Source organism: Streptosporangium minutum, from assembly GCF_002149035.1.
Lineage (GTDB): Bacteria > Actinomycetota > Actinomycetes > Streptosporangiales > Streptosporangiaceae > Streptosporangium > Streptosporangium minutum.
In genome coordinates, this window is record NZ_NGFP01000033.1 from 1 (window position 1) to 50750 (window position 50750).

A 50750-nucleotide genomic window follows, 5' to 3' on the forward strand; every position below is an offset into this window, starting at 1 on the left:
CCGCACCCCCGCCCGTCCTTGCCCTGAAAGGCACATCGGCCGCGGCTCGGAACCGCCCGGCCCCGCCCTCTCCGGCGGCCCGGGCCTCGTACCCATAGTTGCGATCAGAGAGGCCGAGCGAGTATGAATAAGTTTTGAATAGGTTTTCTCGGCAAGGGGAGCCATCATGGCAGACAACCTGAACGTCCGGCTCGCCGGAGGCGACGATGCGGCGCTGGCCGAGTGTTTCCACGCCCATGGGTCTCTCATCCGCTCCTACCTGCGGCGATTCGTCCCGCCTCAGGAGATCGAAGACCTGCAGCAGGTCGTGTTCGCCGAGGTGTGGCGTTCCCGGCACCGCTTCGACCCGGCTCGCAGCCTCCCGGCGTGGCTGATCGGTATCGCGCACAACCGGGCGGTGGACCACCTGAGGGTGCGCACGCTGCAGACGGTGCCGCTGGACGTGGTGGCCGACCCGGCCGGCGCGGACGGCCGGACCCACGGCGACGGCCTGGCCGAGCGCGACCAGGTCCAGCGGGCGCTGGCGGAACTCCCCGCCCCGCAGCGCCAGGCCATCGAGCTGGCCTACTACGGCGAGCTGACCCAGCGGGAGATCGCCGAGAAGCTGAGCGTGCCGCTGGGCACCGTCAAGGCCCGTACGGCCCGCGGCCTGCGCCGCCTGTCGGACATCCTCACCCCGGTCGCGGCATGAGCGGCCAGGCCGGCGGCCACGTCCGGCCCAGGGTCGCCGTGTCGAGCTGCCTGATGGGTGAGCTGGTGCGCTTCAACGGCGGCCACAGCCGCGACAGGTTCCTCAACGGGGAGCTGGATCCCTACGTCGACTGGGTGCGCGTCTGCCCGGAGATGGAGATCGGCCTCGGCACCCCGCGCGAGACCCTCCGCCTCGAACGCTCTCCGGAGGGGCCGCGGCTGGTCACCAGGAAGACCGGGGTGGACCTCACCGACGAGATGACGTCCCTGGCCGCCGAGCGGGCCCGCACACTCGACGTGGACGGCTACGTCTTCAAGTCCAGGAGCCCCAGTTGCGGGATCCACGGCATCCCGGTCCACGCGGGCGACGCGGCCGTGGACCGCAGGGGCAGGGGCGTGTTCGCGGCCCGGATCCTCGACGCCCACCCGCTGCTGCCGGTGGAGGACGAGGGTCGGCTGAACGACGCGCTGCTCCGCGAGACCTTCGTGGAGCGGATCTTCGCGCACGCCCGGCTGCGCGCGCTGATGGAGAGCGACTGGCGCGCACGCGACCTGGTCGCCTTCCACTCCCGGCACAAGATGCAGATGCTGGCCCACGACCCCGCCCTCTACCGCGAGGCCGGCCGGGTGGTGGCCCGGGCGGGCCTGCGCGCCCGGGAGGAGCTGGCCGCCGACTACGTCCACGTGTTCGGCGGGGCCTTCGCCAGGAAGGCCGGCATCGGCCGCCACGTCAACGTGCTCCAGCACTGCATGGGCATGGTGAGCGAGTCGCTGGACCGGACCCGGCGGGCCGATCTGGCCGAGGTCATCGCCTCCTACCAGGCCGGCCAGGTGGCGCTCAGCGTCCCGGTCACCCTGATCCGGCACCACGCGCGGGGCGAGTCCGCAGAGTACCTCCGGGACCAGACGTACTTCTCGCCGTACCCGGAGGAACTCCGCCTCCGCAACCACGTCCCCGTTTAGGCCGCCCGCCCGACGCCGCACCCGCCGCCCCTTCCTCGCCTCGCCCCGTTCAGCTGGACGCCAGGCAGGAGGCCGCGATCCGAGCCGAACCCGGCGCGATCGACGCCGAGCACGGCTCCGGACCGGGCAGCCGGGACTGATCAGGTCCCGGCGAGGCGGAGCACCGCCAGGGAACGGGCCGGGAGGGTGAGGCCGGAGTCCAGGTGGACGCCGGGGTCGGAGGCGAGCACGACCTGGGCCGGGGCCGTGAGGTCGAGGGAGACCGGCGTGGCGCCGAAGTTGACGGCCACCCGGAACGCCCCCCGGTGGACCACCAGCCAGGAGCCGTCGTGCTCGGCCCGGACCCGGTCGAGCCTCGGGTCCGACAGGTCCGGATGCGCGCGGCGCAGCGCGATCAGGGCCCGGTACCAGTCGAGATGGACCCGGTGGGCGTCGTCGTCGAGCTCGCTCCAGTCGAGCTTGGAGCGCAGGAACGTCAGCTCCTCCCCCGGGTCCGGCGCCTTCTCCGCCCAGTCGTCGTAGCCGAAGCCGACGAACTCCCGCCGCCGCCGGTCCGCCTCGCCCTCGCGCAGCTGCGGCTCGACGTGGTCGGTGAAGAACAGGAACGGCGTGCGCGCCCCCCACTCCTCCCCCATGAACAGCATGGGGGTGAACGGCGAGGTGAGCAGCAGCCCGGCGGCCAGCCGCAGCGCCTCCGGCGCCATCCGGTCGCCCTCGGCGCGGTTGCCGATCTGGTCGTGGTTCTGCGCGGCGCAGACGAACCGGTAGCCGGGCACGTGGCGGGCCGGACGGCCGTGGGAGCGTCCCCGGAAGGCCGAGTAGGTCCCGTCGTGGTAGTAGGCCGAGGCGAGGACCTTGGGCAGCGCTCCGGCGAAGTCGTCGTAGTAGCCGTGCCGCTCCCCGGTCACCGCCACGTGCAGGGCGTGGTGGACGTCGTCGTTCCAGACCGCGGCCAGGCCGTACCCGCCGGCCTCGCGCGGGGTCACCAGCCGGGGGTCGTTGAGGTCGGACTCGGCGATGAGCGTCAGCGGCCTGCTCACGGCCGCCGACAGCGCCTCCACCTCCGCGGCCATCTCCTCCAGCAGGTGCACGGCCCGCTTGTCGTGCAGCGCGTGCACGGCGTCCAGCCGCAGGCCGTCGATGTGGTAGTCGCGCAACCACTGCAGCGCGTTGCCGACGAAGTAGCGGCGCACCTCGTCGGAGCCGGGGCCGTCCAGGTTGACCGCCTGCCCCCAGAAGGAGGAGGCGCTGGAGTGGAAGTACGGGCCGAACGGGGCCAGGAAGTTCCCGGACGGGCCGAGATGGTTGTAGACGACGTCGAGGATGACGCCGATGCCCTGCCGGTGGCAGGCGTCCACGAAGCGCTTGAGACCGTCGGGACCGCCGTAGTTCTCGGTGACGGCCCACAGGTCCACCCCGTCGTAGCCCCAGTTGCGCTCCCCCGGCACCGGCGGCACCGGCATGAGCTCGACGAAGTCGACACCGAGCCCGGCGAGGTGCTCAAGCTTCCCGATCGCCGCCTCGAAGGTCCCGGCGGGGGTGAAGGTGCCGACGTGCAGCTCGTAGATCACCGACCCCGGCAGGTCGCGCCCGCGCCACAGCCCGTCGCCCCAGACGTACCGGTCGTGGTCGTAGACCCGGCTCGGCCCGAAGATCCCCTCGGGCTGCCACCGGGTCCGGGGGTCCGGCAGCGGCTCGCCGCCGTCCACCCGGAACCGGTAGTCGGTCCCGTGACCGGCCCCCGGCACCTCCGCCGACCACCAGCCGCCCGTCCCGGCGGCCATCGGGTAGCGGATCTCCCCGATCTCCACATCGACCGCCGTCGCCTGCGGCGCCCAGACCTCGAACATGGGCTACTCCCTTTCCAGAAGCGCGACGGGGTAGGTCGACAGCAGGTGGGCCAGCGGGATCCGCCCGGTGTGCTCGGCGCCGGTCAGCAGGTCGCGCCAGGCGCCGTGCGGCAGAGTGATCGTCTCGCTCCCCCAGCCGCCGCGCCGCGCCAGCCCGGCCGGCAGCCGGGTGGCCACCGTCACGGCCCGCTCCCCGCGGGCGAAGGCGATCACGTGCTCGCCCGCCTCCAGCGGGACGTACGGCGCGGCCGGGTCGAGCCGCCGCCGCAGGTTCAGCGCCTGGACGGTGACCAGCAGCTTGGCCTCGTCCCACGGGGAGCCGCCCTCCCCGGCGAGCATCCGGCGGCGGAGCGGGAAGTCGACCGGGCGGCGGTTGTCCGGGTCCACCAGGGAGAAGTCGGTGATCTCGTTGCCCCAGTAGAGGTCGGGCACACCCGGCAGCATGAGCTGGACGAGCTTCTGCCCCAGCGAGTTGGACCGGGCGTACGGCTCGATCCCGGCGGCGAACTCCGCGACCGAGGCGCCGCACTCCTCGATCGCCCGGCTGACGAAGTCGCGGATGCCGGCCTCGTAGGCGGGGTCGGGGGCGGCCCAGGAGATCGAGGTCTTGGCCTCGCGCGCCGCCTTGAACAGGTAGTCGAAGAACCTGTCCGGGCCGATGGGCCAGGCGGCCATCAGGTTCTGCCAGGCCAGGTAGTCAAGCGCCGGGTCGAAGGAGACCTTCGAGGACCACTCCCCCACCGCCGCCGCCCACTCCCCGGGCAGCTCCGACAGCACGGCCAGCCGGGCGCGGACGTCCTCGGAGCGCTTGGTGTCATGGGTGGACAGCGTCGTCATCGTGGTCGGCGACATCTCCTGGGCGAACGTGTGGAACTCTCCCAGCGCCCCCTCGAAGTGGTCCGGCTCCCCGCCCACCTCGTTCAGGCACGCCAGCGGATACCACCGGTAGAGCGCGGTGTCCTCCACCCCCTTGGCCATCACCGGCCCGCAGGTCTGCTGGAACCGGGTGACGGCCTCGGCCGGACCGCGCAGCACCCTGTCGACGACCTCCGCGACCGGGGCGCCCTCGGGCAGCCGGGCCGCGGCGACCCGTCCGGCCGCCTCGACGGTCGAGGCCGAGATCTCGGGCACCGGCTCTCCCGGCACCACGTAGGCCCGGTAGACCGGCATCGCGGCGAGCAGCTCCACCAGCGTCTCGCGGTCGGAGCCGACGACGGCGTGCAGCCGGTCGATCTCGGCGGCGAAGAACAGGTCGAGGACCTCCCGCTTGGACTGGCGCACCACCGTGGCGTAGTCGGACGGCATGCCGGTCTGGGCGACGAACAGCTCCAGCAGCGGCCTGGCGCCGGCGGGGTCCACGAACAGCCGGGTGATCCGGTTGAGCACGTCGTAGCCGGTGGTGCCGTCGCAGTCCCAGTCGGCGGGCAACCGCTCGGAGCCGACCAGGATCTTCTCCGCCACGGTCCACACGCCCGAGGCCTCGCGGAGCCGGGACAGGTAGCCGCGCGGCTCGGCCAGCCCGTCGGGGTGGTCCACCCGCAGGCCCTGGATGACGCCCTCCTCGACCAGCTTCAGGATCACCTCGTGGGTGGCGTCGAACACCTCCGGGTCCTCCACCCGCAGCCCGATCAGGGAGGACACGTCGAAGAAGCGCCGGTAGCCGGGCCCCTCGCGCCAGTCGACCAGCCGGTAGCAGGTGTCGGGGAAGGGGAACTCGTGGTCGTGGTAGCGCAGCACGTCGCCGTCCACCACCGGCTCGGTGTCGTCGCCGATCACCGGCATGCTCACCTTGCCGCCGGTCCAGTCGATGTCGAACCACGCCGCGTACGGCGACGCCTGCCCCTCCTTGAGCACCGACCACAGCGGCGCGTTGCCGGACTCGGGCACCGGGATCGTCATGTGGTTGGGCACGATGTCCACGACGATCCCCAGCCCGTGCTCGGCCAGCGTCGCCGACAGCGCCCGCAGGCCCTCGGCGCCGCCGAACTCCGCGCGGATCCGCGAGTGGTCGGTCACGTCGTAGCCGTGCCGCGACTCCGGCACCGCCTGCAGGATCGGCGACAGGTAGACGTGGCTGATCCCCAGGTCCTTCAGGTAGGGAGCGAGCCCGGCCACCTCGGCGAATCCGAAGTCGGGAGTCAGCTGGATCCGGTAGGTCGAGATCGGATCCATGAATCGCTCAGACACGCCGCAGCACCCTTACCGATCTGCCGACCACCGGCACGTCCTCGCCGGCCCGGCAGATCCGGGTGTCCACTGTGATCGGCATCGCCGTGTCGATCTCCGTCAGCCACATCTCGCCGTAGTCCTTGGGAATCGTGAATTTGATGACGTCGTGGTGGGCGTTGAACAGCAGCAGGAACGAGTCGTCGGTGATCTGCCGTCCCCGGCGGTCCGGCTCGGTGATGGCGTCGCCGTTCAGGAAGACGGCCAGCGACTTGGCGTAACCCACGTTCCAGTCCGCGTCGGTCATCTTCTCCCCCTGCGGGGTGAACCAGGCGATGTCGCTGAGGTTGTCCTCCGAGCCCCGCACCGGCCGGCCGTAGAAGAACCGGCGCCGCCGGAAGACCGGGTGGTCGGCACGGAGCTTGGCCAGCCGCCGGGTGAACTCCAGCAGCAGCCAGTTCTCCCGGACGTCGGACCAGTCCACCCAGCTCAGCTCGTTGTCCTGGCAGTAGACGTTGTTGTTGCCCTGCTGGGTGCGTCCCAGCTCGTCGCCGTGGGAGATCATCGGCACGCCCTGGGACAGGAACAGGGTGGTCAGGAAGTTGCGTTTCTGCTGCTCGCGCAGCGACTCGATCTCGAGCGAGGCGGGCCCCTCCGCCCCGCAGTTCCAGGAGCGGTTGTCGTCGGTGCCGTCCCGGTTGTGCTCGCCGTTGGCCTCGTTGTGCTTGCCGTTGTAGGAGACGAGGTCCTGGAGGGTGAAGCCGTCGTGGCAGGTGACGAAGTTGATCGAGGCGGCCGGGCGGCGGCTGTCGTCCTGGTAGAGGTCGCTGGAGCCGGTCAGCCGGGAGGCGAACTCCGGGAGCGAGGCCGGCTCGCCCCGCCACAGGTCGCGGATCGTGTCGCGGTACATGCCGTTCCACTCGGTCCACCGGGCGGGGAAGTTGCCCACCTGGTAGCCGCCGGGTCCGACGTCCCACGGCTCGGCGATCAGCTTGACCTGCGACAGCACCGGGTCCTGCTGGACCAGGTCGAAGAAGGCGCTCAGCCGGTCCACCTCGTGCAGCTCCCGCGCCAGCGTCGCCGCCAGGTCGAAGCGGAAGCCGTCCACGTGCATCTCGATGACCCAGTAGCGGAGCGAGTCCATGATCATCTGAAGCACGTGCGGGGAGCGCATGAACAGGCTGTTGCCGGTCCCGGTGGTGTCCATGTAGTAGCGCTTGTCGTTCTCGACCAGCCGGTAGTAGTTGGCGTTGTCGATGCCCCGCATGCTCAGCGTGGGGCCCAGGTGGTTGCCCTCGGCGGTGTGGTTGTAGACCACGTCGAGGATGACCTCGATGTTCGCCTCGTGCAGCGCCTTGACCATGGCCTTGAACTCCAGCACCTGCCCGCCGCGCTGGCCGGTGCTCGAATAGGCGTTGTGCGGGGCGAAGAACCCGATGCTGTTGTAGCCCCAGTAGTTCGTCAGCCCCCGCTCGCTGAGGACGTGGTCGGTGACGAACTGGTGCACCGGCATGAGCTCGATCGCCGTCACGCCGAGCCCGGTCAGGTGATCGATGATCTCCGGGTGGCCGATGGCCGCGTAGGTGCCGCGGATCCGTTCGGGGATCTTCGGATGGTTGATCGTCAGGCCCTTGACGTGGGCCTCGTAGATCACCGTGTCGTGGTACGGCGTCGCGGGAGGGCGGTCGTGCCCCCAGCCGAAGAACGGATTGATCACGATGGAGCGGGGGACGAACGGGGCCGAGTCGGCGTCGTTACGGCTGTCCGGCTGCCCGAAGCGGTATCCGTAGGCCGCCTCGTCCCAGTTCACGTCCCCCTCCACCGCCTTGGCGTAGGGGTCGAGCAGGAGCTTGGCGGGGTTGCACCGGAGCCCGCTCGCCGGGTCGTACGGGCCGTGCACGCGATAGCCGTACCGCTGCCCGGGGCCGATGCCCGGCAGGTAGCCGTGCCAGACGTATCCCTCACACTCGGTGAACGGGACTCTGGTCTCCCGGTTGTCGTCGTCGAACAGGCACAGCTCGACACGCTCCGCGGCCTCGGTAAAGATCGCGAAGTTGGTCCCCGCGCCGTCATAGGTGGCCCCGAGGGGATAGGGGTCACCCGGCCATATCTCTGTCATCGGGAGTCCAGGGCGGAGGCCCTCGCCTTCAGGCGTGGGGAGGAAGCCCCTCCCTCCTCTCTTGAGCGTGTGTACTGTCGAGGGGCCCGAGGGCGAGAACCAAGCCGTCGGGCCTTCACCGCCTGGCCGGCGGAGAAGTCGGATGCCTGCGGAGCTGATGTAGGACCTCGAACGGGATCCGTCCCGGGGGCTGTCGGCGATGAAACGGGAGTATCCAATCTGCGAGGGTTGGCACCCCTCGGCGTCAGCCGCGGGGAAGTCGGTACACCGCCCTTCAGCGGTGGGGAGATATGCCCCGTGTTCTCCTGGCTATGCACGTTTGGCCCGGTGAACTTGGTCCCACGCAACGACAGTGGCCGCTCAACGGGTCCAACGCCAGCGCGACACGGGAGTAGGGCCATGTCCCTCCAGCCGGGTCCGTACTCATGGGCCCCGGTCTGCCCGCCGGGCGCCCTCCTTAACCGGGGTGCCCGGCGAGTTAACCGGGGTGCCCGGCGAGGGACTTCAGCAGTGCGCGGAGCGCGGGTCCGTACACCTCCGCCCCGGAGCGGTGGACGAACGCCTCCGCGGCCCGCAGGTGGGTCTCGGCCCGTTCCCGGTCGCCGTCCAGCAGCGCGAGCCGTCCCAGGCACAGGTCGGTCACCGACCAGCCCAGCAGCCGGCCCGCGCTCGGGGCGAGCCGGCCGTACAGGGTCCGCCCGGCGGCCACGTCGCCGAGCGCCGCGCAGATCTCGCTGAGGGCGTCCGCCACGAACCGGTAGGCCAGGTCCGGGCCGATGGGCGCGGAGACGTCGCGGGCGAGCCCGGCGAAGACCGCGCGCGCCTCGTCGGTCCCGCCCAGGTCGATCAGGGCCAGGCAGCGCAGGACCCGCCAGGGCCACTCGCCGGGGCGCCGGCCGAGCATCTCGTCGGCCAGCGCGAGCGCCTCGCCGGCCGTGCCCCGGGCCCTCAGGGCGAAGAAGCGCAGCATGCCGTTGCGCAGGTGGGTCTCGCTCCGGCCCAGGGTCCCCTCCGGGTGGGCCGCGCCGGACTCCTCGGCCGCGGCGAGGGCGTCGGCGAAACGCCCGCCCAGGTAGGCGTGGATCGCGCGCTGCCAGGCGGCCAGGCTGACCATCGAGGGGAGCCGGAGCCGCTCCGCGGTCTCCCCGAGCCAGGCCAGCAGCTCGGCCGCCCGGTCCGTCCGGCCCTGGGCGACCAGCTCGACGTACTCGCACTCGCGGCCGTTCCACTCGATGACCAGGTCGCCGGTGCGGCGGCCGATCTCCACGATCTCGTCGATGGCCGCCCGCGCGGCGTCACGGTCATGGTCGTGCCTGAGCAGCATCTCCAGGGCGATCAGCGCGGCGGCCAAGGTCCGGTCGTCGCCCGTACGGCGGGCCAGCCGTACCGCCTCGTGCGCCATCGCCACGCTGCGCTCGACGGGCCGGACCGTGAAACCGGTCATCGCGGCGGCGGCGAGCAGCCGGGCCCGCCACGGCGAGTCCTCGGCCAGGTCGGAGCCGAGGACGCGGTCGATGCGCTCGGCGAGCCGGTCGAGGCCGGTCATCTCCTCGTACATGCCCAGGTAGATGGGGTCGGAGAAACCCAGTGCCGCACGGGCCAGCCGGTTGACGTCGCCGAGCCCCTCGGCGATCTCCGCGGCGGCCTCCAGGGAGGCGTGGGCCGCGATGTTCATGCCCGCCGCCGCCTGGGCCTCGGCCAGGTCGATCAGGAGGTCGCAGCGGAGCGCGTCGTCGGTCCTGGGGAGCCGGTCGATCATCTCGATCGCCTGCTCCAGGTTCTCCACCGCGTCCTCGTGGGCGAACTGCGCCATCGCCTGGGCCGCCGCGCGCCGGGTGTAACCGATGGCCTTGCCCGTCATCCGGGGGGTCAGCAGGCCCTCGCGGTAGTGGTGGGCGATCTCGGTGAGGCGGGTCCCGCTCCGCTCCTCCAGCACCTCGGCGATCCGCGCGTGCAGCCGCCGGCGGCGCAGCGGCGGCAGCGCCCCGCGCAGCACGTCGCGGACGATGTCATGGACGAAACGGCAGGTCAGACCGTCGCCCTCGACCAGCAGCCGGGCCCGGACCGCGGCGTCGACGATGTCGAGCACCCGGTCCTCGGGCAGCTCCAGCACCCGGAGCAGGATGTCGATCGCCGCGTCCCGGCCGAGCAGGGCCGCGACGGTCAGCACCTCCTCGGTGTCCGGCGGCAGGTCGGCCATCCGGCCGCGCACGACGTCGGACAGGGCCTGCGGGGTCTCCCCCAGCTGCAGGACCTCCCCCAGGAAGAACGGGTTTCCCGCGGTCAGCCTGCCCATCTCCGCCGCCCGGTCCGGATCGGCGCCGGCCCGGCCGAGGTATTCGCGGACCTCCTCCTCGCCGAGACCCCGCAGCAGGAGCCGCCGCACGTGCGGCAGCCGTACCAGCGCGCCGAGGGCGCGTTCCAGCGTCCCCCCGGCCTGGACGTCGGTGTCGCGGTAGGTCGCCACCACGGTCAGCTCCGGGCAGAGCCGGGTGGAGGCGAGGAACTCCAGCAGCCGGAGCGACGACGCGTCCGCCCACTGGAGGTCGTCGAGGACGACCAGGACCCGGCCGTGCTCGTTCAGCAGCCGGGCGAACGCCTCGTAGAGCTGGAACTGCCCGGTGGCGGCGGGCTGGGCCGGCCCACCGTCCTCTCCGGCCAGTTCCTGCACGGCCTGCGTCCACGGCCAGAAGGGCGGCGCGCCGGCGCCGTCCCAGCAGCGGCCCCACACCACCCGGCGGCCCCCGGCGCGGGCGGCCTCGGCGGCCTGCTCGGCCAGGCTGGTCTTGCCGATCCCCGGCTCCCCGGCCAGCAGCACCACCCGGTGCCCCTCCCCCGCGACCGCCAGGTCCAGCACCTGGGCCTCGGCGTCCCGGCCGACCAGCCGCGTGCTCTGCCGCACCGTCGCGCGGACCCGGGGGGTGAGGGCGGGATCCTGGGAGAGGATGCGCCGCTCCATCTCCCTGGATCGGGGGTCCGGGTCCAGCCCCAGGTCCTCCACCAGCAGCCTGCGCCCCTCGGCGAGCACGGCCAGCGCCTCGGCCTGCCGTCCGGCCTGGTAGAGCGCGTGGGCGCCGAGCACGCGGAGCCGCTCCCTGAACGGGTGGGCGGCGACGAGCTGGGCCAGCCCGCCGGTCAGCGCGGATCCCCGGCCGAGGGCGAGGTCGGCCTCGGCCGCGTCCTCCTCCAGCGTCAGCCGGAACTCGCTCAGATGGGCGATCTCCTCCGCGGCCCAGGAGACGCCCGCGAAGCCCGTGAGCGGCTCCCCGCGCCATTCCCCCAGAGCCAGCCGGAGCCGCTCACCCGCGGCCGCGTACTCGCCCGCGGCGCTCATGCGCCCGCCCTCGGCCGCGTGCTCCCGGGCCCTGGCCAGGTCGAGCGCGCTGCCGGAGATGTCGAGGGCGTAGCCGCCGAGCTTGCTGACCAGGACCGCGGGGGGCACGCCCCGCCGCCTGCCGGGCTCGAAGACGCGGCGGAGCTTGGAGACGTAGGCCTGGACGGTGTTGACCGCGCCGGGCGGCGGCCCGTCCTCCCAGAGCGCGTCGATCACCCGGCTCAGCCCGACCGGGCGCGGGGCGGCGAGCATGCACAGGGCCAGGACCATCCGCTGCTGGTAGGGCCCGATGTCCAGCGACGTCCCGTCGTCGGCGACCACACCGACCGGTCCCAGCACACGAAAATCCATCCGGCCACCTCGCTCGCGAACTCGGCCGATCGTACCTTTCCCTCCGTACCGGCTCTCTCGCCGATCCGCGCCGGCTCACCTGCGCGGCTGGCCGCCCCTGTGGCCGGCGGGGATGACCGCCGCCGCCTCCCGCCGCCTGTCCCCCGCTCTCCCGTCTCCCGCTCTCCCGTCTCCCGCTCTCCCGCTCCCGTCTCCCCGTGAGCATCCGGCACCGCGCCTCCGGCTTACCGTTCCTCCCGCACCTCCGGCCTGAGCCGGTCGATCCGACCGGTGCCGTCACAGAGCGAGCACGGCTTCCGCCCGCCGGCCGTGTCCTCTCCGCGGCACAGACCGCACTCCAGCAGGGTGCCGAACCGGGGATCGCGGTAGGCGTGCCGGAACAGCCGGCCGCGGTCGGTCTCCCATCCCTGCACCCACGCGAACGCGTCCAGCTCGGCGAAGATCCCGGTGTCCAGCGCCCGCAGGCCAATGATCAGTAGGCTGCCCGCGCCGATCCAGTGATCGTTGCGGAGGTCGATTTCATACTTCAAGGACCATCGCCCCCTTGAAGGTTCGCCCCGACAGGGGCCTCAATCACTTTTTACCCGGGTCTGTGCCATCGACGACTGCCATTGGCAATTGCCACATGAATATACCCTTGGCGGTTACCTTCGGAGATTGCCGGACGATAATGCCATTTGACTGTTACCATCGCCACGACCTGGGAAGACTTCCAAGCGTGAGGCGGCAGCCGCCCGCACCACCGGGAGGAAGGGGTGAGCGCCGATGGCCGGTACCAACCCCACGCTGCGCCGCCGGCAACTCGCCAGCCGCCTGCGGGAGCTCCGCGAGCAGGCCGGGAAGAGCATCAAGGAAGCCGCCGAACAGCTCGAATGCTCGCCGGCGAAGATCAGCAGGATCGAGACCGCCCAGCGGGGCGCCCTCCCCCGGGACGTACGCGACCTGTGCCTCTTCTACGGGATGACCGAGCAGACGCAGATCGACGCCCTGATGTCCCTGGCGCGGGAGGCCAAACAACAGGTGTGGTGGCAGGAGACGGAAGACGTCGACTTCCGTCCGTTCCTCGGCCTGGAGATCGACGCCACGTCGATCTCCGAATACGAGACGACGACCGTCCCGGGCCTCCTCCAGACCGAGGAGTACGCCCGCGCGATCATCAAGGGATACCTGCCGAGGATGGACCCGGACGTGCTGGAAGAGCGGGTCGCCTACCGGCTGCGGCGCCAGGAACGCCTGCACGGGCCCAATCCACCGAAATACTGGGTGCTGCTCGACGAATCCGTTCTGCATCGCCATGTGGGCGGGGTCGACGTCATGAGAAAGCAGCTGGAGCATATCGAGAAGACCTCCGAGCTCCCCCATGTGACCATCCAGGTGATCCCTTTCACCGTTGGCGCGCACATGGGGTTCGACAGCGCTTTCGTCTTATTGGAGTTCTCCGACCCCACCATCGGCGACACGGTATACCTGGACACCCTCATGGGTAGCTTCTACCTGGAGAAGGCCAAAGAACTTGAGCGTTTCAGAGAAACGCTCAACCATCTTCGCGCAGTGGCCCTGAGCCCACAAGAATCAGCGGTCCACATCGCGAGGGCATACGACAGATTCGCTGCCTGACCGGCACATTCCGTCATCAGACAACACCCTAATCCCGACGAATTTTCATGGAGAGACGATGACGTCTTCCAAACCCGCCGAACTCCCTTCCCTGGAGTGGCAGGTATCAAGCCGGTGCAACAACGGCTCCTGCGTGGAAATCACCAGGCTTCCCAACGGAGACGTGGGCATGCGTGACAGCAAGGATCAGAGTGGGCCGATCCTGGAATTCACCGTAGCAGAATTCCAGTCTTTCATATACAGCATCAAGGACGGCAGGTTCGACCTGTAGGAGCCGTCTTCCCATAAAGGAACACGAGACCACGGGACGGTGCCGGCGGAGGATCCCGCCGGCACCGTTTTCTCTTGCCGCCGGCGGGCACGGATTCATTTCCGATGACCCATCAGGCACTCGTCTCCCGGCAACCACAGCAAAAGATCACAGGCCGGTGACGTGAAAATGGACTATAATTCTCCCGGCGCGGCGCTCTTCCGCAGAAGAGTTGTCAATCTTTCGGGAGGAAACGCATGGACAGCGACTCGCAGTTCCATGGGGCGGTCTGGCGGTCCAGGTGCAACAACGGCACCTGCGTCGAGATCGCGTCGCAGGGCGGCTGGGTCGGCGTACGGGACGGCAAAGCCGGTGGTACCGGGCCCGTTCTGTCGTTCACCCACGAGGAGTGGACCACCTTCGTCATGGCCGTGAAAAACGGGGACTTCGACGTTTGACCCTGTTCGCAGGGGTAGTCCGAGCGTTCTCACGAGTGGAGGACGCTGAGGAATGGGCGGATTCAAGAAGTTCCTGATGAGGGGAAACCTCGTCGAGCTCGCCGTGGCGGTGGTGGTCGGAGCGACCTTCAGCGGCCTGGTGCAGGCGCTGGTCAAGGACCTGATCACGCCGTTGATCGCGGCGATCACCGGGGGCGGTGGGCCCGACTTCTCGCAGTACGTGTTCACGGTCAACGGCGCGAAGTTCATGTACGGCGACTTCATCAACCACCTGCTGAGCTTCCTGATCATCGCCGCGGTCATCTACTGGCTGGTCGTGATGCCGATGACCCGGGTCATCGCCTTCTTCGACAGGGACAGGAAGGCCACCGAGAAGAAGTGCCCGGAATGTCTCAGCGACATCCCGGTCGACGCCAGCCGCTGCGCGTTCTGCACGGCGGAGCTGTCCCAGGTCCGCGCCGCGGACCGGCCCCCGGCGTAAACGCCGCCGCGTCCGGGGCCCGAGGCGGCGCCGTCCCCCTTGGGCAGCCTCGGGTGACCGCCGGACGACGGTCCCCGGGCAGCGGCGGCCACCCGGCCGCCCGAGGACGTCGACGCCGGAAGGGGCCCGTTCGGCCCGGGGAACCTTCTGTAGGACGATGAGACGGTGAGCGTAGAACTGGTCGTCTGGCACGAGCCCGAGCCGATCACCAAGGAGCGCGCGGAGACCGTCTTCCAGGCGCTCCGCCGCGGAGAGCCCGACGCCGCCGCGCCGCATCCCGGGGTGGCGGCGTTCGCCGCGCGGCTGGCCGAGGCCGAACGGGTCTCCCCGGCCTGCGCCGTGGTCAGCGTGGACCCGGACAGGGCCGACGAGGTGTCGGGCGAGGCCTTCGCCCTGGCCCGCGAGTGCGGGCTGGTCTGCTACGACCCGCAGCGCGGGCTGGTGCACAACCTGGCGCCGCTGGGCGTCTACTCCGGCATGCAGATGCACACGGGCGACGGGATGATCGTGGTCGACCCCGACCTGCGGCTGGTCACCGACGCGCTGGCCACCATGGCGCCGCAGAACCCGTTCACGGCGCTGGTCGTCTTCGGAGAGCACTTCATCCAGACGTCCCCCGAGATCACGGGATACGAGCTGGAGTACAAGGACAGCGTCCAGGACCTGATGTTCCGCACGCACGTCCCCGACCTCGAAACGGTCCAGGACGCCTTCACCGAGTACGCCACCGGCGGGCGCGCCTTCCTGGACGGCCACGACTGGCGTCGCGTCTAAGACCCCGTGGACCGCCCGCTGGGGGACGCGGGTCACTCGCCGGGGAAGCGGACCCCCGCCTGCCTGCGGACCTCGTCCATGACGCCCATCACGTCGAGGGTGGCCTGCCAGGGCACGAGCGGGCTCTCCAGCAGGCCCTCGCGCAGGCAGCGCATGGCCTCGACCGCCTCGTGCAGCATGCCGGTCCCCTCGTAGGGGACGTGGAAGGTCTCCGGCTCGGCGCCGTCGCGGTGCAGGACGAAGGCGCCGGGGCGGAAGAACGGGTGCGGCAGCTCGATCCGGCCGAGCGGGCCGGAGACCGACGCGGTGACCGGGCCGTCGGTGGTGATGCCGCAGGAGAGCAGCGCGACCGCGCCGCTGTCGTAGCCGAACAGCATGCCGGTGTTCTCGTCCACGCCCTCGGGGGTCAGCCGCGCCCAGGACTGCACCTTGGCGGGGCCGCCGAGCATGAGGTGGGCGAAGGAGATCGGGTAGACGCCCAGGTCGAGCAGGGCGCCGCCGCCCAGCTCGGGGTCGCGGAGCCGGTGGCCCGGCTCGACGGAGACGGAGATCCCGAAGTCGGCGTGGACGGCCTGGACCGGGCCGATCGCCCCTCCCTCGACCAGCTCCACGATCTTGCGGATGGCCGGGACGCAGCGCATCCACATGGCCTCCATGAGGAACAGCCCCCGCTCCCGCGCGACGTCCACCAGCTTGGCCGCCTGGGCCCGGTTGAGCGTGAAGGCCTTCTCGCACAGTACGGCCTTGCCCGCGCCCAGGCAGGTCAGCACGGCGTCGTAGTGGGCGTTCTGCGTGTTGGCGACGTAGACGATGTCCACATCGGGATCGGCGGCCAGCTCGGCCCAGCTCCCGTGGGCGTGGGGGATGCCGTGCCGGTCGGCGAACGCCCGGGCGGACTCGACGGACCTGGACCCGACCGCGACCACCTCGGCGTCCGGCAGGAGCTTCAGGTCCTCGGTGAACGTGGCGGCGATCCCGCCGGTTGCCAGAATTCCCCATTTAATCGTGCTCATGGGGCCATATCCCATCATGTACGGCTTTACCGATGTACGGCTCGCACCGGGCCCCCGGTGCGAGCCGTACCGGGGGGTCAGCCGCGGGTGTCGGCGAGCAGGGCCTTGAGCACCAGGCCGGGATGGTCGCGCAGCACGCCGCGCATCCGCCACTCGTCGGTGAACAGCGCCAGCAGCTCTCCGTCGATCGCGCGGGTGAAGACCTCCACGCCGCGCTGGCGGGCCAGGACCGGCGCGGACTCGGCGTCGGTGATCCTGGCCAGGCTGAAGTCGAGCCGGTCCATCGCGATCTCGGTGTTGAACTCCCCGGCCAGCCGGTGCTTGACCACGTCGAACTGCATCGGGCCGACCGCCGCGAGCACCGGCGACTGGTCGCCCCGGATATCGGAGCGGAGGACCTGCACGACGCCCTCGGCCTCCATCTGCTCGATGCCCTTGCGGAACTGCTTGGCCCGGCTGGAGTCGCGGCAGCGGGCCGTCCAGAAGTGCTCGGGCGCGAAGCTCGGGATCCTGGGGAACTCCACCGCGGAGCCGTCGTAGAGGGTGTCGCCGGGGCGCAGGGCCGTGGCGTTCACCAGGCCGACCACGTCGCCGGGGAAGGCCTCGTCGATCGTGGCGCGCTCCTGGCCGAAGACCGACTGGGCGTACTTGGTGGCGAAGGGACGCCCGGTCGCGGCATGGGTCAGCACCATGCCCCGCTCGAACCGGCCCGAGCAGACCCGGACGAAGGCGATCCGGTCGCGGTGCGACGGGTCCATGTTGGCCTGCACCTTGAAGACCAGGCCGGAGAAGGGCCGGTCCAGCGGGCGCGGGTCGTCCTTGACATCGGGACGGGGCGCGGGGGCCGGGGCGATGTCGACCATGGCGTCCAGCAGCCGGCCGACGCCGAAGTTGTTCAGGGCGGCGCCGAACAGCACGGGCGTGGACTCGTGCGCCTCGAACGCCTTCTGGTCGTGGTCGGAGCCGATGGCGGAGAGCAGGTCGACCTCGTCCTTGGCCCGCTCCCAGTCCTCCCCGATCTCGATGAGGGCCTGCTCGGGTGTGAGCTCGGTCTCAATGGCCTTGGTGGCCCCGCCGGGGGTGCGGGTGTAGCGGACCGCCTGGTCGACGACGCGGTCCACCACGCCGTGGAAGAAACCGCCGGTGCCGATCGGCCAGGTGATCGGGGTGGGCCGCAGGCCGGTCTTCTCCTGGATCTCGTCCAGCAGTTCCAGCGCCTCGCGGCCGGGACGGTCCCACTTGTTGACGAAGGTGATGACCGGGATCCGGCGGTGCCGGCAGACCTCGAACAACTTCAGGGTCTGCGGCTCCATGCCCTTGGCCGCGTCGAGTAGCATGACCGCGCAGTCGACGGCGGCCAGCACCCGGTAGGTGTCCTCGGAGAAGTCGGCGTGGCCGGGGGTGTCGACCAGGTTGAACATGTGCCCCCGGTATTCGAACCGGAGAGCGGCGGAGGTGATGGAGATGCCTCGGGCCTTCTCCATGTCCATCCAGTCGGAGGTCACACCGCGGCGGCCGGCCTTGCCGTGCACCGCGCCGGCCTCGGTGATCGCGGAGGCGTGCAGCGCCAGCGCCTCAGTCATGGTCGACTTACCGGCGTCGGGGTGGCTGATCACCGCGAACGTGCGACGCCGGGCCGCCTCCTGGATGATCGCGGTCATTTCCTGGTCTCCTAGCCGTGCGTAAAGTGGGGAGCCCCGCACAGTGCGGGCCGCCGAAACAGCTTACGCGCCGCCGCGGCCGTCAACAGATGTGGCAACACTTCCCCAGGCCGCTTGCGTCACCATGGTGTTCAGTGGATTGTGGAACAACTCGGTTCGCCCCATGCCCGTCCCAACTGCCCGAAAGCGACCTGCTCGTGCAACTCGACGTTCCAGTGGTGTGCAGATGATCACGCTTCGCTATGCGGCAGGCTCCGATATCGGCCGGGTCCGCCAGGGCAACGAGGACGCGGCCTACGCCGGCGCCCGGCTACTTGCCGTCGCCGACGGCATGGGCGGCCACGTGGGTGGGGAGGTGGCCAGCTCGGCGGCTATCGCCGCGGTCTCCACCCTGGACCACGAGGTCCCGGAGGACCTGACCGCCGCGGCCGAGGCCGGGGTCCGCAAGGCCAACCAGCGCCTGCGCGAGCTGGTCGAGCAGGACCCGAGCCTCACCGGCATGGGCACCACTCTGACCCTGATGCTCTGGGACGGGCCGCGGGTCGCCCTCGCCCACATCGGCGACTCCCGCGCCTACCTGCTCCGCAACGGCGATCTCTACCAGATCACCTATGACCACACCCTGGTCCAGACGCTGATGGACGACGGGCGGATCACCGCCGAGGAGGCCGCCCGGCATCCGCACAGGTCGATCCTGCTCCAGGTCCTGGACGGCGGCGACACCGTCGACCCCGACCTCTCCCTGCGCGACGCCGAGGTCGGCGACCGCTACCTGCTCTGCTCCGACGGCCTGTCCGGGGTGGTGGAGGCCGACCGGCTCCGCCACGTGCTCGCCGACATCGACGACCTTGAGGCGGTGACCCGGCGGCTCATCGAGCTCGCCTGTGACGCCGGCGGCCCGGACAACATCACCTGCGTGGTCGCGGACGTGGTCGAGGGACCCGGCTCGGACACCCCCGTGGTGGTCGGCTCGGCCTCCCCCTCCTAGCCTCCCGGCGGCGCTCCGCCATCACGGTCCCGGCCTTCCGGCGGGCCGGGGCGCCGGATCCTGGTCGCGGCAGGGGACAGCGGCTATCGTCGGATTCCCTGAACTCCTCGCCGATCACCGCCCCGGAGGGATGTCATGTACAAGGAATTCGCCATCGAGGCGATCGTGTGGCTCATCCCCGTCGTGATCCTCGTCGGCCTGGCCTACATGATCACCCGTCCCGCCTGACCTCTCCCTCAAGCCGAGGACGCGGAGTTCCGCGTCCTCGGCTTTCTCATGCCCCAGGCGAGTTCCTCGACATTCCTTAGATTTCGGGAACTATCCTCTTTACTCAATCTTTATGTGTATATAGTCAGGCACATGCGCTCGGGGGAGCGCCGCTAAACACGTCACAGGGGGACCTCGCTCGCCGATGGGCCATTTCGTCGATGCCGCATTAGCTTTTCCCACCGTTCTCTTCACATTCCTGCTCGTGGTGATCGTCGGTTACTGGCTGCTCGCCGTGTTCGGCGGGATCGGGTTCGACGGCGACGCCGACGGGACGGAGACGGCGGGGGTCACCGGGTTCCTCGGCGGCCTGGGGCTGGGCGGGGTGCCTGCCGCCGTGACCGTGTCGCTGCTGGTCGTCATCGCCTGGTTCGTCAGCCTGGTCGGCGGCGTGCTGTTCAGCGGCGTCCCCGCACTGACCGGCGTGCTGGCCGCCGCGCTCGCCTGCGCCTGGGCCGGCACCCGCCTGATCGTGCTGCCGCTGCGCCGCGCCGCGCGCGGGGATCGCGCGCCCTCCCGCGCCGACTTCGTGGGCCGTACGTGCGTCGTCCGCACCGGCCGGGTGGGCAGGGACTTCGGCCAGGCCGAGGTCACCGCCGCGGACGGCTCCTCCGCCCTCGTTCAAGTCCGTCAGACCGGCGACGACGCTTTCGACGCCGGCAGCACCGCCCTGATATTCGCCTACGACTCCGCGGGCGAGTTCTTCTGGGTGATGCCCTACGACGCCGAACTCGACCCCGACCGTCCTCTTTAGCCGAAGGACCACATGGACGTCATCTCCACCGGATTCGGCATCCTCCTCGCCGTCATCCTTCTCGTCGTCATCGGTTTGCTGTTCACGGCCAGCCGCCTTTTCAACAAGGTCGAACAGGGCAAGGCACTGATCGTCTCCAAGGTCAACAAGGTGGACGTCACCTTCACCGGGGCGATCGTGCTGCCCGTCTTCCACCGGTCCGAGGTCATGGACATCTCGGTGAAGACCATCGAGATCGAGCGGACCGGCCGCGAGGGCCTGATCTGCCGGGACAACATCAGGGCCGACATCCGGATCACCTTCTTCGTCCGGGTCAACAAGACCGCCGAGGACGTCGTCAAGGTCGCCCAGGCCATCGGCACCGCCCGGGCCAGCGACCAGGAGACGCTGCAGGAGCTGTTCAGCGCCAAGTTCTCCGAGGCGCTCAAGACCGTCGGCAAGCAGCTCGACTTCGTGGACCTCTACACCCAGCGCGACCAGTTCCGCGACCAGATCATCCAGGTCATCGGCACCGACCTGAACGGCTACAGCCTTGAGGACGCCGCCATCGACTACCTGGAGCAGACCTCGCTGCTCTCCCTCGACAAGAACAACATCCTCGACGCGCAGGGCATCAGGAAGATCACCGAGCTGACCGCGATCGAGCACGTGCGGACCAACGAGTTCCAGCGGCGCGAGGAGAAGGAGATCACCCGCCAGAACGTGGACGCGCGGGAGGCCATCCTCGAACTGGAGCGCCGCCAGGCCGACGCGGAGATCAAGCAGAAGCGCGAGGTCGAGACCATGCGTGCCCGTGAGGAGGCGGAGATCCTCAAGGTCCGGGCCGAGGAGCGGCTCAAGGCCCAGGCCGCCGGCCTGCGCACCGACGAGCAGCTCGGCATCCAGCAGGAGAACCAGGCCCGCGAGATCGCCGTGGCGGCGAAGAACCGCGAGCGGGTCATCGCCATCGAGTCCGAGCGGATCGAGAAGGACCGCATGCTGGAGGTCATCTCCCGCGAGCGTGAGACCGAGCTGTCCCGCATCTCCAAGGACAAGGAGGTCGAGGGCGAGAAGCGGTCCATCGCCGAGGTGATCCGGGAGCGGATCGCGGTGGAGAAGACGGTCGCCGAGCAGGAGGAGAACATCAAGCGGCTGCGGGTGGTCGAGGAGGCCGAGCGGACCCGCCAGGCCGTGATCATCCAGGCCGAGGCCGAGGCACAGGAGAGCCTGGTCAAGGACATCAAGGCGGCCGAGGCGGCCGAGGCGGCGTCCAGGCACCGGGCACGCGAGGCGCTGGTGCTGGCCGAGTCGCGGCAGCAGGCCGCCGAGCTCGACGCACGCGCCAAGATCCGGCTGGCCGAGGGCGTCCAGGCGGAGACGGCCGCGGCCGGCCTCGCCGAGGTGCAGGTCCGCGAGCGGGACGCCGCGGCGATCGAGAAGGTGGGCCGCGCCGAGGCCGCGGTCGAGCGGGAGAAGGCGCTGGCGGTCGCCGAGGGCGACCAGGCCAAGGCGCTCGCCTCGGCCATGGGGGTGCGGGAGAGGCTCAAGGCGGAGGCCGAGGGCGAGCAGGCCATGGCGCTCGCGACCGCCTCGGCCGTCGGCGAGAAGCTCAAGGCCGAGGCCGAGGGCCTGACCCAGAAGGCGGCGGCGATGGCCGCGCTGGACGACGCGACCCGCGCCCACGAGGAGTACCGCCTGCGGCTGGAGGCGGACAAGGAGATCCGCCTCGCCGGGGTGAACGTCCAGCTCAAGGTAGCCGAGGCGCAGGCCGCCGTACTGTCGGCGGGCCTGTCGAAGGCCAACATCGACATCGTCGGCGGCGACAGCGTGTTCCTCGACCGGCTGATGGGTTCGATCACCATGGGCAAGAGCGTGGACGGCTTCGTGCGGCACTCCGACGTCGCCCAGGCGCTGGCCGGGCCGTACCTGGACGGCTCGCAGAGCCTGCCCGCCGACCTGACCAGGATGCTCGGCTCGCTCGACAGCGCCGACGTGCGGAACCTGTCCCTGTCGGCGCTGCTGGTGAAGCTGGCCGCCACGGGCGGAGCCGACGCCGACAGGCTGCGTGAACTGCTGGGCGGCGCGCAGAGGCCCGGCGCCGACGCCCGGACCGTCACCGACGTCCCGGTCGCCGGCGTCCCGGTCGTCACCGACATCCCGGTCGCCGAGACGCCGGTCGCCGCCCTCAACTCCGGCGAGCAGTGACGCCGCCCATGACAGAGGTCGTCACCGAGACGCCGGACGGCCACGCCGGGCTGGACGCGGGCACCTACGAGGTGCTCCGCGCCCGGCTCGCCGAGCAGGCGGCCGAACTCGCCCGGCAGGCCGGCGCGCTCAACACCCGGCGCCTTGAGGTCTTCGGCGGAGCCGAGCTCCGCCTGATCGGCACCGAACGGATCCGCACCGAGAACAACTGCGTCCCCCGCGACATCGTGGCGCTCGGCGGGGTGGCGGGCCCGCCCGGAGGAGCGGACGGCGGGCCCGGGAGGCGGCAGGGGCTCATCCTGTTCGGCTACAACGTGTTCATGGGGCTGAAGCCCGAGACGACCGTCGAGGACGTCTTCTCCATGCACACCTTCGTGCGGGGCGCCACGGGCGCCCAGGGCGGCCCGGACGGCGACGCGTTCCGGTTCGACCCAGCGCCGCTGTTCCGCCACCCGCAGTTCGAGCGGGACTTCGCCGAGCTCTACCGCTACTACCGGGAGACCCGGCTGCTCCGGCTCCGCCGGACCGAGGGCAAGATGCTGGCCGTCTTCCAGACGGGGCCGCAGGACACCCGCGTGCTGCGCTGGCAGGTCGGCGCGGACGGCGCGCTCACCTACATCGACGACCGGGGCGAGCGCGACCACACGTTCCCGCCGTCGCACGACTTCGAGTGGACCCCCGCCACCCGCGACGACCACGTGCTCGGCCGCCACCCGCACATCTCGATCCAGGGCGAGGTGTTCGTCGAGACCGTCGGCGGCGACCTCACCATCAAGATCGAGAACAACACCGAGACCGGCGAGGGCGTCTACCGCGAGCCGGTCGCCGAGCCGCTGCAGAGCCTCGCCGACGCCGACGTGCAGCACGCCAGGGTCGGCCCGCTGATCCTGCTGCGCGTGCGGCCCTACAACGAGACCGAGTGGCGGCACCTGGTCTTCAACACCAGGACCAAGGGCGTGGTCCGCCTCGACGGCATCGGCCAGGCCTGCCGCCGCCTGCCCGAGGACCAGGGCATCATCTTCCCCGGCGGCTACCACCTGTCCACCGGGGCCGGCAAGACCTTCGACACCGACGTCTCCGGCCTGGAGTTCGAACGGGTCATCCGCTCGGCCAACGGCGAGGACGTGCTCTACGTCTTCCACGCCCGCACCGGGGGCCGGTCGCTGCTGCTGCCGTACAACGTGATCCGCAAGCAGGTGTCCACGCCCCTGTCCTGCCACGGCTACTCCCTGTTCGACGACGGCACGCTGATCGTCTTCCGGGCGACCTCCGACGAGCCCTCCCGGGTCCACCCGATGCAGGTCTGGCAGACGCCGTACATGTCGGACCTCTACGCCGCCGCCCAGCCGGTGGGCACCGGGCCGCTGGAGCGGATCGGCAACGCCGAGCTGGTGCGCGGGATCTCCGACTGCCTGTCGGTGGCGCGGATGGTCGAGGAGATGGCGCCGTCGGTCCCGGTCCTCGAGGCGCTGATCGCGGCCTGCGCCCGGGCCTTCGACCACTACCACTGGCTGGGCGAGCACGGGCTGCGGGGACCGCTCGCCGACGTGCGGGCGACCGCCGGGCAGGTGCTGGAGGAGTTCGAGAACGTCCAGTCGCTCACCGAGCAGGCCGCGACCGCGCTGGAGGCCGCCGCCGGCGAGATCGCCTCCCTGGTACGGCGGGCGCGCGCGCAGGCGCCCCGCTCCGCCCAGGGATGGATCACCCACCTCGCCGAGCTGCGGCGGGCCCAGGGGCGTCTGGTGACCCTGCGCGAGCTTCGCCACGTGGACATCGGCCGGATCGACGGGCTGGCCGCCGAGCTTGAGGCCGAACTCGGCGCCACCGCACAGCGCGCGGCCGGCTTCCTGCGGGGCGAGGACGCCTTCGCCGGATACCACGCGGAGGTCGAGCGGCTGGTGTCCGACGCCGGGGCCATCACCACCGTGGCCGAGGCCGGGCCGGTCGACGACCGGCTGACCGGCCAGGCCCAGGGCCTGGAGGTCGTGATCGAGGTGGTCGGCACGCTCGACATCGCCGACGCGACCGTGCGGACCGCGATCCTGGAACGGATCGGCGAGGTGCTCGGCGGGGTCAACCGCGCCCGCGCCACGCTGGAGGCCCGGCGCGGCGAGCTGCTGGCGAGCGAGGGACGGGCGGCGTTCGCGGCCGAGTTCGCGCTGCTGGGGCAGGCGATCACCGGGGCGCTGGCGATGTCCGGCACCCCCGAGCGCTGCGACGAGCAGCTCGGCCGGCTGATGCTCCAGCTGGAGGGCCTGGAGTCGCGCTTCGCCGAGTTCGACGACTTCCTGGCCCGGCTGGCCGCCAAGCGGGAGGACGTCTACGAGGCGTTCTCCTCCCGGCGGCAGGCCCTGCTGGACGAGCGCGCCCGCAGGGCCGACCGGCTGGCCGGCTCCGCGGACCGGATCCTGGCCGGCGTGCGCCGCCGGGTGGCCGGGCTCGGCTCGCTCGACGAGATCAACACCTACTTCGGCTCCGACCCGATGGTCGTCAAGCTGCACGGCGTGGCCGGGGAACTGCGCGAGCTGGGCGACCAGGTCCGGGCCGGGGAGCTCGAAGGCCGGATCAAGTCCGCCCGCCAGGAGGCGGGCCGCGCCCTGCTGGACCGGCTCGACCTGTACGCCGACGGCGGCGAGACGATCCGCCTGGGCCGGCACCGGTTCGCGGTCAACACCCAGGCCGCCGAGCTCACGCTGGTGCCGCACGGCGGGCGGATGGCGTTCGCCGTCACCGGGACCGACTACCGCTCGCCGGTCCGTGACGAGACGTTCGCCGAGACCCGGCCGTTCTGGGACCAGCTGCTGGTCTCGGAGACGGCCGAGGTCTACCGGGGCGAGCACCTGGCCGCCTCGATCCTGGCCGGCGCCGAGGCCGGCACGCTGCGCGCGGGCGATTCGGCCGTCTCCCTCGACGCGCTGCACGAGGCGGCGGTGGTCGAGGGCGGGCTGCTGCGGATCGTCCGCCAGGTGGCGGAGGCCCGTTACGACGAGGGCTACGAGCGGGGCGTCCACGACCACGACGCCGCCGCGATCCTCGACGCCCTGCTCCGCCTGCACGCGGGCGCGGGCCTGCTGCGCTATCCCCCGGCGGCGAGAGCCGCGGCCCAGCTCTTCTGGGCCTTCGGCGTGGACGAGGCCGCTCGCCGGACGTGGACCACCCGGGCGGTCTCCCTCGCGCGGGCGCGGGCCCTGTTCGGCCGGGTCGGCGCGGTGGCCGAGACCCGCGCCGCCCTCGGCTCCGCGATCGCGGCCTTCATGCGCGGCCTGGAGGGCGAGGCGCCGGGCACGGCCCCCGGGATCGGCCGGCCGGACCGCGCGCCCGCCACCGCGGAGACCGCGGAGACCGCGGATGCGGCCGGGTGGCACGACGGGACCGGGCAGGACGACGGGACCGGGCAGGACGACGAGGACGTCTCCGGGCTCGCCGGGGAGTACCTCTTCGAGGAACTGGCGGGCAGGCCGTCCGGGTTCGTGACGAGCGCGGGGGCGCGGTCGCTGCTGGAGCGGTTCGACCGGGCGCTGGGGGCCTCGCGCGGGGAGCTCGACGACGACCTGCGGGCGCTCGGGGAGGACCTCCCCAAGCGCCACCGGCTGGCCGAGGCGTGGCTGGGGGCGTTCGAGCCGTCGGCCGAGCTGCCGGAGGCGGTGGCCGTACGGCTGTGCGAGGTGCCCCGGCACGACTCCTCCGCCGCCCTGACCGCCACGGTCGAGGGCCTGCTCGGCACGCACCCGCGGATCGTCGAGCGCAGGCTCGACCTGCGCCTGGACGAGTTCCTCGGCCGGACCCGGCGCTTCCGTGAGCACCGCGTCCCCGCCTACCGGGCCTATCAGCGGCGGCGCAACGACCTGGTCGCCGCGGAGCGCGAACGTCTGCGCCTGGAGGAGTACCGGCCGAAGGTGATGAGCGCCTTCGTCCGCAACCAGCTCCTCGACGAGGTCTACCTCCCGCTCATCGGCGACAACCTGGCCAAGCAGATCGGCGCGGCCGGCGACGCCAGGCGGACCGACCAGATGGGCATGCTGCTGCTCATCTCGCCGCCCGGCTACGGCAAGACCACCCTCATGGAGTACGTGGCCAGCCGGCTCGGCCTGATCTTCGTGAAGGTCGACGGCCCCGCCCTGGGGCACCTGGTCACCTCGCTGGACCCGGCGCAGGCGCCCGACGCGACGTCGCGCCAGGAGGTCGAGAAGATCTCCTTCGCCCTGGAGATGGGCAACAACGTGCTGCTCTATCTCGACGACATCCAGCACACCTCCCCCGAGCTGCTGCAGAGGTTCATCTCGCTGTGCGACGGCCAGCGGCGGATGCAGGGCGTCTGGGAGGGCGAGACCCGGACCTACGACCTGCGCGGCAAGCGCTTCGCGGTCTGCATGGCGGGCAACCCGTACACCGAGTCGGGCGGGCGGTTCCGCATCCCCGACATGCTCGCCAACCGCGCCGACGTGTGGAACCTCGGCGAGGTGCTGTCCGGCAGGGAGGAGCTGTTCGCGCTGAGCTACATCGACAACGCGCTCACCTCCAACCCCGTCCTGGCCCCCCTGTCCACCCGCGACCGGGGCGACATCCGCCTCCTGGTACGGCTGGCGCAGGGCGACCCGGCCGTCCGCGCCGACCAGCTCTCCCACCCCTACTCCCCGGTGGAGCTCGGCCAGGTCCTCACGGTCCTGCGCGGGCTGCTCCGCCTCCAGCGGGTGGTGCTGGCCGGCAACCGGGCCTACATCGCCTCGGCGGCCCAGGCCGACGCGTCCAGGACCGAGCCGCCGTTCCAGCTCCAGGGGTCCTACCGGAACATGAACAAGCTCGCCGCCAGGGTCGTCCCGGTCATGAACGACGCCGAGCTGGAGGCCGTGATCGACGACCACTACCTCGGCGAGGCCCAGACCCTCACCTCCGGCGCCGAGGCCAACCTGCTCAAGCTGGCCGAGCTGCGGGGCACCATGACGGCCGCGCAGGCCGCGCGGTGGGCCGAGGTGAAGGCCGCCTACCTGCGCGAACGGGCCCTCGGCGGCACCGGGGACGACCCGGTGACCAGGGCGGTCGGCGCGGTCGGCCTGCTGGCCGACCGGGTGAGCACGGCCATCGAGCAGGCCGCCGACCGCCTGTCCCCGGCCCCGTGAAGGGGCCCGCCTCGCCGTGACGGTGTACGGGAACGGTGAACGGCCGGCTCGGACGGGTGGTCCGTCACCGGCGCGTGCCCTCTCTTCGACGCCGGAAGCCGGGGCCGGTTCCCGAACCGTGCGGTCCCGTGGGTAGGGTGATGCGCTGTGTAGTCGGCTTGAGGAGCCCAGGGAGCTGCTGTGAGAGGGCGCGCGGTGACGGCTGTGCCGCCGAGGCTCGTGCTGCTCGCCGCGGTGCTGCTCGGTGTCGGCCTCAGTTATGCCACGGCGCACTTCTGCTGGTCATCCGCGTCCATGAGCTCCTTCACAGGCCCGTCCATGAGCTCCTCCGCGAATCCGGCCACGAGCTGGAGCGCCGTCGATTCCGGCATGGCCGCTACGCATGGCGCGCCCGCATCCGTAGCGGCCCATCACGATACGGCGGGCCTCTATCCGTTCACGCTCTGCGTGATCGCGGTCGCCGCGGTTCTCGTCGCCCTGGTGCTGAGCCTGTTCGGCGCGGGCGGCCCGTCACGTGACGCGGGCGGTGGCCGTGAGCGGCCCGCCCGGTTGCCCGCCGTACGCGGATCGCCGTCGCTGTTCGCGCTGTCCCTGCGACACGTCGCGGTTCTACGCATATAGAGGCCCCTGACCGGGCCTGGCGCTCCCGGCTCCCCCTCGGGGTGCCTTCTGCCTCGCCTGGTTCCTCGGATCCTCTGTCCGCCTACGAACCGTGAGCGAAATTCTCATGTCACCGATCGATCGACGGCTCTTCCTGCGTGCCGGCCTTGTCGCCGCCGGAGGAGCGCTTGTCTCCGCGTGCTCACAGGAGCGCGCCACCTTCGTCCAGCCCGAAGGCCGGCAGGTGCGGGCGGCCGAGGCCGCCCGTCGCCCAGGCCGGGTACGCGAGTTCCGCCTGACCGCCCAGCAGGCGCAGGCCGACCTCGGAGGGCCGACCGTGCGCACCTGGATGTACGGCGACCGCCTGCCCGGCGAGCCGATCCGGATCAAGGCCGGTGAGGTCGTCCGAGCACGCCTGGCCAACCGCCTGCCTCAGGAGACCACCGTGCACTGGCACGGTCTCGCCCTGCGCAACGACGCGGACGGCGTGCCCGGTGTCACCCAGCCGGCCGTCGCCCCGGGCGGCGAGTGGGTCTACGAGTTCACCGCGCCCCACCCGGGGACCTACTGGTTCCACCCGCACCACGGCACCCAGCTCGACCGCGGCCTGTACGCCCCTCTCATCGTGGAGGATCCGGCCGAACCGCTGGACTACGACCAGGAGTGGGTCGTCGTCGTCGACGACTGGATGGACGGCGTGACCGGCACGCCTGACGACGTCCTCACCGAGCTCACCTCAATGGCGGGCATGATGGGCGGCCAGGGGGGCGGCGGGCACGAGGGCCACGGCTCCATGCCGATGAGGCCGGCCCCTACGCCAGCCCCTTCCGCCTCCGCGAGATGGCCGTACATGATGATGAACGCCGAGAGCGACCTCCTGGGCGGTGACGCGGGAGATGTCCGCTACCCGCACTTCCTCGTCAACGGCAGGGTGCCCGCGGCACCGGAGACCTACGCCGCCAAGCCGGGGACCCGGCTGCGGATCAGGCTGATCAACGCCGGGGGCGACACGGCGTTCCGGGTCGCGCTGGGCGGTCACGCGATGACCGTGACCCACGCCGACGGCTTCCCCGTCGAGCCGGCGGAGACGGACGCCCTGCTGATCGGCATGGGCGAGCGGTACGACGTGCTCGTCACCCTCAAGGACGGGGTGTTCCCCCTGGTCGCCCTGGCCGAGGGCAAGCGCGCCGTCGCCCGCGCCCTGGTGCGCACCTCCAAGAGCGCCCGCGCACCACGACCGGACGCCTGGCCCGTCGAGCTCGACGGCCGTCTGGCCGCCTACGACCGGCTCACGCCCGCGGAAGCCGTACGGCTCCCCCGGAAGAACCCGGACCGGACGATCACGCTCAACCTCACCGGGACCATGGCGATGTACGACTGGGCCATCAACGGGAGGAAATACGATCCGAAGGTCATCGAACCGATCCGGTCCGGCGAGCGAGTACGGCTCTCCTTCGTCAACCGGAGCCTGATGTGGCATCCCATGCACCTGCACGGCCACACCTTCGCCCTGGCCCCAGGCGGCCTGCGCAAGGACACCGCGATCGTGCTGCCCGGCAAGACCCTGAACGTCGACTTCGACGCCGACAACCCGGGCATCTGGATGATGCACTGCCACAACATCTACCACGCCGAGGCCGGGATGATGAGCCTGCTCGGCTACCAGGCCTGAGAGGAGCAACCGATGATCAAGAAGTTCGGGTTGACCGCCGTAGCACTCCTTCTCATCCTGGGCGTGGCCGCCTGCGGCACGGACGAGCCCACGGCCGGGAACGGCATGCGGCAGACCACCGCCGACCAGGGCGCCGAGCATGACCCGCGGCCGTCCGCCGACCAGGGCGTCGGGCACGTACACTCGCTGGGCGTCGATCCCGCCGGCGGCAAGACGTACGTCGCCGGCCACTACGGGCTGTTCACGATCGATGGGTCGAAGCTCGTCCGGGTCGGCGATCACGACGCCGACCACATGGGCTTCGCGGTCGCCGGGCCGAAGACGTTCTATGCCAGCGGCCATCCCGCCGCGGACGCCGTCGCCTCCGGGCAGGAGCCGCATCTCGGCCTGATCCGCTCGGTCGACGCCGGGATGACCTGGGAACAGGTGGCACTGGCGGGAAAGGCGGACTTCCACGCCCTCCAGGTCGCGGGCGCCAGGGTCTACGGGTACGACGCCCAGACCGGCCAGATCTGGCGCGGCGAGGCCGGGAAGCTCAAGCCCGCGGCCCGGCTCGACCTGCTCGACCTGGCGGCCGGCGCACAGGCGCCGGACACGCTCTATGCCACCACACCCGACGGGGTGAAGGTCAGCGCGGACGCGGGTGAGACCTTCGGCCCGCTGAAGGGAGCGCCGTTGCTGTCATTCCTCGACGTGATCGGCAAGGACCGGCTGATCGGCGTGGCCCCGGACGGGCAGGTGCGGACCAGCGCCGACTCCGGCGCGACCTGGCAGGCCGGAGGACGCCTGCCCATGCAGGCCGTCGCCTTCACCGCCGTCTCCGAACAACGTCTGCTCGCCGCGTCCATGGACGGCACCGTGTACGAGTCCACGAACGGAGGCCGGGACTTCACGACCCTTTACCAGTCGAGCCCGTGAGCGGGTAAGCGTGTCCGGCGCTTTCGGACCGCCGCACTGCCGCCGGACCGGGTGGACGAGTCACCCTGATCGGTCCCTCGCCCCCGGGCCTGCGAGGATGGGGACCGTCGTCGAATACGGCGAGCAGGTGCCGGCCGGCAACCGGTGGGTGTCCCACGACCACGAGACAGAGCGAGAGCAAGGAACGCAGTGAAGCTTCTTCATTCCGGGAAGGTCCGTGACGTGTACGAGGACCGGGGGGACATCGTCCTCGTGGCCTCCGACCGCGTGTCGGTCTACGACGTGATCCTGCCCACGCCCATCCCCGACAAGGGGAAGATCCTCACCCAGCTCTCCCTGTGGTGGTTCGAGCAGCTCGCCGACATCGTGCCCAACCACGTCATCTCCGCCACCGACGTGCCGGCCGAGTTCGAGGGCCGCGCCGTACGGTGCCGGAAGCTGAAGATGGTGCAGGTGGAGTGCGTCGCGCGCGGCTACCTGACCGGCAGCGGGCTGAAGGACTACCAGGCGCGGGGGGCGGTCTCGGGCGTGCCGCTGCCGCCCGGCCTGGTGGACGGCTCCAGGCTCCCCGAGCCGATCTTCACTCCGAGCACCAAGGCTCCGCTCGGGCAGCACGACGAACCCATCACCTTCGACGACGTGGTCGCCCAGGAGGGCGCGGAGGTCGCCGAGGAACTGCGCCGGATCACGCTCGCGGTCTACGGGCGCGGCGCGGAGCTGGCGCGCGAGCGGGGCGTCATCATCGCCGACACGAAGATCGAGCTGGGCTGGGCCGCCGACGGCACGCTCGTGCTCGGTGACGAGGTGCTGACCTCGGACTCCTCGCGGTTCTGGCCCGCCGACCAGTGGGAGCCCGGCCGCGCGCAGTTCTCGTTCGACAAGCAGTTCGTCCGCGACTGGGCGACCGGCACCGGCTGGGACAAGAAGGAACCCGCGCCGGAGGTGCCCGCCGAGGTCGTGGAGATCACCCGGGCCCGCTACATCGAGGCGTACGAGCGTGTGACCGGCAAGTCCTGGTGAGCCGGTGCCCGCGGTCCGCGGGCACCGGCCTCGCGCGGCGGTGACGGGCGCCGGGCGTCAGGGCGTCAGCTTCCTCTCGACCGCGGCGCCCACGACGTAGCGATCGGCGGAGACGGCGTGGGCCCCGAAGTCGGCCACGATGCAGGTGATGTTGTCGGGTCCGCCGCCCCGGTTGGCCAGGTCGATGAGCCACCGGGCGGCCTCGTCGGGGTCGGCGATCTCGGTCAGCGTGTTGAACAGCGTCTCCGGGCCCACCACGCCGGTCAGGCCGTCGGAGCAGAGGAGGTAGCGGTCGTCCGGCTGGGCCTCGCGCAGGGACAGGTCGAGCTCGCCGTCCCCGGTGCCCTCCAGGACCCGCAGCACCATGGACCGGCGCGGGTGCTCGGCGGCCTGCTCCAGGGTGATCCGCCCCTCGTCCACCAGCGACTGGACCAGGGTGTGGTCGTGGGTGATCTGATAGAGGGCGCCGTCGCGCAGCATGTAGGCGCGGGAGTCGCCGACGTGGGCGAGGGCGAAGGTGGCGCCGTCCCAGAGCATCGCGGTCAGGGTGGTGCCCATCCCGCGCAGCGTGGGGTCGTGCTCGCTCATGTCGTGCAGCGTGTGGTTGACGTCCCTCGCCGCGTTCTTCAGGGTGGCAACCAGGTCGACACCGCTCTCCGGAAGACTCTCGTCCAGCCTCACCATGGCTGTCACGGCGAGTGAGCTGGCGACCTCTCCACCCGCGTGACCGCCCATGCCGTCGGCTATGGCGAGCAGACGCGCGCTCGCGTAGCCCGAGTCCTCGTTCGCCTCTCGGCGGACGCCTACGTCGGAGCGGGCCGCGTAGCGCAGTGCCAATCCTTCGTTCAGTGCCATGAAGGCAGTAAAGCATTGGTTGAAGCACTTCACAAGCAAACATGTTGTAGACCGCTAAGGCACAGTCAACTACTGTGGCCCAGTATGGAGGAGAGCCAGGACATCACGGTGAACGCCGGCGACATCGCCCGGCTCGCCTCCGTCGGCCGGGCCGCGGTGAGCAACTGGCGCCGCCGCCATGACGACTTCCCCCAGCCTGTGGGCGGTACGGCCTCCAGCCCCCTGTTCTCCCTGCCCGAGATCGCCGCGTGGTTGCGCCGCAACGGCAAGTCTTTTGAAGTCTCGCTCGGCGACCTGGTCTGGCAGCGGCTGCGGACGTCGGTCGACGACCTGCGACTGGGTGATCTCGTGGGCAGGGTCGGCGCGTTCCTGCTGTTCCTGAGCCGGGAGCCGGAGGCGTGGCGGGAGCACGGCACGCGCTCCCTCGACGGCCTGGCCGCCGCGACGGACGACCTCCCGGGCTCCCCCGACCTGCGGCTGGACGACCTCGCGCTCGTCGGGCTGGTGGCCGAGCTCGCCGCCGAGCGCGGGCCGCTGGACACCTTCGAGTTCCTCTGCGAGCGCTACGTCGAGGCACACTCCCGCCAGCTGTCGGTCACCCGCGACGACGTGGCCGCGCTCATGGCCCGCCTGATCGGCCCGGACCGGGGGCGCGGCAAGGGCACCGTCCTCGACCCGGCCTGCGGCGTCGGGACCCTCCTCCTGCACGCCGACGCCTCGCTCGGCCAGGAGATCAACGAGACGAACGCGCTGCTCACCGCCGTACGGGTGCTGTTACGCGGGGCCACGGCGCGGGTCGTCGCCGGTGACTCGCTGCGCGAGGACGGCCTGGCCGGAGAGCTCGCCGACGCCGTGGTCTGCGATCCGCCGTTCAACGAGCGCGCCTGGGGCTACGAGGAGCTGACCGGCGACCCCCGCTGGGAGTACGGCCTGCCGCCCCGCGGGGAGTCCGAGCTCGCCTGGGTGCAGCACTGCCTGGCCCACGTGCGGCCGGGCGGCCTGGTGGCGATCCTGATGCCGGCCGCGGCGGCCAGCCGCCGCCCCGGCAAGCGGATCCGGGGCAATCTGCTGCGCGCCGGGGCGCTGCGGGCCGTGGTGACGCTCGGGCCGGGCGGCCCCGACCTGTGGATGCTGCGCCGTCCCGACGGCGGGCGACCGCCGTCCCAGCTCCTGATGGTGGACGCGACCGAGGACCTGTCGATCGTGGAGCCGGCCTGGCTCACCTACACGGGAAACCCGGAGGTCGAGCTGTCCGGCGACAGCCGTACCGTGCGGATCATCGACCTGCTCGACGACGAGGTGGACCTCAGCCCCGCCCGGCACCGCCCGCAGCAGGGCGGCGCCGCCTTCCTGCGCGACTTCACCGACGCGCTGGACCGCTTCCGCGACACCTCCGCCACGCTGTCGGAGGCGCCCCCCGCCCTTGAGCTGCTCGCCGAACGGCAGGACCTGCCGACCACCACCGTCGGCGAGCTGGCCAAGGCGGGCCTGATCACCATCCTGCAGGCCCCGCCCAAGATGGCGGCCGAGGAGGGCCCGCTCCCGGTCCTGACCGCCGACGACACCGCCATGGGCACGCCCCCCTCCGGAAGGACCACCCTCGACCCCGCGCTGGTCATGGTCAGGCCCGGTGACGTCGTGACCACCGCCCTGGGCGCGGTCCGGGTGCTCACCCGGGGCGGCGCGGCGCTCGGCCCGCAGCTCACCCTCTACCGCGTGGACCCGCAGCGGCTCGATCCCGGCTTCCTGGCCGGGTTCCTCCGCTCCGCCGACGCGGCGCGCGTCCATCCCAGCTCCAGCCGCCTCGACGTGCGGCGGGCGCGGGTGCCGATGCTGCCCCTGTCCGACCAGCAGCGGTACGGCACGGCCTTCCGCGAGCTGTTCACGTTGGAAGACCGGGTGCGTGAGACGACCGCGCTGGGGGAAACCCTGATCCGGCTAGGCTTTGACGGACTGGTCGACGGCCACCTCCGGCCGTGCGACCAAGGGGTGTGACCCCCGCAACGTCCATGGGAGGGCCGGATGGTCATCGGCGACCGGTACGTACTCGACGACCTCCCTCTCGCCCAGGGCGGCATGGGCGCCGTCTACAGCGGCCATGACAAGCACCTCGACCGCAAGGTGGCCGTCAAGTTCCTGCGCTTCCTCACCGGCCCCGACGAGGAGCTGAACCGGCGTTTCCTCCGCGAGGCGCGCATCCTGGCGAAGCTGGAGCACCCCGGCGCGCCGGTCCTCTACGATTTCGGCACCTTCGACCAGCGCCTCTTCCAGGTGATGCAGTTCATCGAGGGCGTCACCGTGGCCGACCTGGTCAGCGAGCACGGCCCGCTCCCGGTCCCCTGGGCCGCCGCGATCGCCGCCCAGGCCTGTGCCGTGCTGTCGGCCGCCCACGCGCTGTCCATCTACCACCGGGACCTCAAGCCGACCAACCTGATGCTCTGCCCCGACGGCAGCGTCAAGGTCCTGGACTTCGGCCTCGCCATGCTCCGCGAGGCCGACTCCACCCGTTTCACCCGGGTCGGCCAGATCCTCGGCACCCCCGCCTACATGGCTCCCGAGCAGATCCAGCGCGGCCTCACCGACCCCCGCAGCGACCTCTACGCCCTCGGCTGTGTGATCCACGAGATGCTGACGGGCAGGCAGCTCTTCACCGGGCCCACCGAATACGCCGTGTACGAACGCCAGGTGAAGGAACGGCCGCCCGCCGTCCCCGGCGTCCCCGGGGAGCTGAACCGGCTGATCGAGGACCTGCTGGAGAAGGACCCCGACCGGCGCCCCAGCGGGGCCGACGCCCTCTACGAACGCCTGCAGCCCTTCGCCGTGGACCTGCCGATGCTCCCCGGCTTCCTCAACCCGCCGTCGGTCCCCAGCCCCGGCCGGATGTACGCCCGGATGGTCGGCCGCGTCCTCGCCTGAGGGCCGCCCGCGGCTCTCAGGCGAGGGCCCGGCGGGCACCACCACCTCTTTCTCCAGTTGTTCGCAAGGAAGTCCCAAGTCACACCGGGCAAAGTGTGCGCGCCTGCAACAGGAGTAAGAGGAGTGTGCATATATGTTCTCGGGGTCATGGTGGCGACCGGCTCTGACAGCGGTGGCCGCCTTATCGCTGTCGGCGGGCCTTCTCGCCGCACCCGCGCAGGCGGCAGCCCCATCGGTCGTGATCGGAGGCGTGCAGGCCTCCCCGGCCCGTCATGCGGGATCGTGTCCGGCGACGGTGGCCTTCTCGGCCACGGTCGCCGTCAAGGGCGCGTCTCGGGTGAAGTACCGCTGGGTGCGCGGCGACGGCACCAAGGGAGCGGTCAGGACGGCGAAGGCCGGCCCGAAGGTCAAGCTCCAGGAGCGCCGGACCTTCACCCGCGGCACGCGCGGCTGGCAGGCCGTACAGGTGCTCAGCCCGAGAAAGCTGATGTCGAAGCGGGCCTATTTCTCCGTCACCTGCGAGGGATCCTCCGGCGTCAACACTCACCGGCCGCCGGCTGACACGCCCGTGCCGAGGGCCTCGGCCGAGGTGACGGGGGACGCCTACTCGGGCCCGTGCGCGGCTCCCGGCAGAAGCCTCGGCTTCCGGGGGACGATCCGGGTCTCGCGTGTCCCCGCGGCCGTCTCCTACCGGTGGGTGGACAGTGACGGGGGTCCGCTCGGCAAGGAGGATCTATGGTTCTCGGCCAAGGACTCTCCCCGGCGCGCGGTCAGTGCGAGCCGTACTTTCCTGGCGAGCCAATCGGGCACGCGGTGGATCGAGATCCTGAGCCCGAGCGGGAAGGTGCTGGCCACCTCGGACAGGGCCCCGTACTCGGTGACCTGCACGACCCCGCCCGCCCAGCCGACCGCGTCGGTGACGGGCCTCAAGGTGGATCCCGCGGCCTTCCAGGGAGCGTGCGCCGCCCCGCGCACCTTCACGTTCACCGCGGACATCGCCGCCTCCAAGCCGACCACCGTCACCTACGAGTGGCTCCGCGGCGACGGCACGAAGGTTCCCGGTAAGTGGGAGTTCAAGGACGCCAAGGACCTGACCAAGACGGTCAGCCTCGCCTGGCAGGTGGCCGACCCGTCCAAGACGGCCGGCGGATCGGCGTCGATCCGGATCACCTCGCCGGGCCGGTCGGAGGCGGGTCCCGCGAAGTTCACGATCACATGTCTGAGCCTGGCCCTCTCCGAGGAGAAGGTCGTCTCCCCCCTGCCCCAGCCGTACACCGGCCCCTGCCCCGTGACCGTGCGGACCTCGGTGAAGGTCACGGTGACCGGCGGCAGCGGCCCCGCCCCGGTGGAGTACTACTGGCGGTATCCGGGCACCGGCATCCAGTGGACGGACATCTCGGGGACGACGACCCTCACCCGGGACTGGCCCGAGGGTTCGAACGCCTCCCCGACCACCAACCTGCTCGTCCGGTTCCCCGGCGGCCCCTGGATCGAGTCCCAGCGGATCGGCTGGTCGATCACCTGCAAGGCCGCCGAACCCGACACGATGACGGTGTCGAAGCCGGTCATCACCACCTGGAAGCGGGACGGAGGCGAGTGCACCATCAAGAACCCGTACCAGGTGACCGCCGAGTCGTTGATCACCGCACCGAAGGGGATGAGCTTCCCGTTCGACGTCACCTACCAGTGGCGGTGGGCGGACGGCGGCTACTGGCACAAGGAGAACGTGAAGATCACCGGCCCTGGAACCCGCCGAATCGCCCACTCGTGGGGCACCTTCCGGAGCCAGACCGGCAAGGTCTTCGTGAACGTCCTCACCCCCACGGCGCTGAAGTCCGAGACCACGGAGTACGCGGTGACGTGCGACGGCAAGCCTCCCGTCCCCAACACCGGCGGCGCGGTGGTGTCGGTGACGGACGCGAAGATCACACCGTCCTCCCACACAGGCACGTGCCCGGTGGATCTGAAGGCCGTCGCGACGATCACGGTGTCGGCCCCGACGACCGAGCCCGTCGAGTACGCCTGGTGGTTCGACAACAACACCTCCAGCCCCACCGGCCAGGTGGACTTCCCGGCCGGCGGCCCCCTCACCAAGACGGTGGTGTGGGACCAGTGGAGGGCGGTCAAGAGCACCGGGCCGGTGACGGGTTACCTGCAGACCCGCACGCCCAACATGGCGGTGTCGGCCCCGGTCACGTACAACGTCACCTGCACCTGATCCTCACCTCCGGTCATCCGCACCCGAGTGACGCCCCGGTCGCCCGCGGCGTCACTCCCGTCTGCAGCGAAACGGGCGGCCTGAGCGGCCTGAAGCGAAACGGGCGGCCCTACGGCCGGAACCGGCCGGTGTTCCAGGCCCAGGAGGCGATGCCGACGCGGTTGCGCGTGCCGAGCTTGCGATGGACGGCGGCGATGTGGTTCTTGACCGTGCCCGGGGAGATGAAGAGCTCAGTGGCGATCTCGCTGTTGCTCATGCCCCCGGCGACCAGCCTGATCACCTCGCTCTCCCTCCCGGTCAGCGGATCCGACGGCTCCGCGGACGCGGACGGGGAGATCACGTGGCCCAGGAGCCGCATGGTGAGCTGCGGGCTGACGAGGGTGTCGCCCGCCATGGCCGCGCGCACCGCCTCGACGAGCAGCGCGGGTCCCGAACGTTTGAGCAGGAAGCCGCAGGCGCCGTCGCGCAGGGCGGCATGGACGTACTCGTCGAGGTCGAAGGTGGTGACGACGACGACGCGGACGGGATCGGGGACTCCGGGTCCGGCCAGAGCCCGGGTGACCTCAAGGCCGTCCGCGAGCGGCATGCGGATGTCGGTGAGCACGACATCGGGGCGGAGGTGGCGGGCGGTCTCGATGGCCGTGACCCCGTCGGCCGCCTCGGCGACGACGGTCATGTCGGGCTGCGCGTCAAGGATGAGCCGAAAGCCACTGCGGATGCCCTCCTGGTCATCGGCGATCAGGATGCGGGTCGGCATGCCGTCCATGCTGTCATCCTCTCCCCGCCACCGGAAACACCGCCGTCAGGATCCAGCCGTCCGGTACGGCTCCCGCCCGCAGCGTGCCGCCCACCGTCTCGACGCGTTCGGTCAGGCCGGGCAGGCCGAAGCCGCCGTGGCGGCCGACCGGTCCCGGACCCGCGCCGCCGCCGTCGTCGCGCACGTTGACCGTCAGGGCTCCGTGTTCCCGGGTCACGGCGATGTCCACGCGGGTGGCCGCGGGAGCGTGCCGCCGCACGTTGGTCAGTGCCTCCACCACGACCCGGTAGGCGGTCGCGCTCACCTCGCGCACAGGCCACCCATCCGGCCCGTCGCCCGGCCCTCCGTCCAGCCCGCGGATTTCCAGGCGGGCCTCGGCGGGGCCCGCGGCGGAGAACCGGGCGACGAGACGGGGCAGATCCGCCAAGGTGGGCACGGGCGCCACCGTCCGGACACCGTCACGGCACGCCCCGATCGCGCGCGACGGCTGCGGGATGCCCGGCCGGACCGCGGGGACGGGCGCCACCGTCCGGACGTCGTCACGGCCCCCGCCGTCATGAGACGCGCCGTACGCGCCCGCGCCCCCGCGCACATCTCCCTTCCCCGCCTCGTCCTCGTCGTCGTCGTTGAGCATGTGCACGGTCCGGTCCATGGCGGCCATGGCCTGCAGCCCGGCCTGCTCGATGCGCCTGAGCGCGGACATCGCCTGCCCGGGATCACTCGGGCCGACCACCTGGCCGGCCTGCGCCTGGACGATCATCTCGCTGATGTCGTGGGCGATGAAGTCGTGCAGGTCACGGGCGAGCTGGAGTCGCTGGGCGCGGCGCCCCTCCGCCACCGCACGGACCCGGCGGGTGTCCAGCGAACGCAGGTAGAGCCCGACACCGGCGGCGGCCATCGAGCCGGCCGACCAGAACGCCAGGACGCCCACCCCCTCCAGCAACGACGACGGGGAGAAGAAGCGGAACAGCCAGACCGCCACGGCCAGGCCCGCCAGGAGACCGGAGACGGTGGCCCGCCTGGCCGGTGACCACCGGGCGACGACACCGATCAGGACGACGAACGCCATGCTCTCGGCGAGCGCCCACATGCCGGCCGCCTGATTCTCCGTACCCGGCGGCCGGAGCAGGGCGGCGAGGGTCACCCCCAGGGACAGCACCGCCGCCGCGCAGGTCACGGCGGGCGCGCGAGTCCGCGTGCGCGGCCGGCCGCCCGCCACCCAGACCAGGGCGGCCACCGCCGCCGTGGCGGGCAGCGTGACGAGAGGGCCGAAGAACGGGGAAGCACCGATCCCGCCGGACAGCACCGCTCCGGCGGCGACCGCCCCGATACGTTCGCGAAGGTTCACGGGGTCGAACATACGCACTCCGGCATCACCGGGGCCCCTGCCGAACGGCACGGACGGCACCCGCGGGAGGGCCGCAGACCTGCCGGACGGCACATGGCCTGCCGTTCCGGCGGCGCAGATGCTTGATCCATGACAACGGTTACGGCTCCACCCCACCCGGAATCCTCGACGAGGTCACGTCCGCCGGCCTGGGCCGGCTACGCCGCGGCGCTCTGGTCGCTGCTCTACGGCCTGCTCGGCCTGCGCTGGGCGCTCGGCGGCTCGGGCTTCCCCTGGGGGGCGAGCGACCCCGATCCCGACAGGGCACTGTCCATCCTTTCGAGCGCCCGGCCGCAGCCGGGCGGATGGTGGATCGCCGCCCTGGGACTGGCCTTCACGCTGCTCGCACTGGTGCTCGCCAGGGCACCGGGCCGGGGCCCGCTGCGCATGGTGCCGCCCATCCTCGCCTGGCCCGCCGCCGTGGCGCTGATACTGGTTATCCCCGACTCCCGCCTCATGATGGGCGTCGCCTACACCCCGCTCCTGCTGATCTCGCCCCTGTTCGGCTGGGGTCTCGGCGGTGTGGGCTTCCTCGACGCCTGGCCCTGGGAGGTGGTGAACCAGCTTCTGTGCGTGCTCGGCGGGGCGCTCCTGGCGGTGGCCACCCTGGCCTACCTGCGTCGCGGCAGGCAGGCCTGCGCCGGCTGCGGCCGTACGGGCGGCGACGGAGGCTGGACGGCGCCAGCCGCCGCGGCCCGCTGGGGACGCCGGGCCGTGTATGTCGCCATCGCGGTACCCCTGGTGTACTGCGCGACCCGGTGGGCATGGGCCCTGGGCATCCCGCTGGGAGTCAGCGAGGAGTTCCTCGCCGAGGGCTCCCGCGACGCCCCGGGGATCTGGCTGGCGGGAGCTTACCTGGCCACCTTCGGAGCTCTCGGCGGGATCCTCACCCTGGGACTGACCCAGCGCTGGGGTGAGATCTTCCCCCGCTGGATCCCCGGCCTGCGCGGCAGGCGGGTCCCGCCCCTGCTCGCGATCATTCCCGCCACGTTCGTCTCGATCATCGTCACCGTGGCGGGCCTGACCTACATCCGCTGGACGGTCTCGGGCCGCTTCGACCTCTCCGAGGCGGGTGCCTGGCTTCCGGAGACGTTCTGGCCGGTCTGGGGAGCGGCCCTGGCCGCCGCCGCCCTCGCCTACCACCTGCGCAGGCGCGGCCGCTGCCGGCGCTGCGGCCGTTCATGATCTCAGGATCTTCCCCGGCTCGCCGCGCCGCGGCGGGCCGGGGAGAATGCGATGCATGGAAGGTCGATGGATCGAAGTGGCCGATCGGGTGCTGGTCCGGCGGTATGCCGAGCTGGACCTGTCGGTGGGGCTGGTCATGGGTGACGGCGGATGCCTGGTGGTCGACACGCGGGGGGACGAGCGGCAGGGAGCCGAGCTCGCCGCGGAGGTGCGGCGGATCACCCGGGACCCCTGGACGGTGGTGATCACCCACTCGCACTTCGACCACAGCTTCGGCACGCGGCCGTTCCTGGAGTGCCCCGTCTGGGCGCAGGAGGGCTGCCGGGCCGATCTGGCCGAGGACGGGGCGAGGACGAGGGACGCCTGGGCGCGGCGCTACCGGGAGGAGGGCCGCGCGGACATCGCCGACGACATCGCCGGGACGGAGATCGTCCTGCCGGACCATCTGGTGACCGACAGGGCGGAGCTGACCGTCGGCGGGCGCGGCGTCGTCATGTCCTATTTCGGCCGCGGCCACTCCGGCAACGACCTCGTCGTCCACGTTCCGGACGCCGGCGTGGTGTTCGCCGGTGACCTGGTGGAGAACGGCGCGCCGCCGGCCTACGGCGACGCCTACCCGCTCGAATGGCCCGCCGCCGTCGACGGTCTGCTCGGGCTGGCCGGCGACGGCGCCGTGGTGCCCGGGCACGGGGATCCGGTGGACCGCGGGTTCGTCGTCGCCCAGCGCGCCGAGATCGCCGCCGTCGCCGGGCTCTGCCGGGAGGTGGCCGCGGGCCGGATGAGCGTCCAGGAGGCCGTACGGCTGTCGCCCTATCCCGAGGACACCACCAGGACCGCTCTCCGGCGCCCGGCGGGAGACTGACCGCCTCCCCGTCCCGCCGCGTCCGGGGCGGAGCGGGGCGCGGCCTTCACAGCACCGCGAGGCTGGGGGCGCCCCCGGGGGCGAACTCGGTGTGGATGCGGTCGAAGGGCACTCCCAGGCCGAGCAGCCGGTTGGCCGTCACGCGCACCATCTCGGACGACCCGCACACGAAGACGTCCCCGTCGGGGACGATCCGGTGGTATTCCAGGGCGTCCATGGCACTGTGCCTGCGCCAGTCCTCCGGGTCGTCGGAGACCGCGCGGACGATCCGCAGGCGCCTGTGCTGTGACCGCAGGCGTTGCAGGTCCTCGTTGTCGTAGGCATCGCCGCTGCGCCGGACGCCGTGGAAGAGGTCGATGGCGGGGCGGTCGGGCACCCACACCGACTCCTCGATGAGCGCCTTGAGCGGGGCCAGGCCCGTGCCGCCCGCGATGAAGATCAGGTGCGAGGTGCTCGCCCGGTCGAGCACGAGGGATCCGCGGGGCGGTCCCAGCAGGAGGGTGTCACCCGGACGCGTGTGGTGCATCAGCGCCGTGCTGACCCATCCGCCGGGCACCACCCGCACGTGGAAGGTGAGCAGGTTGTCCTGGCGGGGCGCGTTCGCGATCGAGTACGGGCGCCACACCTGGGGCCAGTGCGCGCTCTGCAGGGTGGCGTACTGGCCGGCCCGGTACGGGTAGGGGTGGTCGGGCTCGACGGTGATCACGGCGATCTCGGGGGTGCGCACCTCGTGCGCGACCACGGTGCCGATCCAGGCCGGGGGGGTCTTGACGGCGTCCTGCTCGGCGGCCTGGATCATCACCTCAGCGATGTAGTCGTAGGCGGTCATCCACGCCTCGTCGTAGGCGGGCAACCAGGCGTCGCCGGCGGTGAACCGCATCGCGGCGACCAGGCAGCTCCCGACCGCCGGATAGTGCTCAGGCCGGACCCCGTACTTGCGGTGGTCCCGGGCGAGCTGGCCGAGGTAGTCGCTCAGGCCCGCGCCGTCCTCCAGGTTGAGCACCACCTGGGTGAGCGCGTGGAGCAGGCGGTCGCGCTGGAGGTCCATCCCGGGAGGGAACATCTCGCGGATGTGCGGGTAGTTGGCGAAAAGCCTGCCGTAGAAGTGCTGGGTGACCTGGTCGGCCACCGGTTCGACGAGCGACCAGCTGCGGCGGATGAGCTCGATGTCAATGGTCATGTCGTCACCCGGCCGACTTTCCCGCCTCTTCCGGCTCCCGGGCGACGGACCTCACCCGCCCGACACCGAAGTAGTCGTCTCCCGCCGGCCTGCGGGCCTGCGGCCCTCGCTCCCTGCGGTCCTGTCTGGTCAGCAGGGGGATGTGCTTGGAGCAGTGGATGTAGGCCTCCTCGACCTCGACCATGACCCAGCGCTCGGCCCGGCGGCCGGGCGCGGTGCGGTCCTCGTCGGCCAGCCCGTAACGGCGGGCCGCGTCGTAGGCGGTCGTGATGGTCGCCGGACCGTTGACGTGCAGTCCGACGAGGTCTTCGAAGAAGTCGACGAACAGCAGGCTGATGTGCGCGTTCTCCATGATGTTGCCCAAGCTCGCGAGGACGCCGTTGCCCCGGAACTCCGGGTACATCAGCCTTCCGTCGTCCACCACGTGGACGAAGCCGGGCGGCCCCGCCCGGAACGAGGTGTCACAGTTGCCGGCGGCGTCGGCGGTCCCCACGAAGACCATTTCCTGCCGGGCGACGAAATCCCGCATGTGAGGCGTCAGACGGTCGACCACCTGACGCTCGTAGAACCGCTCCGCCCGGTCCCTGGTGGCGAAAAGCCTCTGGAGGATGTGCTCTCCTCTTGACCCCGGCAATCCCTCGCCGTCGTCCAGAGCCGCATACGGCGTGTGCTGCCCCATCACATCGCTCCCATTGATCCCCGATCACGTGCCTGGCGACATGGGCGGACACCGGTATCACGCCCGATGGCCCCGGCGGCGGAACGCCGAACCGGGCGGTTCCGCCCACATAAGCGATGGAGCCTAGACCATAGCCACCCTTGTCCGAAATGGTTCTGAAACTTTTCTTCGCTAGTCATGAGGGGTGCTCAATTATGTGCGCTCCCCTGGGAACGGTCCCATGATCTGCCGCGACTCCACCCGCCACAACCGGTCATAAATCACTGTTATCGCAGGTCAAAGCAGTGATCATTCTTGATCGGCGCCATTGGTGGTGTAAAACGCGAAAGTGAGGGTAAGGGGGAGCGATCATGATCGAGGTGAAGGGCACCCACAAACCGGATGAGCGTCGCGACTTCCCGATGGGGCACATCGACGTGTTCAACCTGCCGGGGCTGTGCTCCGGCGTGGCCACGTTCGAACCCGGGTGGCGATGGTCGGAATCGGTGAAGCCGATCGCCGGCACCGACTCGTGCGAGGCGCACCACAACGGCTACGCCGTCAGGGGCAGGATGCACCTGCGGATGGACGGCGGAGCGCGTCGGTCATGAGCGTGACCCCCAGGCTCGCCAGAGCCAGGGCGACCGCCGGCACGACCGCGAGTCGCGGCGTGACCACGAGCAGGGCCGTCGCCTCGTTGACCATCCCGCCCCAGTCGACGTGCGGCGGGGGCGGGCCGACGCCGAGGAAGCTCAGCGAGGTGGCGGCGACGAGGGTCTTGGCCAGGTCACCGGTGGCGACGGTGAGGGCCGGCCCGATCGCGTGCGGGGCGATGGTGCGGCGCAGCAGGTGGAGCGGCGAGGCGCCCATGGCCCGGCCCGCCAGCACGTGGTCGGACGCCGCCGTCCGCAGGACCGTGGCACGGACGACGAGGGCGCAGCTCACCCACCCCAGCGGCACGAGGGCGACGAGGACGGTGCCCGGACCGGGCGGCAGCACGCCGGCCAGGGCCAGCGCGAGCGTGAGACCGGGCAGCGCGAGCGCCACCGTGGCCGCCAGCCGGAGCAGCCGGTCGGGCCAGCCGCCCAGCAGCCCGGCCACGGCGCCGGCGACCGTGCCGACCGAGGTGGTGACGGCGGTGACGGCGAACGCGAGCAGAAGCGAGGCGCGGCCCGCCTCGGCCGTCCTGGTGAGCAGGTCGCGGCCGAGCTGGTCGGTCCCGAGCCAGTGCTTCCCGCTCACCGGGAGCAGGGTCCGCGCCAGGTCCGGCCGGTGAGGGGCGTAGGGCGACAGCACGGGCGCCACAAAGCAGAACAGGACGATCGCGCCGAACAGCACGGCACCGGCGACGCCGCCGGCGGGCATCCGCGGACGGCGGCCCGTCACCGCCGCACCCGGGGGTCGGCCACCGACACGCACAGGTCGGCCAGGGTCAGGACCAGCACGGTCGCGAGCGCGGTGAGCAGGACGTACGCCTGCACGATCGGGATGTCCCGCTGCCGGATCGCCGTCACCGCGAGCTGGCCCACACCGGGCCAGGCGAACAGGGTCTCGACGATCACCGCGCCGGCCAGCAGCTCGGCGAGCACGACGCCGGCCGCGGTGATCGCGCCGGGTGCGGCCGCGCGCAGCGCGTGCACCACGACGGTACGGCGCGCGCTCAGGCCCTTGGCCACCGCGAGCTTGACGAAGGGCAGCCGCGCCACGGCCGCCAGGTCGGCCCGTAACAGCCGCAGCAGCGTGGCCGTTCCGGCCAGGCCGAGGGTGACCGCGGGCAGGATCACGGCATCCGGGGAGCCGTCCCCGCCGGTCGGCAGGGCCCGCATGCCGACGGCGACCACACTGATCAGCAGGATGCCGACGATGTACGGCGGGACGGCGGCGACCGCCACCGTCGCGACCCGCGCGATCCGGCTGTCGAGGGCACGCGGCCGGAGCGCGGCGCGGACCGACACGACCACCGCGAGCCCGACCGCGATGAGCGAGGCCGTCCCGGCCAGCCGCAGCGTCGCCGGGACCCGGGACAGGATCTCGGCGGCCACCGGCGCGCGGTCGGCGTAGGAGCGCCCGAAGTCGCCCCGCAGCACGCCGAGCAGCCACTGGAGATACCGGGAGAAGAGCGGCCGGTCGAGGCCGAGCTCGCCCCGCAGAACGGCCACGCTCTCTGCAGTGGGCTGGACACCGCCCCGGCGGAGGATCTCCTCCGCCGGGTCCCCGGGCGCCAGCGACGTCAGGAGGAAGGTCAGCACCGACAGCGCCAGCAGGACCAGGAGCGTCTCCGCCACCCGCCGCAGGGCGAGGGTCACCGCGACGGCGCCAGCTTGGCGAGGTCGACCAGATAGGCCGGACTCTGCGCGAGACCCGTCACCGCGGTGCTCGTCACCACCGGGTTGTCCTGGTAGGCGAGCGGGATCATCGGCCGGTCGTCGGCGAGCAGCCGCTGGACCCGGTGGTAGAGCTCCCGGCGCTCGTCCGCGCCGCCGGCGGCCGCGGCTCGGTCGATCAGCCGGTCGAACGCGTCACTGCGGTAGCCCAGATTGCGGTCGCGGTTCCAGGCCGCGTCGGAGCGCAGGAACCGGCGGAACAGGTAGTCGGGATCGCCGTTGGGCACGCTGTAGGCGCTCAGGAAGAGGTCGTAGTCCCCGGCCTCCATCACCGCCCTGGTCGCCTCGGCCACGTTCACGCGGGCGGGCAGGCCCGCGTCTTCGAGGTCGGTGCGCAGCACCTCGGCGATGTCGGTGTAGGGGAACTGGCCGGTCTCGGACGACGAGATCAGGATGGAGACCGGCCGGGCCGGGCGGCCCGCCGCGTCGACAAGCCGGCGGGCCCCGACGGGGTCGTACGCCGAACGGACGCCCGGGTCGGAGAGGGCGCCGAAGACCGGCGACAGGAACGGCGAGCCCGGCGCCGCCGTACCCGCCAGCAGCTTGCCGGCGATGGCCTTCCGGTCGATCGCCAGGTCCACCGCCTCGCGCAGCCTCGGGTCCGCGAACGGCTTCCGGGAGGCGTTGAAGGTCAGGTAGTGGGTGAGCACGGAGGGGGTCCGGGTGACCCGGAACCTGCCGTCGGCGGCGACCGCGGCCACCTGCCCGGGGAGCAGCGCGCCCTTGTCGATCAGCCCGGCGACCTCACCGGCCCGCAACGCCGCCACCCGCGCGTTGGCGTCCGGGATCGTCCTCACCACGATCCTGTCGAAGGCCGGCTTGCCGCCCCAGTAACCCGGGTTGGCGGCCAGCTCCACCCGCTGCCCCTTCGACCAGGAGGCCAGCATGTACGGGCCCGTGCCCACCGGCTTGCCGGTGAAGTCCCCGCCGGGCCCGAACGCCGACGGCGCCTGGATCATGCTGTAGAAGTCGGCCAGCCGGGCAGGCAGGTCGGCGACCGGCTCGGCCAGGGTGAACACGACCTTCCCTGCCTCGGCGCGCACGCCGGCGAGCTTGCCGTAGGCCGCCTCCATGCCCGCGTCGAGGCTGAAGAAGGCGGACGGCCTGGGCGCGATCCGCCGGAACCGCTCGATGTTGGCGACGACCGCCTCGGCGGTCAGCGGCGTCCCGTCGCTGAACCTCACGCCGCCGCGCAGGGTGAACGTCCATCTCCGGCCCCTGTCGGAACGCTCCCATCCCGTCGCCAGCGCCGGCGCCGGGCGCATCTCGTCGTCCAACGTCACCAGTGGCTCCCACACCCGCAGCGTCCGATGGGTGAAATATGGATCCTCCGGGCCGGCCGCGAGATCGCGCGGAGCGGCGAGGACGAGCCGTCCTTCCGCCTGCCCCGCGCTCCCCCGGCCACCGCAGGCCGCGAGGGCGGCCAGCACGGCCATGCCCAGCACGGCCACGGCCCTTGCCCCCGGCCGGACGCCTCCGCGCGTCCCCGCCGAGATCGGAAAGCGCGTCCCGCGCCGGCTCCTGTCCACGTGATCATCCTTTGCGGTACGGCGCGGCGGCCCCGCGCGTTGCCGAGCCGCCCGGAGACGGCCCTCGACATGACACCGAGAGAACGATAACCATTTTTATGCGATTGGCGCCTTTTCGGGCTGTCACGAGATCGCATCACAGCTCGGATGCGACCGCCAGCCCCGGTGTGAGCCGTACCGGCCACGTGAGGCGCGCCGGACGGCGGGCCCCTCCGCCACGCCCGGACCGGGGAACCGGCTCCCGGAACGGCACACCCGACGGTCCGCCGGTCCCCGCCTGGGGCGGCAGATATATGGATATGAGGCTCGTGGTACTAGTTGGTACTGTTCGCTGGCCGGCAGGAAGACGGGGAGGCATGGACCTGACAGCTCTCGCCGACGTCGCACCGCCCGGTCCCCTGGGCCACGGAGCCGCGCGGCGGCGCGTCACGGAGGCCATCGACAACACGCTCCCGGAGGTGCCGTCTTGAGGTTCGAGGGACAGGTGCTCATCTTCGACGCCGACGACACGTTGTGGGAGAACAACGTCCTGTTCGAGCGCGTCATCGACGACTTCACGCACTGGCTGGAGCATCCGACGCTCGACAGGACCGAGATCCGCGCCATTCTCGACGACATCCAGGCGGCGAACGCGGTCACCCACGGATACGGCAGCAAGATGTTCCTGCGCAGTCTCGGCGAGTGCCTGGAACGGCTGCGCGAACGGCCGGCGACCGTCGCGGAGCGCCGCCACCTCGACGAGCTGGTGGCGGCCCTCGTCGAGCACCGGGTGGAGCTCGTCCCCGGCGTCGCCGAGACGCTCGCCGACCTCGGCAGCCGGCACGACCTGCTCCTGCTCACCAAGGGCGACCTGGACGAGCAGCAGCGCAAGCTGGACGTCTCGGGCCTCGCGCCCCACTTCCGCGACATCCACATCGTGGCGGAGAAGAACCTCGACACCTATCGGTGGCTCACGCGGGAGCACGGGCTGACTCCCACGACGAGCTGGATGATCGGCAACTCCCCGAAGTCCGACATCCTCCCCGCCCGGCAGGCGGGCATGAACGCGGTCTTCATCCCCAACGACAACACCTGGGCGCTGGAGCAGAGCGAGCTCGACCCCGCCGACGGAGGAGTGCTGCTGCTGCAGAGGTTCTCCCAGCTGCCCGACCACTTCTGACACCCGGACACTTGTCCGACACCCGACCGCTTCGCTGACACCCGACCGCTTCTCTGACGCCCGACCGCTTCTCTGACGCCCGACCGCTTCTCTGACACCCGGGGGAACCCGACATGAGCGCCACCCCGTCTCCGGACGGTCCCGCACGACCGTCCGAGCCCGCCGCCGGGCCGGCCCGGAAGGTGCCCGCCGTCTCCTGCGTGTTCATCTGCCACGACGGCCACGGCCGGGTGCTGCTGGCCCGTCGCGGGGCCGGCGCGCGGGACGAGCCCGGCACCTGGGACTGCGGCGCCGGAGCGCTCGAATACGGCGAATCGTTCGAGACGGCCGTCGCACGGGAGGTCCGCGAGGAGTACTCGACCGGCGCGCTGAAGATCGAGACGATCGGCGTGCGCAACGTCCTCCGGCAGGAGCCGGCCTCACACTGGGTCGCCGTGATCTTCGCGGTCGAGGTGGACCCCGCCGGAGTCGCCATCGGCGAACCTCACAAGTTCGACGAGCTGGGCTGGTTCGCGCCGGACGCGCTGCCGCACCCGCTGCACTCCCAGCTCACGGAGAGCCTCCGGCTGTTCCACGCCTGGCAGGGGTCATAGCCAGAGCAGGGATCATGGACAGATGGGCCCGGCCGGCTCCGGGACCCCACCCATCGCGACGGACAGGTCCCCACGGAGCGGACGGGTCCCCACGGAGCGGCGTCCCCTCTCCCCGGACAACCGCCCCCAGGGTTGCGTCCACAGAGGCGATGTACGGATCCCGCCGGTGAACGGGTGGCGGTAGCGGCGCCCGTTCGCCTCCGCTCCGCCCCAGGGAGCGTCCATCCGCGCGGCGCCGTACCGGGCGGAAAGTCAGAAGCGCGGCGAAGACGGGCCGTCTGACGGCGATCGACTTCGACGCCACCCCCGCCCCAGCCCCAGCATCGGATACTCGTACACCACGCCATTGGACGCGGCCCCACGCAAGTCCTTGGCGGGCCGTACGGCCGGGCGGGGGCCGGGATCCGGCGTGCCCGCCTTCGCGCAGCCGGCGGGGGCGGCATGAGGCCCGCACCTTTTTCCCTGTCGCGGGAACAACCCTCGGATCTCCGTCGTTAACCCCCTCGCGTCTGAACCGTACGCCATACGGTACAAGCTACGATACGTCGGTGAAGCACCGCCGGAAGGCCGGAGGATCCCGGCCCGGACAGGGAAAAGGTGGATGTGAGAGCGACTGAATCTGCGATCACCGCGGAGGGCGTGCGCAAGAACTACGCGGGAGGCACGGACGGAGCGGGGCTCAACGGGTTCGACCTGTGCGTGCCGGCCGGCACGGTCTGCGGCCTGCTGGGCCCCAACGGCGCCGGGAAGACCACGGCCGTCCGGATCCTGTCCACGCTTCTCGACCTGGACTCGGGGCATGCGAGCGTGGCCGGGTTCGACGTGCGGACGCAGCCACGGCGCGTACGCGAGCACATCGGGCTGGTCGGCCAGTACGCGGCCGTCGACGAGATCCTGACCGGACGGCAGAACCTGGTGATGTTCGGCCGGCTGAACCACCTCTCCTCCACGGCGGCGGGCAGGCGCGCGGACGAGTTGCTGGAGCGCTTCTCCCTGACGGAGACCGGCAGAAAGCCGGTGGGCAGGTATTCCGGCGGCATGCGCCGGCGACTCGACCTCGCGACGAGTCTGATCGTCACGCCACCGGTGCTCTTCGTGGACGAGCCGACGACCGGGCTGGACCCGGCCGCCCGCCGGGAGGTGTGGACCGCGATCCGTGACCTGGTCGACTCCGGCACGACGGTGCTGCTCACCACCCAGTACCTGGAGGAGGCCGACCGGCTCGCCGACCGGATCTCGATGCTCCGAGCGGGCCGGGTCGTCACCGAGGGCACCCCCGAGGAGCTGAAGTCCGCCATCGGTGGTGACTGGCTGGACATCGTGCTCTCCGAGGCCGCGGACGTGGCCGCGACGGCGGCCATCGCCGCGCGGGTCGCGTCCGGCGAGATCCACGTCGACGGCGGAGCCCGCCGGGTCAGCGTCCCGGTCGACCGGCGCACCAGGGCCCTCGTCGAGGTGGCCACCGCCCTCGGTGACGCCGGGATCGAACCGGCCGACATCACGTTGCGCCGCCCCACTCTCGACGAGGTCTTCCTCCAGCTGACGGGCGACCCACCGGACACCCCGGCAGGCGGCGCGACCCGCGCCGCACACCAGCCCACGACCACCGGCTCCACTACCGCCACGGAGGCGTCTCACGCCGTCGCGGGTGGCGACGCTCACCGCGCAGCCACGACCACCGGTTCCGCTACCGCCACGGAGGCCTCGGCTTGAGCACCACCACCCCTGCCCTCCCCCGCCGCTCCCCGCTGTCCCGAGCCGGCTGGGCGCTGACAGACGCCAGCGCCCAGCCGGCTCGGGACAGCGGGGAGCGGCGGGGG

Annotated in this window: 39 protein-coding genes; 24 read left to right on the forward strand and 15 right to left on the reverse strand. The window is 71.5% G+C overall.

Annotated elements, in window-relative coordinates:
• The first annotated feature begins 166 nt into the window (after positions 1–166).
• Positions 167–691 (forward strand): RNA polymerase sigma factor, encoded by a 525-nt coding sequence (locus CA984_RS10115; protein WP_086570566.1) that lies wholly within the window; start codon positions 167–169, stop codon positions 689–691.
• The gene (locus tag CA984_RS10120) at positions 688–1653 is read left to right on the forward strand and encodes a YbgA family protein (RefSeq protein ID WP_086570568.1); all 966 of its coding nucleotides are present in this window, start codon (positions 688–690) and stop codon (positions 1651–1653) included. The genes CA984_RS10115 and CA984_RS10120 overlap by 4 nt, the downstream gene beginning before the upstream one ends.
• A gap of 140 nt (positions 1654–1793) precedes the next feature.
• Here CA984_RS10120 and treZ read toward each other — a convergent pair whose 3' ends face one another.
• From treZ to CA984_RS10145, 5 genes are all read right to left on the reverse strand, one after another.
• Positions 1794–3503 carry a malto-oligosyltrehalose trehalohydrolase gene (gene treZ, locus CA984_RS10125; protein WP_086570570.1) on the reverse strand — a complete coding sequence of 570 codons (1710 nt, stop codon included), beginning with the start codon at positions 3501–3503 and terminating at the stop codon, positions 1794–1796.
• Positions 3504–3506: 3 nt separating this feature from the next.
• On the reverse strand, positions 3507–5690 hold the full coding sequence (gene treY, locus CA984_RS10130) for a malto-oligosyltrehalose synthase (protein ID WP_086570572.1): 2184 nt from the start codon (positions 5688–5690) through the stop codon (positions 3507–3509).
• Positions 5683–7788: a glycogen debranching protein GlgX gene (gene glgX, locus CA984_RS10135; protein ID WP_086570574.1), complete on the reverse strand. Its 2106-nt coding sequence runs from the start codon at positions 7786–7788 to the stop codon at positions 5683–5685. Before glgX ends, treY begins: the two co-directional genes overlap by 8 nt.
• Positions 7789–8266: 478 nt before the next feature.
• Positions 8267–11473 (reverse strand): ATP-binding protein, encoded by a 3207-nt coding sequence (locus tag CA984_RS10140; protein WP_086570576.1) that lies wholly within the window; start codon positions 11471–11473, stop codon positions 8267–8269.
• A gap of 224 nt (positions 11474–11697) precedes the next feature.
• Complete coding sequence (locus CA984_RS10145) at positions 11698–12003, reverse strand: hypothetical protein (RefSeq protein ID WP_086570578.1); 306 nt, start codon at positions 12001–12003, stop codon at positions 11698–11700.
• 235 nt (positions 12004–12238) lie between these two features.
• Here CA984_RS10145 and CA984_RS10150 point away from each other — a divergent pair, with 235 nt between their 5' ends.
• From CA984_RS10150 to CA984_RS10170, 5 genes are all read left to right on the forward strand, one after another.
• Entirely contained in the window at positions 12239–13090 is an 852-nt protein-coding gene (locus CA984_RS10150; RefSeq protein ID WP_086570580.1) for a helix-turn-helix domain-containing protein, read from the forward strand.
• 58 nt (positions 13091–13148) lie between these two features.
• Positions 13149–13361 carry a DUF397 domain-containing protein gene (locus CA984_RS10155; RefSeq protein WP_086570582.1) on the forward strand — a complete coding sequence of 71 codons (213 nt, stop codon included), beginning with the start codon at positions 13149–13151 and terminating at the stop codon, positions 13359–13361.
• Positions 13362–13597: 236 nt separating this feature from the next.
• Complete coding sequence (locus tag CA984_RS10160; RefSeq protein WP_086570584.1) at positions 13598–13798, forward strand: DUF397 domain-containing protein; 201 nt, start codon at positions 13598–13600, stop codon at positions 13796–13798.
• 52 nt (positions 13799–13850) lie between these two features.
• Entirely contained in the window at positions 13851–14279 is a 429-nt protein-coding gene (gene mscL, locus CA984_RS10165) for a large conductance mechanosensitive channel protein MscL (protein ID WP_086570586.1), read from the forward strand.
• 165 nt (positions 14280–14444) lie between these two features.
• On the forward strand, positions 14445–15053 hold the full coding sequence (locus CA984_RS10170; protein WP_086570587.1) for a hypothetical protein: 609 nt from the start codon (positions 14445–14447) through the stop codon (positions 15051–15053).
• Between the two features lie 32 nt (positions 15054–15085).
• On the opposite strand, the gene CA984_RS10175 is transcribed toward CA984_RS10170, so the two are convergent.
• Both CA984_RS10175 and CA984_RS10180 read right to left on the reverse strand, forming a co-directional pair.
• Positions 15086–16066, reverse strand: a complete 981-nt coding sequence (locus CA984_RS10175; RefSeq protein ID WP_242675850.1) for a Gfo/Idh/MocA family protein — start codon at positions 16064–16066, stop codon at positions 15086–15088.
• Between the two features lie 77 nt (positions 16067–16143).
• Positions 16144–17727 carry a peptide chain release factor 3 gene (locus CA984_RS10180; RefSeq protein WP_086570591.1) on the reverse strand — a complete coding sequence of 528 codons (1584 nt, stop codon included), beginning with the start codon at positions 17725–17727 and terminating at the stop codon, positions 16144–16146.
• A gap of 226 nt (positions 17728–17953) precedes the next feature.
• Here CA984_RS10180 and CA984_RS10185 point away from each other — a divergent pair, with 226 nt between their 5' ends.
• From CA984_RS10185 to CA984_RS10215, 8 genes are all read left to right on the forward strand, one after another.
• On the forward strand, positions 17954–18715 hold the full coding sequence (locus tag CA984_RS10185) for a PP2C family protein-serine/threonine phosphatase (RefSeq protein WP_037933196.1): 762 nt from the start codon (positions 17954–17956) through the stop codon (positions 18713–18715).
• Positions 18716–19187: 472 nt separating this feature from the next.
• Positions 19188–19736 carry a hypothetical protein gene (locus CA984_RS10190; protein WP_242675851.1) on the forward strand — a complete coding sequence of 183 codons (549 nt, stop codon included), beginning with the start codon at positions 19188–19190 and terminating at the stop codon, positions 19734–19736.
• A gap of 12 nt (positions 19737–19748) precedes the next feature.
• Positions 19749–21920, forward strand: coding sequence for an SPFH domain-containing protein (locus CA984_RS10195; protein WP_086570595.1), 2172 nt, complete (start codon positions 19749–19751; stop codon positions 21918–21920).
• Positions 21921–21928: 8 nt separating this feature from the next.
• Positions 21929–27037, forward strand: a complete 5109-nt coding sequence (locus CA984_RS10200) for a DNA repair ATPase (protein WP_086570597.1) — start codon at positions 21929–21931, stop codon at positions 27035–27037.
• Between the two features lie 180 nt (positions 27038–27217).
• A complete protein-coding gene (locus CA984_RS45400) occupies positions 27218–27658 on the forward strand; it encodes a hypothetical protein (protein ID WP_133061604.1) in 441 nt (146 codons plus the stop codon).
• A 91-nt stretch (positions 27659–27749) separates the two neighbouring features.
• On the forward strand, positions 27750–29309 hold the full coding sequence (locus tag CA984_RS10205; RefSeq protein WP_479725529.1) for a multicopper oxidase family protein: 1560 nt from the start codon (positions 27750–27752) through the stop codon (positions 29307–29309).
• Positions 29310–29321: 12 nt separating this feature from the next.
• A complete protein-coding gene (locus CA984_RS10210) occupies positions 29322–30227 on the forward strand; it encodes a F510_1955 family glycosylhydrolase (RefSeq protein WP_086570601.1) in 906 nt (301 codons plus the stop codon).
• 189 nt (positions 30228–30416) lie between these two features.
• Positions 30417–31247, forward strand: a complete 831-nt coding sequence (locus tag CA984_RS10215) for a phosphoribosylaminoimidazolesuccinocarboxamide synthase (protein ID WP_086570603.1) — start codon at positions 30417–30419, stop codon at positions 31245–31247.
• A 57-nt stretch (positions 31248–31304) separates the two neighbouring features.
• Here the strand turns inward: CA984_RS10215 and CA984_RS10220 are convergent, their stop codons facing one another.
• Positions 31305–32102, reverse strand: coding sequence for a PP2C family protein-serine/threonine phosphatase (locus CA984_RS10220; protein ID WP_031159251.1), 798 nt, complete (start codon positions 32100–32102; stop codon positions 31305–31307).
• Positions 32103–32186: 84 nt separating this feature from the next.
• On the opposite strand from CA984_RS10220, the gene CA984_RS10225 reads away from it, so the two are divergent.
• The 3 genes from CA984_RS10225 to CA984_RS10235 all read left to right on the forward strand — a co-directional run bounded on the left by CA984_RS10225 (position 32187) and on the right by CA984_RS10235 (position 37236).
• Positions 32187–34097: an N-6 DNA methylase gene (locus CA984_RS10225; protein WP_086570605.1), complete on the forward strand. Its 1911-nt coding sequence runs from the start codon at positions 32187–32189 to the stop codon at positions 34095–34097.
• Positions 34098–34124: 27 nt separating this feature from the next.
• Entirely contained in the window at positions 34125–35018 is an 894-nt protein-coding gene (locus CA984_RS10230) for a serine/threonine-protein kinase (protein ID WP_086570607.1), read from the forward strand.
• A gap of 250 nt (positions 35019–35268) precedes the next feature.
• Positions 35269–37236, forward strand: a complete 1968-nt coding sequence (locus CA984_RS10235; protein WP_133061605.1) for a hypothetical protein — start codon at positions 35269–35271, stop codon at positions 37234–37236.
• A gap of 109 nt (positions 37237–37345) precedes the next feature.
• On the opposite strand, the gene CA984_RS10240 is transcribed toward CA984_RS10235, so the two are convergent.
• Together CA984_RS10240 and CA984_RS47075 are read right to left on the reverse strand one after the other, a co-directional pair.
• Positions 37346–37993, reverse strand: a complete 648-nt coding sequence (locus CA984_RS10240) for a response regulator (protein WP_086570634.1) — start codon at positions 37991–37993, stop codon at positions 37346–37348.
• 13 nt (positions 37994–38006) lie between these two features.
• Entirely contained in the window at positions 38007–39341 is a 1335-nt protein-coding gene (locus CA984_RS47075) for a sensor histidine kinase (RefSeq protein WP_207620807.1), read from the reverse strand.
• Between the two features lie 129 nt (positions 39342–39470).
• Here CA984_RS47075 and CA984_RS10250 point away from each other — a divergent pair, with 129 nt between their 5' ends.
• Entirely contained in the window at positions 39471–40565 is a 1095-nt protein-coding gene (locus CA984_RS10250; RefSeq protein WP_086570612.1) for a hypothetical protein, read from the forward strand.
• A 55-nt stretch (positions 40566–40620) separates the two neighbouring features.
• Positions 40621–41427 carry an MBL fold metallo-hydrolase gene (locus CA984_RS10255; protein ID WP_242675852.1) on the forward strand — a complete coding sequence of 269 codons (807 nt, stop codon included), beginning with the start codon at positions 40621–40623 and terminating at the stop codon, positions 41425–41427.
• Between the two features lie 46 nt (positions 41428–41473).
• On the opposite strand, the gene CA984_RS10260 is transcribed toward CA984_RS10255, so the two are convergent.
• The gene (locus CA984_RS10260; protein WP_086570616.1) at positions 41474–42607 is read right to left on the reverse strand and encodes a globin domain-containing protein; all 1134 of its coding nucleotides are present in this window, start codon (positions 42605–42607) and stop codon (positions 41474–41476) included.
• A gap of 4 nt (positions 42608–42611) precedes the next feature.
• Positions 42612–43286 carry a pyridoxamine 5'-phosphate oxidase family protein gene (locus CA984_RS10265; RefSeq protein ID WP_086570619.1) on the reverse strand — a complete coding sequence of 225 codons (675 nt, stop codon included), beginning with the start codon at positions 43284–43286 and terminating at the stop codon, positions 42612–42614.
• Between the two features lie 350 nt (positions 43287–43636).
• On the opposite strand from CA984_RS10265, the gene CA984_RS10270 reads away from it, so the two are divergent.
• The gene (locus CA984_RS10270; RefSeq protein ID WP_242675853.1) at positions 43637–43876 is read left to right on the forward strand and encodes a cupin domain-containing protein; all 240 of its coding nucleotides are present in this window, start codon (positions 43637–43639) and stop codon (positions 43874–43876) included.
• Here CA984_RS10270 and CA984_RS10275 read toward each other — a convergent pair.
• From CA984_RS10275 to CA984_RS10285, 3 genes are read right to left on the reverse strand one after another with little or no spacing between them, the layout of a single operon-like run.
• Positions 43827–44651: an ABC transporter permease gene (locus CA984_RS10275; RefSeq protein ID WP_133061606.1), complete on the reverse strand. Its 825-nt coding sequence runs from the start codon at positions 44649–44651 to the stop codon at positions 43827–43829. The two genes, CA984_RS10270 and CA984_RS10275, sit on opposite strands and share 50 nt — an antisense overlap.
• Positions 44648–45571: an ABC transporter permease gene (locus CA984_RS10280; RefSeq protein WP_086570623.1), complete on the reverse strand. Its 924-nt coding sequence runs from the start codon at positions 45569–45571 to the stop codon at positions 44648–44650. The genes CA984_RS10275 and CA984_RS10280 overlap by 4 nt, the downstream gene beginning before the upstream one ends.
• On the reverse strand, positions 45568–47178 hold the full coding sequence (locus CA984_RS10285; protein ID WP_133061607.1) for an ABC transporter substrate-binding protein: 1611 nt from the start codon (positions 47176–47178) through the stop codon (positions 45568–45570). Before CA984_RS10285 ends, CA984_RS10280 begins: the two co-directional genes overlap by 4 nt.
• A gap of 466 nt (positions 47179–47644) precedes the next feature.
• Between CA984_RS10285 and CA984_RS10290 the strand changes: the two genes are divergently transcribed.
• From CA984_RS10290 to CA984_RS10300, 3 genes are all read left to right on the forward strand, one after another.
• Positions 47645–48337, forward strand: a complete 693-nt coding sequence (locus tag CA984_RS10290) for an HAD family hydrolase (protein WP_086570627.1) — start codon at positions 47645–47647, stop codon at positions 48335–48337.
• A gap of 113 nt (positions 48338–48450) precedes the next feature.
• Positions 48451–48930 (forward strand): NUDIX domain-containing protein, encoded by a 480-nt coding sequence (locus CA984_RS10295; protein WP_086570630.1) that lies wholly within the window; start codon positions 48451–48453, stop codon positions 48928–48930.
• Positions 48931–49533: 603 nt separating this feature from the next.
• Positions 49534–50643: an ATP-binding cassette domain-containing protein gene (locus CA984_RS10300; protein WP_086570632.1), complete on the forward strand. Its 1110-nt coding sequence runs from the start codon at positions 49534–49536 to the stop codon at positions 50641–50643.
• The last annotated feature ends 107 nt before the right edge of the window (positions 50644–50750 follow it).

What these genes read in the sequence shown, in the direction of transcription:
- CA984_RS10115 (WP_086570566.1), top strand. Translation starts at nt 167, where the DNA reads ATGGCAGACAACCTGAACGTCCGGCTCGCCGGAGGCGACGATGCGGCG.
- CA984_RS10120 (WP_086570568.1), top strand. Translation starts at nt 688, where the DNA reads ATGAGCGGCCAGGCCGGCGGCCACGTCCGGCCCAGGGTCGCCGTGTCG.
- treZ (WP_086570570.1), bottom strand. Translation starts at nt 3,503, where the DNA reads ATGTTCGAGGTCTGGGCGCCGCAGGCGACGGCGGTCGATGTGGAGATC.
- glgX (WP_086570574.1), bottom strand. Translation starts at nt 7,788, where the DNA reads ATGACAGAGATATGGCCGGGTGACCCCTATCCCCTCGGGGCCACCTAT.
- CA984_RS10140 (WP_086570576.1), bottom strand. Translation starts at nt 11,473, where the DNA reads ATGGATTTTCGTGTGCTGGGACCGGTCGGTGTGGTCGCCGACGACGGG.
- CA984_RS10150 (WP_086570580.1), top strand. Translation starts at nt 12,239, where the DNA reads ATGGCCGGTACCAACCCCACGCTGCGCCGCCGGCAACTCGCCAGCCGC.
- CA984_RS10155 (WP_086570582.1), top strand. Translation starts at nt 13,149, where the DNA reads ATGACGTCTTCCAAACCCGCCGAACTCCCTTCCCTGGAGTGGCAGGTA.
- CA984_RS10160 (WP_086570584.1), top strand. Translation starts at nt 13,598, where the DNA reads ATGGACAGCGACTCGCAGTTCCATGGGGCGGTCTGGCGGTCCAGGTGC.
- mscL (WP_086570586.1), top strand. Translation starts at nt 13,851, where the DNA reads ATGGGCGGATTCAAGAAGTTCCTGATGAGGGGAAACCTCGTCGAGCTC.
- CA984_RS10175 (WP_242675850.1), bottom strand. Translation starts at nt 16,066, where the DNA reads ATGAGCACGATTAAATGGGGAATTCTGGCAACCGGCGGGATCGCCGCC.
- CA984_RS10180 (WP_086570591.1), bottom strand. Translation starts at nt 17,727, where the DNA reads ATGACCGCGATCATCCAGGAGGCGGCCCGGCGTCGCACGTTCGCGGTG.
- CA984_RS10185 (WP_037933196.1), top strand. Translation starts at nt 17,954, where the DNA reads ATGATCACGCTTCGCTATGCGGCAGGCTCCGATATCGGCCGGGTCCGC.
- CA984_RS10195 (WP_086570595.1), top strand. Translation starts at nt 19,749, where the DNA reads ATGGACGTCATCTCCACCGGATTCGGCATCCTCCTCGCCGTCATCCTT.
- CA984_RS10200 (WP_086570597.1), top strand. Translation starts at nt 21,929, where the DNA reads ATGACAGAGGTCGTCACCGAGACGCCGGACGGCCACGCCGGGCTGGAC.
- CA984_RS10210 (WP_086570601.1), top strand. Translation starts at nt 29,322, where the DNA reads ATGATCAAGAAGTTCGGGTTGACCGCCGTAGCACTCCTTCTCATCCTG.
- CA984_RS10220 (WP_031159251.1), bottom strand. Translation starts at nt 32,102, where the DNA reads ATGGCACTGAACGAAGGATTGGCACTGCGCTACGCGGCCCGCTCCGAC.
- CA984_RS10225 (WP_086570605.1), top strand. Translation starts at nt 32,187, where the DNA reads ATGGAGGAGAGCCAGGACATCACGGTGAACGCCGGCGACATCGCCCGG.
- CA984_RS10230 (WP_086570607.1), top strand. Translation starts at nt 34,125, where the DNA reads ATGGTCATCGGCGACCGGTACGTACTCGACGACCTCCCTCTCGCCCAG.
- CA984_RS10240 (WP_086570634.1), bottom strand. Translation starts at nt 37,993, where the DNA reads ATGCCGACCCGCATCCTGATCGCCGATGACCAGGAGGGCATCCGCAGT.
- CA984_RS10250 (WP_086570612.1), top strand. Translation starts at nt 39,471, where the DNA reads ATGACAACGGTTACGGCTCCACCCCACCCGGAATCCTCGACGAGGTCA.
- CA984_RS10255 (WP_242675852.1), top strand. Translation starts at nt 40,621, where the DNA reads ATGGAAGGTCGATGGATCGAAGTGGCCGATCGGGTGCTGGTCCGGCGG.
- CA984_RS10260 (WP_086570616.1), bottom strand. Translation starts at nt 42,607, where the DNA reads ATGACCATTGACATCGAGCTCATCCGCCGCAGCTGGTCGCTCGTCGAA.
- CA984_RS10265 (WP_086570619.1), bottom strand. Translation starts at nt 43,286, where the DNA reads ATGGGGCAGCACACGCCGTATGCGGCTCTGGACGACGGCGAGGGATTG.
- CA984_RS10270 (WP_242675853.1), top strand. Translation starts at nt 43,637, where the DNA reads ATGATCGAGGTGAAGGGCACCCACAAACCGGATGAGCGTCGCGACTTC.
- CA984_RS10295 (WP_086570630.1), top strand. Translation starts at nt 48,451, where the DNA reads ATGAGCGCCACCCCGTCTCCGGACGGTCCCGCACGACCGTCCGAGCCC.